We start from the raw sequence: 57,671 nt of genomic DNA, 5'->3' as shown, positions 1-57,671 counted from the left end.
GGAGTTAAAATAATTCTGGATTTTACTTTTGCCTTTGGAACACCTGGCATAATGTTAATAAAATCGACAATAAATTCTGAGACCGAATGATTGATAATTGCCAAGTTAGAATAGGTTCCCTCTGCAATTTCTTGATCTAGTTCTATGTTTAATTGCCCGTCCTTATTTTGATTTTCTTCCATAATAATATAAATTGTGTTTCTTTAAAATTATCAGTATTGCGCTTTCTTTAAAAAAAAAGTTGAATTGAATACTGTAAACAAATTACAATATACAATCCAACTTTTAAACTCTAAAACGTATCAACGTTTTTATTTAGAAACTTTTTTCTATTTCGTCCTTTGGACCTACAAGAATCTTTTCATAAGATCTCATTCCTGTTCCTGCCGGTATTCTCTTACCTACAATTACATTCTCCTTCAATCCTTCTAAAGTATCTATTTTACCACTCACAGCAGCCTCATTTAATACTTTTGTAGTCTCTTGGAAAGAGGCTGCAGAAATAAATGATTTTGTTTGTAGTGATGCTCTTGTAATTCCTTGTAACACTTGCTCTGCCGTTGCTGGTTTCGCATCTCTTGCTTCTACTAAGTTTTGATCATTTCTTCTTAACAAAGAATTTTCATCTCTTAATTGACGTGCTGAAATGATCTGACCTGGTTTTAGGTTCTCAGAATCTCCAGCTTCCTCAACAACCTTCATTCCGAAAATAGCATCGTTATCTTCAATAAAATCAATTTTATGTATCAACTGGTTCTCTAAGAATAAAGTATCTCCAGAATCAATAATCTTAACTTTACGCATCATTTGACGCACTACAACTTCAAAATGTTTGTCGTTAATTTTCACACCTTGCAAACGATATACCTCTTGTATTTCATTCACTAAGTACTCTTGCACTGCGGCAGGGCCCTTAATTCTTAAAATATCTGAAGGCGTTGTTGCTCCGTCTGACAATGGCATTCCCGCTTTGATAAAGTCATTTTCCTGAACTAAAATCTGATTTGAAAGCTTTACTAAATACTTGCTAACATCTCCTGTTTTAGATTCTACGATAATTTCTCTATTACCACGTTTTATTTTTCCGAAAGAAACAACACCGTCGATCTCTGAAACTACAGATGGATTAGAAGGGTTACGCGCTTCAAATAATTCTGTTACACGTGGCAATCCTCCTGTAATATCTCCTGCTTTTCCAGATTTTCTTGGAATTTTAACCAATGTGTGACCTGCTTCAACCATGTCTCCATCGCTAATCATCAAGTGCGCACCTAAAGGCAAACTGTAAGAACGCAATGCATTCCCATCCTTATCCTCTATAATTAAAGAAGCAATGATTTTCTTATTCTTAGAATCAATCATTACCTTTTCCTGGAATCCTGTTTGTTCATCAATTTCCACAGAATAGTTAATTCCCTGTTGTAAATTATCAAACTTTACTTTTCCTTCAAATTCAGAAACAATTACACCGTTAAATGGATCCCATTGTACGATTGTATCTCCTTTTTTAATGGTTTTTCTTTCCTTATCAAAAATTACTGAACCATAAGGAAGGATATTTGTACTCTGTGTAATTCCAGTTTTCTTATCGATAATTTTCATTTCTGCTGTTCTAGAAATAACAATATCTATCGTAGTACCTTCTTTATCTTTACCTGTTACTGTTCTTAAGTCTTCAATACTTACAGTACCGTCAAATTTCGCGATTAACTTATTCTCTTGAGAAATGTTACCTGCAACTCCACCTACGTGGAATGTACGCAATGTTAACTGTGTACCAGGCTCTCCAATAGATTGCGCTGCAATTACACCCACTGCTTCACCAATTTGAACTTTGTTCAAAGTAGATAAACTTTGGCCGTAACATTTTGCACAAATACCTTTTGTAGATTCACATGACAAAGGAGATCTTACTTCAATACTATCAATTCCTGATTTTTCAACAGCAACTGCTAATTTATATGTAATTGGCTCATTTGCCGCAATAATCAACTCTTCCGTTATCGGGTGGTATACGTCATTCAAAGAAACACGCCCCTCAATTCTGTCTGCTATCGATTCTACGATTTCATCATTTTTCTTTAGTGGAGCAACTTCTACTCCTCTTAAAGTACCACAATCTTCTTCGTTTACAATAACGTCTTGCGAAACATCTACCAGTCTACGTGTTAGGTATCCTGCATCTGCCGTTTTTAAAGCGGTATCTGCCAATCCCTTACGTGCACCGTGTGTAGAAATAAAATACTCTAAAATTGACAATCCCTCTTTAAAGTTAGAAAGAATTGGATTCTCAATAATTTCTCCGCCACCAGCAGTAGACTTTTTAGGTTTTGCCATTAATCCACGCATTCCTGTCAACTGACGAATCTGTTCCTTAGAACCCCTCGCACCAGAATCAAGCATCATGTATACCGAGTTGAAACCCTGTTGATCTTCACGTAAACGCTTCATAGATAACTCAGTTAAATCGTTATTGGTTCTACCCCAAATGTCAATTACCTGATTGTAACGCTCTTTTTGCGTTAGCATACCCATGTTATAATTCCCAACAATTGCTTCTACCTCTTTATTGGCAGCGTCAATCATTCCTTGCTTTTCCTTAGGAATAATAATATCCCCTAATGAGAAAGATAAACCACCTTGGAAGGCAAACTTATATCCCATATTTTTTATTTCATCTAAGAATGCTCCCGTTGTAGGGATATCAGTAGCCTTTAAAATACCACCAATAATTCCACGTAAGTTTTTCTTAGTTAAAACTTCATTGATATAACCCGCCTTTGCAGGAACAACTTCATTAAATAAAACTCTACCAACAGTAGTTTTTATAATTTTACGAACCTGTTCTCCATCCTCGTCAACATCATACGTTCTTACTTTAATACCAGCGTTCAAGTCAACCATTTCTTCGTTAAAAGCAATCGTTACTTCTTCTGGTGAATAAAAAGTCAATCCTTCTCCTTTAATCTTCACCTCTGGAGTAGAAATTCTTTCTTTCGTCATGTAGTATAAACCAAGTACCATATCCTGAGAAGGAACTGTTACTGGAGCACCATTTGCAGGATTTAAAATATTATGAGAAGCCAACATTAATAATTGTGCTTCTAAAATAGCTTCTGGCCCTAATGGTAAATGCACTGCCATCTGATCTCCATCAAAATCGGCATTAAAGGCAGAACATGCAAGTGGATGCAATTGTATCGCTTTTCCTTCAATTAATTTTGGCTGAAATGCTTGAATACCAAGTCTGTGTAACGTCGGTGCTCTGTTTAACAAAACAGGATGTCCCTTGATTACATTTTCTAAAATATCCCATACTACAGGCTCTTTTCTATCTATAATTTTCTTAGCAGATTTTACTGTTTTTACGATACCTCTTTCAATTAATTTACGAATTACGAAAGGCTTGTAAAGTTCAGCTGCCATATCCTTTGGAATACCGCATTCTGATAATTTTAACTCTGGTCCTACAACAATTACAGAACGTGCAGAATAATCAACACGTTTTCCTAATAAATTCTGACGGAAACGTCCTTGTTTACCCTTTAATGAATCTGATAAAGATTTTAAAGGTCTGTTAGATTCTGTTTTTACTGCAGATGATTTACGCGTGTTGTCAAATAATGAATCTACTGATTCTTGCAACATACGCTTCTCATTACGCAAAATTACTTCAGGAGCTTTGATCTCAACCAACCTTTTAAGACGGTTGTTTCTGATAATAACTCTTCTGTATAAATCATTTAAATCTGACGTTGCAAAACGACCACCATCTAAGGGAACCAACGGTCTTAATTCTGGTGGAATTACCGGAATTGCCTTCATGATCATCCATTCTGGATTGTTCTCTCTGTTCTTTTGAGAATCTTTAAATGCCTCGACAACATTCAAACGCTTTAATGCTTCTGTCTTACGTTGCTTTGAAGTTTCGGTATTTGCTTTGTGTCTCAATTCAAAAGACAGCGATTCTAAATCAATACGCGCTAATAAATCGATCAAACACTCTGCTCCCATTTTAGCGATGAACTTGTTTGGGTCCGCGTCATCTAAATATTGGTTTTCTTGTGGAATTTCATCAACAATATCTAGGTACTCCTCCTCTGTTAAGAAGTCCATTTTCTGCAATGATTCTCCTTCAACATTCTTGGCAATACCTGGTTGAATTACTACATAACGTTCGTAGTAAATAATCATGTCTAACTTTTTAGAAGGCAAACCTAAAAGGTATCCCATTTTATTAGGCAATGATCTAAAGTACCAAATATGAGCTACTGGTACCACTAAATTAATGTGCCCAACTCGATCTCTACGTACTTTCTTTTCTGTTACTTCTACTCCACATCTATCACAAACAATTCCTTTGTAACGAATTCTTTTGTACTTTCCACAAGCACACTCATAATCCTTAACAGGACCAAAAATACGCTCACAAAACAACCCATCTCTTTCTGGCTTGTGTGTACGGTAATTTATAGTTTCTGGTTTTAAAACTTCACCTTTAGAAATTTCTAAAATTGCTTCTGGTGATGATAAACCAATTGAGATTTTGTTAAACTTTTTTACAGTGTACTTCTCTTGTTTTCTTGCCATCTTATTTCAAGTGTTCAGTTTATACAAGGGGTTTTACCCCCTTGCAAAGCCCTTTGTAAATAATTATTCTTCTAATCTAACGTCCAATCCTAAACCTTTCAGTTCGTGCATTAAGACATTAAATGACTCTGGTAAACCTGGTTCTGGCATCGCTTCACCTTTTACAATACTTTCGTATGTTTTAGCTCTACCCATCACATCATCAGATTTAACAGTTAAGATTTCTCTTAAGATACTAGAAGCACCATATGCTTCCAATGCCCAAACTTCCATCTCTCCAAAACGTTGACCACCAAACTGAGCTTTACCACCCAATGGTTGCTGTGTAATTAATGAATACGGTCCTATAGAACGCGCATGCATTTTGTCTTCAATCATGTGTCCTAACTTTATCATATAGATGATTCCAACCGTCGCAGGCTGATCGAAACGTTTTCCAGTTCCACCATCATATAAATACGTATGTCCAAATCTAGGAACACCAGCACTGTCTGTAATTACATTGATCTGGTCTAAAGATGCACCGTCAAAAATTGGTGTTGCATACTTTGTTCCTAACTTCTGACCTGCCCAACCAAGAACAGTTTCATAAATTTGACCAATATTCATACGAGAAGGTACTCCCAATGGATTTAACACGATGTCTACAGGAGTTCCATCTTCTAAGAAAGGCATGTCCTCTGCTCGTACAATACGGGCCACAATACCTTTATTACCATGACGTCCCGCCATTTTATCTCCTACCTTCAGTTTTCGCTTTTTAGCGATGTATACTTTCGCTAATTTTAAAATTCCTGCAGGCAATTCATCTCCAACAGAAATTGTAAACTTTTGGCGACGTAAAGAACCTTGTAAATCATTTACCTTGATTTTGTAATTGTGAACTAATTCACCTACCAAATCATTCAATTCTTTGTCCGTTGTCCAAGAACCCGTTAAATGCACATAATCATCTACAGAATTTAACATTTTAAGCGTATACTTTTTACCTTTTGGTAAAACTTCTTCACCTAAATCATTAAATACTCCTTGTGATGTTTTTCCGCTAATTAAAGTGAATAACTTTTCAATTAATTCATCTTTTAATCCTTCAAACTGTGAAACAAAAGAAGATTCTAAATTAGCAACTGCTTCTTTGTCTTGTAATCTTTTGTTCTTATCCTTAACGGCTCTTCTGAATAACTTTTTATCAATTACTACCCCTCTTAATGATGGTGAAGCTTTTAAAGAGGCATCTTTTACATCTCCTGCTTTATCTCCAAAAATTGCACGTAATAATTTTTCTTCAGGAGTTGGATCTGATTCTCCTTTCGGTGTGATCTTACCTATTAAGATGTCTCCAGGATTCACTTCTGCTCCAATTCTGATCATTCCATTTTCATCCAAATCTTTTGTAGCTTCTTCAGACACATTCGGGATATCATTAGTTAATTCTTCAATTCCTAATTTTGTATCTCGTACGTCTAAAGAATACTCATCAATATGAATGGATGTGAATATATCTTCTCGAACTACTCTTTCTGAAATTACAATTGCATCCTCAAAGTTATACCCTTTCCAAGGCATAAAGGCTACTTTCATATTTCTTCCTAAAGCTAATTCTCCTTTTTGTGTTGCATACCCCTCACAAAGAACTTGACCTTCAGTTACTCTGTCTCCTCTTACTACAATCGGCTTCAGATTAATTGACGTTCCTTGATTGGTTTTTCTAAATTTAATTAAGTTATATGATATTTCATCAGAATCAAAACTAACTAGTTTTTCTTCCTCAGTTCTGTCATACTTAATGGTAATCTTATTTGCATCTACATACTGCACTACACCCGCTCCTTCAGCATTGATTAAGATACGAGAATCTTTTGCAACTCTGCGCTCTAAACCAGTTCCAACAATTGGAGATTCTGGACGTAATAATGGCACTGCCTGACGCATCATGTTAGATCCCATTAATGCTCGGTTGGCATCATCATGCTCTAAAAACGGAATCAAAGACGCCGATATTGAAGCAATTTGGTTTGGGGCAACATCCATATAATTAATCTCATCTGGATTAACCACAGGGAAATCTCCTTCCTCACGCGCAATAACTCTATCTAGAGTAATGTTTCCTTCATTGCTAAGCTGTAAATTAGATTGGGCAATTTTCATACCTTCTTCCTCTTCTGCACTTAAGTAAATAGGCTCATCTGTAGTCACCACTCCATTCTCTACTTTTCTGTAAGGAGTTTCAATAAATCCTAAATTATTCACTTTTGCAAACACTGCAAGTGAAGAAATTAAACCAATATTTGGTCCTTCAGGAGTTTCTATTGGACACAAACGTCCGTAATGCGTATAATGCACATCACGCACCTCAAATCCTGCTCTTTCTCTTGATAAACCTCCAGGTCCAAGTGCAGACAACCTACGCTTGTGCGTAATTTCTGCTAATGGATTTGTTTGATCCATAAACTGAGACAACTGATTGGTACCAAAAAACGAGTTGATAACAGATGATAATGTTTTTGCATTGATCAAGTCAATCGGAGTAAACACTTCGTTGTCACGCACATTCATACGCTCGCGAATTGTTCTAGCCATACGCGCTAAACCAACACCAAACTGACCTGCTAATTGTTCTCCAACAGTTCGTACACGTCTATTCGATAAATGATCAATATCATCAACTTCAGCTTTGGAGTTGATCAATTCAATTAAGTATTTAATAATCGTTATAATGTCTAATTTCGTTAATACTTTTTGATCAATTGGTTCATTTAGTTGCAACTTGGTGTTCATTCTAAAACGACCAACTTCTCCTAAATTATATCTTTGCTCAGAAAAGAATAACTTATCAATAATACCTCTTGCAGTCTCCTCATCTGGCGGTTCTGCATTACGAAGTTGTCTATAGATATGCTCTACTGCTTCTTTCTCAGAATTCGTAGGATCCTTTTGTAAGGTATTGTGAATAATCGCGTAATCTGCCGTATCGTTATCTTCCTTGTGAAGTAAAACCGTTTTAGCACCCGCTTCTATTATTTCGTCTATGTGTTCTTTATCTAAAATAGTATCCCGATCAAAAATGATTTCATTTCTTTCGATTGAAACCACTTCACCTGTATCTTCATCTACAAAATCCTCGTGCCATGTTTTTAAAACTCTAGCAGCCAATTTACGTCCCAATACTTTCTTCAATCCCGCCTTAGAAACTTTCACTTCTTCTGCAAGATCAAAAATCTCTAGAATATCTTTATCTCTTTCAAAACCAATGGCTCTGAATAATGTCGTTACTGGTAATTTTTTCTTTCTATCAATATAAGCATACATTACTTGATTGATATCGGTAGCAAATTCTATCCAAGAACCTTTAAAAGGAATTACTCTTGCCGAATATAATTTTGTACCGTTTGCGTGGAAAGATTGCCCAAAAAATACTCCAGGAGACCTGTGTAATTGAGAGACTACTACACGCTCTGCACCGTTAATTACAAAAGCACCAGAATTTGTCATGTACGGAATTGTTCCAAGATATACATCCTGAACAATCGTTTCAAAATCCTCGTGTTCTGGATCCGTACAGTATAGCTTTAGACGTGCCTTTAATGGCACACTATGTGTCAATCCACGCTCAATACACTCTTGAATTGAGTATCTAGGTGGATCTACAAAATAATCTAAGAATTCTAATACAAAATGATTTCTTGTATCAGTAATAGGAAAGTTATCCATGAAGGTTTTGTACAAACCCTCTTCTCCTCTTTCTTCTGCTTTAGTCTGAAGTTGGAAAAAATCTTGAAAAGATTTTACCTGAATATCCAAGAAATCTGGATACTCCTTTATCATTTGAGAAGTTGCGAAGTTGATTCTTTCAGTTGTGTTTTTCGTTGCCAAAAGAGAATATTTTTTTAATTAAAATCTGAATTATAATAAAAAACGAATATATACACAAAATGGTTTAGGCCTAAAAACATGCATTTCTAGTACCTAAACCTAAATTTGTTTTCCCGTTAAGCCATAAGCTTCATCGGGTTAAAAAGCTTACTTAAGCTCTACTTCAGCTCCAGCCTCTTCTAATGATGCTTTCAATGCTGCTGCTTCATCCTTAGAAACACCTTCTTTTACTGCTGCTGGTGCGCTATCTACGATACCTTTAGCTTCTTTCAAACCTAAACCAGTTAATTCTTTAACTAATTTTACAACTGCAAGTTTAGAAGCACCTGCTGCTGTTAAAATAACGTCAAATTCAGTCTGCTCCTCTGCAGCCTCTTCACCACCTGCTGCTGGTCCTACTACTACTGCTGCTGCTGCTGCTGGCTCAATACCATACTCATCTTTTAAGATGGTAGCTAATTCATTAACTTCTTTTACTGTCAAGTTAACTAATTGCTCTGCGAAATCTTTTAATTCTGCCATTTTAATTGTTTTTAAAAATTTTGTTTATTATAGTTTATTTGTGCGCGTAATTATCTTTCAGATAAAGTTTTAAGAATTCCTGAAAGTTTTTGTCCACCTGACTGCAATGCTGAAATAACATTTTTAGCAGGAGACTGTAATAATCCAATGATTTCTCCAATTAGTTCTTCTTTCGACTTGATGTCTACCAAAGCATCTAACTGATCATCTCCAATATAAACAGATTCCTCTGCAAAGGCTCCCTTTAATAAAGGACGATCCTTGGATTTTCTTCTAAACTCCTTGATCAGCCTCGCAGGTGCATTTGCAGCCTCTGAGATCATCATTGAAGTATTTCCTTTCAAAACGCCTGACAATTCTCCAAAATCTTTGTCTGAAGCCTCCATCGCTTTTGCAAGTAGTGTATTCTTAACAACGGATAGCTGGATGTCTGCTTTGTAACATGCTCTACGTAAATTTGTAGTTGTTTGTGCGTTTAATCCTGAAATATCTGCTAAGTATAATGTATTTGTTCCTGCTAATACTGCTGTTAAATCTTGTATTACCTGTGATTTCTCTTCTCTAGTCATGATTATAAGTTTTAACGTATTAAACAGCTTTCACCTCAACTTCAATACTAGGACTCATCGTACTAGACATAAAAACGCTTTTTACATACGTTCCCTTTGCAGTTGTTGGTTTCAATTTAATAATTGTTTGAATTAATTCATTGGCATTCTCTTCAATTTTCTTAGCATCGAAAGATACTTTACCAATTGCAGCATGAATGATACCTGTTTTATCGACTTTAAAATCAATTTTACCAGCTTTCACATCTTGCACAGCTTTTGCAACATCCATTGTTACCGTACCCGTCTTTGGGTTTGGCATCAAGCCTCTAGGTCCTAAAATTCTACCTAAGGGACCTAATTTTCCCATCACACTTGGCATGGTAATAATTACGTCTACATCTGTCCAGCCGCCTTTAATCTTTTGAAGATACTCATCTAATCCAACATAATCTGCGCCTGCTTCTAATGCTTCTGCTTCCTTATCTGGAGTTACCAATGCTAATACTTTTACATCTTTACCAGTACCGTGAGGTAAGGTTACAACACCACGTACCATTTGATTCGCTTTTCTAGGATCTACTCCTAAACGAATTGCTAAATCTACTGATGCATCAAACTTTACATTCGTAATGTCTTTGACTAGCGCTGAAGCTGCTGCTAAACCATACGATTTGGAGCTATCTAACTTTGCGTGAGCTTCTTTTTGCTTTTTTGTTAATTTTGCCATTTTACTACTTTTTATAAAGTTTATGCTGGTGCATTACCTTTTACTGTTAATCCCATAGAACGTGCTGTACCTGCAATCATACGCATTGCTGAAGAAATTTCAAAGGCATTTAAATCTACCATTTTATCTTCTGCAATAACTTGTATTTGATCCCAAGTAACTGATGCCACTTTTTTCCTGTTTGGTTCTCCTGAACCTTTTTTAATTTTGGCCACTTCTAGTAACTGGACTGCTGCAGGAGGAGTTTTGATAAGAAAATCAAATGATTTGTCTTTGAAAACAGTAATAACAACAGGAAGTACTTTTCCTTGTTTGTCTTGCGTTCTTGCATTAAACTGTTTACAGAACTCCATAATGTTAACACCAGCAGCACCTAAAGCGGGTCCAACCGGCGGCGATGGATTCGCTGCGCCTCCCTTAACTTGTAACTTAACTACTTTACTAACTTCTTTTGCCATTTTAAAAATGTTTAATGATTTGTTTTATTTTGGAAGCTAAAAACAAACCGCTCTATTATATATTTGTGTAACAATTATATCTTTTCTACTTGCATATAACTTAACTCTAAAGGTGTTTTTCTTCCGAATATTTTCACCATTACTTCAAGTTTACGCTTCTCTTCATTTACTTTTTCAATCGTTCCGTCGAATCCGTTAAACGGACCATCCACAACTTTTACTGTTTCGCCAATGTCAAAAGGAATTGCCACGTTTTCGTCCTGTATCGACAACTCGTCTACTTTTCCTAACATTCTGTTTACCTCTGCCTTACGCATCGGAACTGGTGCGCCTCCTTTGACCTCACCAAGAAACCCAATAACACCAGTAATTCCTTTTATTACGTGTGGCACTTCTCCTGAAAGATTTGCCTCTACCATAATATAACCAGGAAAATAAACTTTCTCTTTGTTTATTTTTTTTCCGTCTTTTATTTGAATTACTTTCTCTGTTGGAACAATTACCTGACTTACAAAATCTGATAAACCCAATCGCGCTATTTCAGTTTCTATATATGCTTTTACTTTGTTTTCTTGTCCCCCAATGGCTCTAACAACATACCATTTCATTACTGAATCAGTCGCCATTATTAGTTTGTTTTAAACATTGTGAAAAAATTATCAAGACCTGTTTGAAAAACATAATCTATACCTGCTACTGCCAACGCAAACAAAATAGTAAATACAGCAACTGTTACCGTTGTTTTTTGAGCGTCTTCTTTTGAGATCCAAGTCACATTGTTTCCTAACTCATCAAAAGAATCTTTAATATATTGTATAAACTTCATTCTAATTGTATGTTTTTGCACGGGCGGAGAGATTCGAACTCCCGACAGCTGGTTTTGGAGACCAGTGCTCTACCGCTGAACTACGCCCGTTTCTTATTCATTGATAAAGGCATCACGCTTATAGCGTGACGCCTTTTAAAAATATAAATAGTAAAATACTACTTTGTTTTAATCTAAAACCTCTGTTACTTGACCAGCTCCTACAGTTCTACCACCCTCACGAATTGCAAAACGTAAACCAATATTTAAAGCAATCGGTTGTAATAAATCTACCGTAATTGTCAAGTTATCTCCTGGCATTACCATTTCAACACCATCAGGTAAATTAATTGTACCTGTAACATCCGTAGTTCTTACATAAAATTGTGGGCGGTAGTTGTTATGAAATGGAGTATGACGTCCACCTTCTTCTTTTTTCAAAACATAAACCTCTGCTTTGAACTTTGCGTGTGGTGTTACAGAACCTGGCTTACAGATTACCATACCTCTTTTAATATCTTCTTTAGCAATACCTCTCAATAAGATTCCTGCATTATCTCCTGCCTCACCTCTGTTTAAAATTTGACGGAACATTTCAATACCAGTAACAGTAGAAGTCATTTTTTCAGCTCCCATACCGATAATATCTACAGTATCTCCTGTATTTGCAATTCCTGTTTCGATACGACCTGTTGCAACAGTTCCACGACCAGTAATTGAAAACACATCCTCAACAGGCATTAAGAAAGGCTTATCAACTTCTCTTAAAGGCTCTTCAATCCAAACATCTACAGCAGCCATTAATTCTAAAACAGTATCTACCCACTTCTGCTCACCGTTCAATGCTCCTAAAGCAGATCCAGCAATTACAGGCCCATTATCTCCGTCGTACTCATAGAAAGATAACAACTCTCTAATTTCCATATCTACTAATTCAATCAACTCTTCGTCATCTACCATATCCACTTTATTCATGAATACAACCATACGAGGAATTCCTACCTGACGTCCTAATAAAATATGTTCTCTTGTCTGTGGCATTGGTCCATCTGTTGCAGCAACTACTAGAATTGCTCCATCCATTTGAGCGGCACCAGTTACCATATTCTTCACATAATCCGCGTGACCTGGACAGTCAACGTGTGCATAGTGTCGATTAGCGGTTTGATACTCTACGTGAGACGTGTTTATTGTGATACCTCTTTCTTTTTCTTCTGGTGCGTTATCAATTTGATCAAATGATAAGGCTGCAGAAAATCCTGCATCAGCTAATACTTTCGTAATAGCGGCAGTTAATGTAGTTTTACCGTGATCTACGTGTCCGATAGTACCAATGTTTAAGTGTGGTTTCGAACGGTCAAAATTTGCTTTTGCCATGATTATTAATTTTAATTCTTAGTTTAAATATGTTTAGTGTCTAAATAATACGTACTCTGAGAGCCAGCGATGGGAGTTGAACCCACGACCTCATCCCTACCAAGGATGCGCTCTACCAACTGAGCTACACCGGCTTGTTGATAATCTTGAGCTAAAGAATGGTCTTACTTCGACTATAATCAACAATAACCACTCTTTTTTTTATTTTGACATAAAGTTAAAATACTTTTCTTCAAAACAAAACTCCTTGAGCGAAAGACCGGGTTCGAACCGGCGACATTCAGCTTGGAAGGCTGACGCTCTACCAACTGAGCTACTTTCGCAATATGTAAATTTGTGGGGAGAGCAGGATTCGAACCTGCGAAGACGTAGTCAACGGAGTTACAGTCCGTCCTCGTTGGCCGCTTGAGTATCTCCCCTTTAATTTACTATTTTAATGAACTTATAATTGCTTGCACAATTCTTTTGTTTTTTGAGCCGATGGAGGGACTCGAACCCACGACCTGCTGATTACAAATCAGCTGCTCTAGCCAGCTGAGCTACATCGGCTTTTGATACCAAAAACAAACCGCTATTTCTAACGGTCCGCAAATGTATAAAGTTTTTTTATATTTTAAAACATAAAATGATAAAAATTTTATTTTTTTATCATTTTAAGAGATTAAAGAATCTCGCTGTTTTTCTTTCGATCTTTTTAACTGTCTTTTTAAACTATCTACGGCAAGATTAATTCCCTCTTCAAAGGTTTTAGTATCTCGCTTCACGATCAACTCACTGCCGGGAATATTGAGCTTTACTTCCGTTATTTTGTTTTCCTTGCTGCTTGTCTTTTGAACTTTCAAAAAAACCTCTGCGTCTACAATTTTATCATGAAACTTTGTCAATGCTAAAACCTTCGCCTCTACAAGTTCAATTAATTCAATATCTGCATTAAAATTTACTGATTGTGTGAATACTTTCATTCGTCATTGTTTTTTATTGCTCCTAGGGTGCGCTTGTTTATATATATTTTTAATTGCATCCAAACTATTGTGCGTATAGACTTGGGTGGAGGCTAAAGAAGAATGCCCTAGCAATTCTTTAACCGAATTTAAATCTGCACCTTCATTTAAAAGATGTGTTGCAAAAGAATGCCTTAAAATATGTGGACTCTTTTTCACCTTTGAAGATATCTTACTAAAATAGGAATTTATAATCCTATAGACAAGTGTTTCATATAATTTATTTCCTTTCGAAGTAATTAAAAAAAAACCCGAACCTCCATCGATTGTTGCTTTTAAACCTTGGTACTCTTTTATTGTTTGCAACACGGATGACAATATGGGAACGTACCGCTCTTTATTTCTTTTTCCTACAACTTTAATTGTTTGGTCTGCACAATTGACGTCTACCTCCTGAATACTAATTAACTCTGCCCTTCGCATACCTGTAGAATATAATAACTCTACCAACAACCTATTGCGACAAGCTTCAAAATTTTGTCCTCCAGCCATGTTTTCTAATACTGCATTTATCTCTTTTGCGGTAAAAGGTACCTGCACCCTTTTTGCAACTTTAAGTGATTTGTGCTTTGAAAGTGGATTGTTTTCTATTTGTGATGATTTCTGAAGGAATTTATAGAAGGACTTTAAAGAACTTACTTTTCTATTGATCGTACTGTTGGAAATATCAGCTGCAACCAAGCTTACAATCCAACGTCTAACTTGCGCATACGCTACTACTGTTATGCTTTCTTGATCAAAATGGAGTGCACAAAAACTGCTAAAATCAATAAGATCTTTTCTATAAGCGATAATCGTATGCTTTGAATATCCCTTCTCTAAAAGAAGATACTCTAAAAATGATGTGATGTCGATGTTCTCGTTCCCCAAAAGATGCTCTTTATTTCAAAGTTACTAAAATTAAACGCAAAAAAAATCTCGTACCACTAAAATGTGGTACGAGATTGATACACTAAAATAAGTTATTATTAACCTACTTCTTCCTGCGTTCTTAATCCTTGGACATAAGACGCTTTAATTCTTTGCGCTCTATTTGCTACAGACGGCTTTGTAAAGTTCTTTCTTGCACGCAAGTTTTTCATCGTTTTTGTACGATCAAATTTTCTTTTGTAACGCTTTAAAGCTCTGTCGATATTCTCTCCCTCTTTAATTGGTATGATTAACATATGTTGGCACCTCCTTTCATAGTATCTTTATATTTTAGATAACGCTGTGCGCTATTGATTTAATTTTCAGTGTGCAAATGTAATTACAAATTTTGAAACGACAGACAATGCGCTTACTTATTTTTGAATCTCCATAAAATCACCTTGACAATGCTAAAATCAGCATTTAAAACTAAGTAGAGGGTGTATATTCTTTGTTATCAATCACTATTTTTGCGATAATTTCTTTTAAAATCTCTGAAGTTCCGCCACCAATAGGCCCTAACCTACTATCTCTTAACAAACGTGCCATCGGGTAATCTTCAATATATCCATACCCGCCTAACATCTGGAGGGCATCATAAATTACTTCATCTGCCATTTTTGTTGATAACAACTTCGAAATACTTGCTTCTTTAACAACGTAAGCCCCCGCATCCAATCGCTTCGTGATTGAATAATTATACTCCCGACACATATCTACTTTACTTGCCATTTCTGCAATCTTATGTCTCAATGCCTGAAATTGATCTAAAGACTTTCCAAAAGCCACTCTTTCCTGAATATAATCAACGGCATAATCTAAAGCAAATTCTGCTCTTGCATGTGCATTTACGCCCATTATTAAGCGTTCCAAAGCAAAATGTTGCATAATGTATGGAAATCCTTTACCTTCTTCTCCCAACCTGTTTTCTAATGGGATTTCTACATTGTCAAACGCAAGCTCTGCGGTATCTGATGCGCGCCATCCCAACTTATCTAGCTTCGTTGCAGACAATCCTTTCGAACTTCTATCTACTACAAAAAGGCTAATCCCTTTGTATTTATCTGAAGGATCTGTCTTTGCCGCAACAATTAAGTAATCCGAATAAACCCCATTTGTAATAAAGGTTTTTGAACCATTTAAAATATATTTATCTCCCTGTTTTGCAGCTGTAGAGCGCATCCCTGCAACATCTGAACCTCCAAAAGGTTCTGTAATACACAAACACCCAACCATTTCCCCTGCAACACTTGGTAACAAATATTTATTTTTAATAAAATCGTCACCTTCTTTGTTCAGATGCGTCATTGCTAAATATTCATGCGCCCAAATAGCCGCCGCAAAACCACCAGAATTAATTTTCTGTAACTCTTCAAGAAAAATTATTGTGTAAAATAAATCCAAACCCAGGCCTCCGTATTCCTCTGGCGTTGAAAGTCCGAAATATCCCATATCCCCAAACTTCTTCCAAATAAACCTTTCGATAGTACCCGTCTTTTCCCATTTATCGATAAAAGGAACTACTTCTTTGTGCAAAAAATCCTTAAAACTAGCGCGAAAAACTTCGTGCTCTTCTGTAAAATATAGACTACCCATTTAACATGAATTTTAGTGGTTTATTGAACCATCAAATATAAGACTATTCTATCATACAAATCCAATGGAAAACCTTGGATATTTGTTAATTCTGAAATGTTTTGAAGCTCTGCAACCGCATCTCTATATTCAAAAATTTTCTTGCACAATTCATAGTCTACGTAGGGTGTATTCAGTAATTCTTTGAATGTGACTGTATTTACGTTCAACTTTTGAATATTCGGTAATTTGTAAATATTGAAAGTAGTCCATATATCGTCCGCAATCTCTGGCTTTAAACCCCAGACTTCAAGTAGCTGCCGCTCCATAGAAAAACCTTGCAATTTAGAACGATACTTAATAATTCTTTTAGAAAGCACAACCCCAATTCCTTCAATCGTTTTTAAATCCTCTATGGTCGCCTTATTTAAATCTGTAGTTGTTCTTTTCGAAATTACATATTTAGTGAATTTTTTATCAAACGCATCCACTTTCTTTTTTCTCTGCTGGTTCTTTACCCAATCTGGGAATTTAAAAAAAGGACTTATTTTTTCTAGAAGCGTGTCTGAAATTCCTGTTACCTCTTGGAAAGCCTTTTTGGAATTGATAAATTTACCGGTTTTCCGAAAAGTGAGAAGTTTGTCTATAGCAACTAAAGACATCCCTAATTGAGCGCCTTTGTAATCTGTAATATAATTGGGATTAAATGGGTATAGCTTAAACTTTTTACTCTCCAAACGAAGTGCTTTTATGCGCTCTATCTGCGTATAAAAGGCATCCACTTCAGGAGTTTCTAAATCTTCTTTCTCAGCTATAGAAAAATCAACAAAAACAACAATTATTTGAAAAACTAGAATAAGTACCCCCAATAAGATAATCCCATTCCTTTGGCCTTTGTCATGCCAGAAATGGGATTTAAAAATGTTCATATATTTTTTTATGCTTTGTCTGCTTTTATAGCCTCCATATACCTTTTTAATTCTTCTTTTACTTTTGGTGCCAAAAGAATAAGACCAATCATGTTTGGAACCATCATGGCAAAAACCATTGCGTCTGCAAAACCAATTACAGAATCTAAACTTGCCGCTGCACCAATGATTACGAAGATACAAAAGATTACTTTGTACGTATATTCCATGTTTTTTGATCTACCAAATAGATAAGCCCAACCCTGAAAACCGTAGTAAGACCAGGATATCATAGAGCTAAATGCAAACAGAACCACTGCCACTGTTAACACGTATGGAAACCAAGAAATAGCTGATTCAAAAGCTCCTGAAGTGAGTAAAATTGCTTGCGCATCATTTAAAGAGGCATTCTCTGCCGTAACATTTCCAGTAATAATTAAAACCAAAGCGGTCATTGTACAAACCACAACGGTATCAATAAATGGTTCTAATAAAGCAACCATACCTTCACTTGCTGCATATTTTGTTTTTACTGCAGAGTGCGCAATAGATGCAGAACCAATACCTGCTTCATTTGAAAAAGCTGCCCTTCTAAATCCTTGCACTAAGACTCCAACGGTACCCCCTGCCATTCCCTCAGGACTAAATGCGCCATTATAAATTTGCAAGAATGCATTACCAATCATATCATAATTTGAAAGGATTACAAAAAGAGAGGCTACCACGTAAATTGCTACCATAAAAGGAACAATCTTATCGGTTACTTTTGCTATTTTTTTTATTCCTCCAATAATTACAATACCTACTAAAACAGCCATTATCAATCCAAATAACCATACTTTACCGTGTAAAATAGAAACCCCACCAACTGGCGTAGTAATATTTTCTACCAATTGAAAAGCTTGATTCACTTGAAACATATTTCCACCTCCAAAAGAACCTCCAATTACGAAGATTGCAAATAATGCTGCTAATATTTTTCCTAATGTTTTATTTTTTAATCCTTTGGTTAAATAATACATTGGACCCCCGAAAACAGTTCCATCCGCCTCAATATCTCTGTACTTGACACCTAAAGTACATTCTACAAATTTAGACGCCATTCCTAAAAAACCGGCAACAATCATCCATAAAGTAGCACCTGCACCACCGATTGACACCGCAATTGCAACACCTGCAATATTACCCAAACCTACCGTTGCAGATAGAGCTGCCGTTAATGCTTGAAAGTGTGTAACCTCTCCTTCATGCCCCTCTATTCTTATGGTATCTGGATTGTCTTCTTCATTTGTAAATGTAGATTTTTGTATCTCCACCTTGTGGTCTACTCTATTTTCTAACTCGTCATATTTACCTCTCACAATATTTATTGAAGTAAAAAAACCTCTAAAATTTATGAATTTAAAATAAAAAGTGAAGTATACTGCCCCAAAAATTAATGGGAATAATACCCAGTAAATACGAATAGCGTCAGAAAACGGTATCTGATAAAAAATAATCTCTACAAACCATCCTGTTGCATTTCCAAAAGCTTCATCAATCTGCTGATCTAAACCCTTGTCTTGCGCAAACGTAAAAAAGGGTGTTGCTAAAAATAACAACGAAAGAAGTTTTTTACTCATAATATATTTTGATTTTTTGCTGCGCAAGATCCTAAAAAAAAACCAAAAATGACAAAATTATATTAAAAAAATCCCGTTTCTATGATCTTTTACAGATCACAGAAACGGGATTTTAAAAATTTATCTTATTAAAAGCTATTCTTTTCTTTTATGATCAATCGCCTTTAAATAGCGCGCCAGCTCAACTTTTACCTTTGGAGCTAGTAATAACAGACCTATAATATTAGGAAAGACCATTGCAAAGATCATAGCGTCAGAAAACTCAATTACAGACCCTAAAGTAGAAGATGCACCGATTACAACAAATGCTAAAAACAATGCTTTGTACGTAATGTCTGATATCTTACCTTTTCCAAATAAGTATGTCCATCCTTGTATTCCGTAATACGACCAAGAAAGCATCGATGAAAAAGCGAATAAAATCACGGCTACTGTTAGCAGAATCGAAAAATTGGGAATTGCAGAATCAAAAGCAACAGATGTTAAATCCACACCGTTAATAGGTTCGTTGGTTGCATTTAATAATACATTACTTTTTGAATCTAAGTTACCATACGTAAACAAGTTACTTTTTAAATTGGTAACTACAATAACTAAAGCGGTCATAGAACAAATAATTACAGTATCTACAAACGGCCCAATGGACGCTACAATACCTTCACTCGCTGGAAATTTAGTTTTTACTGCAGCATGCGCAATAGATGCTGATCCAACACCTGCTTCATTTGAAAAAGCTGCTCTTTGAAAACCAACAATCATTACCCCTATTAAACCTCCCACGACAGAAGTTTGTTTAAAAGCGCCGTCCCAAATCTGACCCATGGCCTCTGGAATAATACTAAAATTCATTGCAAGTATAATTAGAGAAGCACCTACAAACATAATTGCCATAAAAGGCACTATTTTTTCTGTTACTCTTCCTATTCTTTTAATTCCGCCAATAATTACCACACCAACTAATACTGCCAATACAAGTCCAAATATGAACCCAGACTGAATATCAAAAAGTTGTTTAAATTGCGCTGCTGCCTGGTTCGCTTGAAACATATTTCCACCTCCAAAAGAACCTCCAACTACAAAGACAGCATATAATCCAGCTAACACTTTTCCTAATCCTGCTAGATTCTTTTCTTTTAAACCTTTTTTTAAGTAATACATTGGGCCTCCATATATTTTCCCATCAGGACCTACTTCTCTATACTTAACACCTAAGGTAGCCTCCACTAACTTGGTAGACATTCCTAAAAACCCGGCTAAAATCATCCATACTGTGGCACCTGGACCCCCAATTGCAATTGCAACTGCAACTCCTGCAATATTACCTAAGCCCACAGTTGCAGATAAGGCGGCTGTTAAAGCTTGAAAATGTGTAACCTCTCCAACGACTCCTTTAATTTTAACAACTTCATCACCATCACTTCCTGCAACATCTTCCTCAGAAATATCATCCTGTGAATTGTGATCAACCTCATCATATTTACCGTTGGTGGCTCTTATGGCAACACCTAACAAAGTAATGTTAGAAAACTTAAAGTACAATGTAAAAAAGAAAGCTCCAGATAATAAAAGAATAACTACAATTGGAACATCGATACCTGCAATTGAGATTGGATAAAAAACAACCGCACTAACGGCATCAGCAAAAGGTTTAAATTTTTCTTCTATTTGTTCATCTATTGTCAACTCTTGTGCCGAGATTAACATTGGAAATGCTAAAAGAAGCATTGAAATAAGTTTTTTGTACATACGATATTTGAATTGGTTAATATTTTGTGTTTTGCAAGATCCTAAAAAAAAAACTCATTTAACAATTTTTAACTGTTAAATATAATTTTGCTGCATCATTTCCTTAAACCTCTGCAAATCTTCTTTGAATGATTGCGAATACAATCTTAATTCTGTATTTATTTTTATCAGGTCGAAACCTGTTTTAGCAGGTCGCACAGCGGTCTGATTCAATACTGCTGTTGTTATTGGTTGTATTAAATTAATATCCAATTCAAAAACAAGTGCAACCTGTTATGCAATTTGATACATACTCAGTATTTCATTTGAACAAACATTAAAAATTCCAATGGCCTTGGTATCCATAGAAATCTTGCATGCTAAGGCTAGATCTTCTGCATAGGTGGGTGCTCTAAATTGATCAACTACCATGGTAACTGGTTACTTTTCTTCCAACATTTTTTTTACCCAAAGTACAATATTACTGTTGGTCACCTGTGGCACTTTTCCATATACTAGGGTTGTTCTCAAGATCGTGTTCTGAATCGCTGAAGCAGTCAAAATAGCTTCAAAGTTTAACTTACTCGCGCCGTAATAATTTACCGGATTTGGAATATCGGTTTCTTTATAGTTGCCTTTTTTTCCATCAAAAATAAAATCTGTAGAAATATGAATTACATGAATGTTGAGTTGTTCAGAAATTTCCGTCAACTATTTGACAACAGTAACATTTATTGGAAAACAAGCCTATTTTTGAGTTTCACAAGCATCAACATTTGTCATTGCTACGGTATTAATAATAAAATCTGGTTGAATTTCACTAATTTTATTTTTAAGCAGGCACTCCGCAGTCACATCAATTTCACAATAAGTAAAGTCTTTTCTACCAATCCTATTACCCCCTCTTGAAAAACCAAAGACCTGGTACTTAGTCTTCTCTTTTAACAAGAGTTGCAGTAAGGAATGTCCAAGTAAACCTTTACTTCCAGTAATAAGTACTTCTTTTATATATCTTTTGACTACATCTTCATAAAACGTGGAAAGCTTCTTTTCTTCTCAAATAAAACGATTGTTTTTCTCGCCTAACTTCGATTTTAAAAGACCTTTCTTAATTTAATAATTTGCTCAGGTCTTCCTAAAATAATTAATTGAGAATCTGCAACCAATACAATGTCCGCCTCAGGATTTATAATATAATTCTTATCGGGATTTTTAAAGCCAATAACCGTACATCCTGTTTTCCTTCTAATATCTAAATCTAAAATAGTCTTATTCAAATATTTTTCTGGGAGGTCATTTACCGCAACCTCTTCTAGATTTGCCGTAGTCTCTCCCTCGATGGTTAAACGGTCTACAAATTCAATTACATCGGGTGTTGCTACCAAAGAGGCCATGTGGTCTCCACCTAACTTATCGGGCATAATAACATTGCTCGCACCTGCAAATTTCAATTTTTTATAGGAAGATTCACTTGAAGCTCTGCTGATAATAACGCACTCTTTATTTAACTGACTCGCTGTTAAAACAACAAAAAGATTGTCTGCATCTGACGGCAGCGCAGTTATTAAAAAAGCGGCTTTCTCAATTCCTGCTCTTAGCAGCGTTTCATCCAAAGTGGCATCTCCCTCAATATTTAAAATTCCAGCGGTGTCTAGCCCTGCGATCTTTTCTTTATTCTTCTCAACAACCACAAACTTTCTTTTGTAATTACCAAGCTTTAAAATCGCTTGATTTCCGTTTCTACCATAACCACAAACAATGGTATGCCCATTTAAATATCCTATTTGCTTTTCCACACTCTTTTGTTTAAAATGTTCAAATAATTTACCACTTACCAAATATTCTGAAAATGCAGAAACTGCATATCCAAAAATGATAATACTTGTTGAAATTAAAAATATTGTAAAAATTTTTTCTTCTGGAGAAAAAGGCTGGAGTTCTCCAAAACCAACAGTGGTTACCGTAATTACGGTCATGTACAAAGCGTCTACAAAATTATATTCTGAGAGCCACATGTAACCAATCGTTCCAATAGCAATAATCAAAACTACCAACAATGCAATTTTGTCTATTTTCGACCTTAGAAGTATCATATTTTTATAAATCAAAAACGGAACTTCTTTTTGTATAAATCATATCTTTTAACTTGAGCACAAATGCCATCGTTAAATATACGCCAAAGGACAATCCAACGGTAAAAAATGTTACATAAATAAAAAATAGACGCACGTTTAAGGCTCTCATGCCAAGCCTATCTGCAAGTCTTGAGAAGACTCCAAAACCATTTCTTTCAAAAAAATGTCGCACGCTATCTATCATGGTGTATAAAATGTACTGCAAGATACCATTTAATGGTCTTTTTTGAAATAAAAAGTAAACTTCATTTAAAAAAATAATTGCTAAAAAACCAGAACAAAGGTTGTTATAAACCTTGTTAAATTAGAATAGGATTGATTAACTTTGCTTTTTTCTAAAAATAGGCAAATTTGAAAGACCAAGAATATCTAGAAGTTTACGGTGCAAGAGTTCATAATTTAAAAAATATTGACGTAAAAATTCCTCGTGAAAAACTAGTAGTAATTACCGGTCTTAGTGGAAGCGGCAAATCTTCTTTAGCCTTTGACACCATTTATGCAGAAGGACAGCGCCGCTATATTGAGACATTTTCTGCCTACGCAAGACAATTTTTAGGTGGCCTCGAAAGACCTGATGTTGATAAGATTGATGGTCTTTCTCCTGTAATTTCTATCGAACAGAAGACGACTAATAAAAGCCCGCGCTCTACCGTGGGAACCATCACAGAAATATACGATTTCTTGCGATTACTTTTTGCAAGAGCCTCAGACGCGTACTCTTACAATACGGATCAGCAAATGGTAAGCTATTCTGATGACCAAATTAAAGACCTTATTTTAAAAGATTTTAACAATAAAAAAATAGCTGTTTTAGCACCCTTAATTAAATCGAGAAAAGGACACTACAGAGAGCTTTTTGAGCAAATATCAAAACAAGGTTTTTTACGGGTCCGCGTAGATGGCAAGATTCAAGAAATTGAAAAAGGCATGAAGCTAGACCGCTATAAAATGCATGATATTGAAGTGGTTATAGATCGATTAGCCATCAATAAATCTGTAGAAAAACGTCTAGAAGAAACTATAAAAACAGCCTTGTATTCTGGGGATAATATTATGATGGTCATCGATGTAGATGACAACAACCCGAGATATTTTAGCAGGGAACTCATGTGCCCAACGACGGGCATTGCATATCCAAACCCAGAACCAAATACATTTTCTTTCAATTCCCCAAAAGGTGCGTGTACCGCTTGTAACGGTTTAGGAATTACCAATGAGATCAATTTAAAAAAAGTAATTCCAAACGAACTTATCTCAATTAAAAACGGAGGTATTGCGCCTTTAGGAGAACAAAAAAATAGCTGGATTTTCAAACAAATTGAACATATTTCTGAACGTTATCGGTTTAAATTATCAGATCCTGTAAAGGAGATTCCTAAAGAAGCCTTAGACATCATTCTAAATGGAGGAAACGAATCTTTTGAGATTGAGTCTAAATCTGTAGGAGTTCGAAGGAACTATAAAATAGATTTTGAAGGTATTGTTGCCTTTATAGACAACCAATATAACAACGCAGAGAGTACCTCCATAAAACGCTGGGCAAAGAGTTTTATGGACGAAGTTACTTGCTCATCTTGCGAAGGAAAAAGATTAAAAAAAGAAGCACTGCACTTTAAAATTACAGATAAAAACATCAGTGATTTGGTTCAAATGGACATCACTGAACTTGCAAAGTGGTTTGAAAATATTGAAAAACAATTGTCGAAAAAACAATTGATTATTGCCTCTGAAATTTTAAAGGAAATTCGAACCAGAATTCAATTTTTAAAAGATGTTGGTTTGGATTATCTCACTTTAGACAGAACTTCTAAATCCCTCTCTGGAGGAGAAGCACAGCGCATCCGTTTGGCAACACAAATTGGCTCGCAATTGGTGGGAGTCTTATACATTTTAGACGAACCTAGCATCGGATTACATCAAAGAGATAATGAAAAATTAATTGACTCTTTGGTAAAGCTCAGAGATCTTGGAAACTCGGTCATTGTAGTGGAACACGACCAAGATATGATTGAAAAAGCAGATTTTGTTTTTGACATCGGACCTGGTGCTGGAAAATATGGTGGAGAGATTGTTTCCGCAGGCACCTTTGCTGAACTTAAAAAACAGCGAACATTGACTGCCGATTATATCACAGGAAGAAAAAAAATAGAAATCCCCGCAAAGAGACGTGTCGGAAACGGAAAGACAATTACACTTAAAGGAGCCTCTGGAAACAATTTAAAAAATGTTTCGGTGGCATTTCCTCTGGGAAAAATGATTTGTGTTACCGGTGTTTCCGGTAGTGGAAAATCAACATTAATCAACGAAACTTTATATCCAATCTTAAACGCACACATATATCGAGGCGTGAAGAAACCAATGCCTTATAAGAAAGTTGAAGGTTTAGAACACGTAGACAAAGTAATTGATATTGACCAATCTCCAATTGGCCGAACTCCAAGATCAAACCCTGCTACATATACAAAAACATTTGATGAAATTAGAAGCTTGTTTGCAAAGACAGTAGAGGCCTCTATTCGTGGCTATAAACCAGGACGCTTTTCTTTTAACGTCAAAGGCGGACGCTGTGAAACTTGCCAAGGTGGCGGTGTTCGTGTAATCGAAATGAACTTTCTTCCTGATGTACAAGTAGAATGCGAAACCTGTCAAGGAAAACGTTTTAATAGAGAAACTTTAGAAATTCGCTACAAGGGAAAATCCATCTCTGACATTCTAGACATGACCATAGAAGATGCCACAGACTTCTTTGTTAAAATTCCTAAAATACATCGAAAAGTAAAAACCATAAAAGACGTTGGCTTGGGCTATATAACCCTTGGACAGCAATCGACCACACTTTCTGGCGGTGAAGCACAAAGAATAAAACTAGCAGCAGAACTCTCTAAAAGAGATACTGGGAATACTTTTTATATTCTTGATGAACCCACAACAGGACTTCATTTTGAAGACATCAGAGTTCTTATGGATGTTTTAAATAAACTTGCAGATAAAGGAAATACGGTCCTTATTATTGAGCACAACCTCGATGTTGTAAAATTAGCAGACTATGTAATCGACGTGGGAATGGAAGGTGGAAAAAAAGGAGGTAAGATTCTTGTTACCGGAACTCCAGAAGAAGTTGCAAAACACAAAACCAGTTACACTGCTAAATTTTTAAAGAAATTACTCTAAACTTATCAACGCGCATCTCGTCTTAGTTTAAACATTTATAGTGTATAATGATACACGATGAATTTTTTTATTTATTGAAATCCAATCGATTCTTTTAAAAAATTTCTTAAAAAAGAACTAATTTAGCAGGCTGCCCTCATAAAAAAAAACAAAAAACAGACGTACCATGGATAATAACGACAGAAAAATTAAAGAAAAGCTCCAACAAAAAACATGGAACGAAATAAAGACAAATGATTCTTGGGCCATCTTTAAAATTATGGCCGAATTTGTAGATGGATACGAAAAGCTAAGTAAAATTGGACCTTGCGTATCTATTTTTGGATCTGCAAGAACAAAAACTACAGACCCTTACTATGGTTTAGCAGAAGAAGTTGCCTTTAAACTTACACAGAACGGATATGGTGTAATTACGGGGGGAGGACCTGGAATTATGGAAGCTGGTAACAAAGGAGCGCATCGGGGAAAAGGAACTTCCGTAGGTTTGAATATTGAGTTGCCTTTCGAACAACATTACAATCCTTGGATAGACAAAGATAAAAATTTAGAGTTTCATTATTTCTTCGTGCGAAAGGTCATGTTTGTAAAATATTCACAGGGGTTTGTAGTAATGCCAGGGGGTTTTGGGACTATGGATGAACTTTTTGAAGCCATTACCCTGATACAAACGAATAAAATTGGCCGTTTTCCTATTGTATTGATAGGTACTAAATTTTGGAGTGGCCTTTTAGATTGGATAAAAAACACCCTTATAGAAGAAGGAAATATAAGTGAAAAAGACTTAAATCTGTTTAGAGTGGTAGATACAGCTGATGAAGCGATTGCCCACATCAACAAGTTTTACGCTAAATATAAATTTAAACCCAACTTTTAAGTCTTTAATAAAAACGTATTTTTTAAATGCTAATTATATTTCAATCAAATAAACAGAGCTAAAAAAAATAGCATTGTTTTTTCTATATTTGAAATTTCAAATGCTATAAATCTCTAAAATATTTAAAATTTAATTGGGAGCTCGTTTTTACTTATTTCCTATCTTACTACTATATAGTAGTCTCGCTTTTACACAGCAAAATGAGATCCATATAAAAGCGATTTTAAATTCTGAAAACAATCAACTCCTTATTGAACAAGAAATTGTGTTTTACAATAATTCAAAGGATACATTGTCCCAGATAGTACTCCACAATTGGCCAAATAGTTTCAAAAATAGAGAGACACCACTTTCTAAGCGATTTATTAATGATTTTAGGAAAGATTTATACTTTGCAAAAGAGGAAGACTTAGGCGCTACCACTATTAAAAACGTATCGATCGACTATGACAATGTCGTACATCAAGAATATGAAAATAAACCAGATATTCTTCAGGTTTTTTTGACAAAACCTTTAAAACCGCTAGAAAGCACAACATTAAAAATTTCCTATTTGGTAAAATTGCCAAGTGCTAAATTTACGAGCTATGGCGTTCATAAAAATGGGTACCGCTTGCGCTATTGGTATATTACACCCGCAATTTACAACGATGGTTGGCACTTAATGAGTAATTTAAATTTGGATGATTTATTTGAAGATTACACCACCTTTAAGATTGATCTCAAAATCCCGAAGGTATTTTCTTTGAGCAGTAATTTAAAACAGACTATACAAAGCGACACAACACACCACCACTATCAATTACTTGGAAAAAACGAAAAAGATATCATCTTAAATATCGAACGTAAAAACACCTTCAAACAGTTTAATGCAGACCACCACCAAATACAAACAAATATTTTAGATGCTGAATTTAATACGGCATTAGTAACAGATATTTTAAATAAAGAACTGAAATTCCTTACCCAATACTTAGGAGAGATATCCGTGAATAAAATATTCATTGACAAGGCAATGCAAGAGAAAAACCCAGTTTATGGTCTCAATCAACTGCCAGATTTCCTAAGTCCTTTTCCCCATGTTTTTAAATATGATTTGGAATTATTTAAGGTGCTTTCAAGAAGATATTTAAAACAGACGTTCTTTGTCAATCAAAGAGAGGACTACTGGTTGCTTGACGGTTTACAAAACTATTTGATGATCGAGTACGTAAATAAATTCTATCCTGAAATTAAACTTATTGGAAAAGTAGCCGATACTTGGTTCTTGAGAAATTTTAATATTTCAAAATTACAATTCAATCAAAAATATCCTTTCGTATATCAATTTACAGCACGAAAATTTTTAGACCAATCGCTGAATACTTCAGCGGATGCTCTTTCAAATTTTAATAGAAAAATAGTTAGCAAATACAAAGCAGGTCTTGGGCTCTATTATTTGAAAGGTTATTTAGGAAAAACTGTGTTAAATGAGAGCATTAAAGAATTTTATCAAAAAAACAAAGGTTTGGTCGTGAAAAGCGAAAATTTTCAAAATACCTTAGCAAAGCATACTCACAAAGATGTCCAGTGGTTTTTTAATGATTTTATCAAAACAAACAAGAAAATAGATTACACGATTAAAAAGGTTACGGAAACAAAAGACAGCTTAAAAGTAACTCTAAAAAACAAACGAAACATCACTGCTCCAATTGCATTTTATGGATTACAAAATGACAGCATTACCTACAAGAAATGGTTTGCAAGTATTAAAGACACGCTTACAATATCGATACCAAAAGGAAGGTTCGATCAGTTGGCTCTTAATTATGAAAACGTATATCCAGAATACAATACCTTGGACAATTATTACCGTACAGATAAAAAATTATTAAAAAAACCGTTAAAGCTTTCCTTAATAAAAGATGTAAAAGCTCCTAAATACAATCAACTATTTTATCAGCCAACGCTTGCCTATAATTATTATGATGGTTTTATCTTGGGTGTTAAACTGCACAACAAACCTTTAATAAAAAGGAATTTAGAGTTTAAAACCTCCCCTGGCTATGCTACTAAAAGCAATAAACTCAATGGTTCTTTTTCTGTTGTTTATAACCAATTTTTTGAAAAAACATCTCTTTATAAAATTTCTTATGGCATTATTGGCACTACCCTACAGTATGCACCCGACCTCTCTTACAGCGCCTTAATACCGTATGTAGACATTCAATTTAAAAGAGCCTCTTTAAGAGATGCAACTACAGAATTTATTCGCGCGAAAACAGTGCTGATACACAAAGAGATTTCGCCGTTGAGTGTAAAATCAGAACAGGATAGCTATCGCGTCTTTAGTTTGAGCTATGATTATATAAATCCTGATATTATTTCTGAAATACGCTTTAATGTCAAAACAGAAGTTGCAAAAAACTTTTCTAAAATATCGACAGATTTTCGCTACAGAAAACTTACATCCTCGGACACTCAAGTAGATTTTAGAGTTTTTGCAGGAGCATTTATCCACAACGACTCTAAAGGTGACTATTTTAGTTATGGACTTGACAGAGCGAATGATTATCTTTTTGAATTAAATTATTATGGTCGTTCAGAAGATTCAGGCCTTTTTAGTCAACAATATATTATAAATGAAGGTGGTTTTAAATCCGTGCTACCAACGCGGTTTGCAAATCAATACATGCTGTCTTTTAACTCCAGCATTGGTCTGTGGCGCTGGATTGAATACTACAATGATGTTGCCTTCTTAAAAAATAAAACAAAACCTATTTTCTTTGGGTATGAAAATGGAATTAGGTTTAACTTTGTACACAACATATTTGAAATATACCTTCCTCTCTACTCCAATAATGGCTGGGAAGTATCACAAAAAGCATATGCTGAAAAGATCAGATTTACCTTTACAGGAAATGTCAATAGAATCTATAATTTTTTCAGAAGAGGTTTCTTATAGAAAATTTATTCACTAAAAAGTAACCGAACTATTTTATTGCATTATCCTCAAACATAAAGGCAATTAAGGTGTAAACATTACATAATATTTAATAAATATTAAAATCTTTAAATATCAACTAAAAAAAACTATCTTTGTTTTAGTAAAAAATGTAAAAAAATGTCGCAAAAAACGCTTACTCAAGATAAAAAAGAACTTTCATTCAACGCTTTTAAAACAGAGGTTCTAGAGGACTATAAAATTGCTAAAATAAGTAGAGAATGCAGTTTGCTTGGAAGGAGAGAAGTGTTAACAGGAAAAGCAAAATTCGGTATTTTTGGCGATGGTAAAGAAGTGCCACAATTGGCAATGGCAAAAGCCTTTAAAAAAGGTGATTTTAGATCCGGATACTACCGTGATCAAACCTTCATGATGGCGATCGGAGAGCTTACTGCTCAGCAATTTTTTGCAGGTTTGTATGCACACACAAACATTGAAATTGAGCCGATGTCTGCAGGAAGACAAATGGGTGGTCATTTTGCTACCCACAGTTTACATGAAGATGGTAGTTGGAAAAACCTTACGGAGCAATACAACTCGAGTGCAGACATCTCGCCTACTGCAGGACAAATGCCTCGATTGTTAGGATTAGCGCAAGCCTCTAAAGTTTACAGAAATGAAAAGTCAGTGCAACACAAAACGAATTTCTCCAACAAAGGGAATGAAGTTGCTTGGGGCACCATAGGAAATGCCAGCACAAGTGAAGGATTATTTTTTGAAACTATAAATGCCGCTGGTGTTTTACAAGTTCCCATGGTTATGAGTGTTTGGGATGATGAATATGGAATCTCCGTGCATGCAAAACACCAAACTACAAAAGAAAGTATTTCTGAAATATTAAAAGGTTTTCAAAGAGATAAGGACTCCAATGGTTACGAAATATTTGTGGTCAATGGATGGGACTATGTTCAATTAGTTGATGTTTACAACAAGGCAGGACAAATTGCAAGAGAAGAGCATGTGCCGATCTTAATTCATGTAAATGAATTGACGCAACCACAGGGACACTCGACCTCAGGTTCTCACGAAAGATACAAGGGAAAAGAAAGACTTCAATGGGAGAAAGAGCATGATTGCCTAGAAAAAATGCGAAAATGGATACTTGATTTTGAGCTGGCTACAGACTCTGGAGAGATTTTACGCTTTGTAGACTCTGAAGAAGAAATAATCCTCTTAGAAAAAGAAGCAAAAAAAATAGTAATTACTGCAAAAAGAAATGCCTGGAACGCCTACAATAACGAGTTTACTGCAGAAGTTCAAGTAGCCTCTAAATTGCTGAGCAGGATCGCTAATAAAAGCAAAAATGGTGTTTTTATTACAAAATATAAAACCGATTTAGAAAAAACAGCTGACCCAATAACCAAAGATATTTTAATTGCTGTAAGAAAAACACTGCGCTATTTAAAAGAGGAGGAATTTCCAGAAAAAAAAGAACTCCAGGAATATATTAAAGCAATTCTCAAAGATGCTGCTCATAAATATTCTTCTTATCTATTGAGTGAAAGTGACTACAGCGCTGTTAAAATTGTAGAAAAAAAACCAATCTATGCGCAAAACAAAAACGTAGTAGATGCAAGAGTTGTCATGAGAGACAATTTTGATGCCCTGCTAAAAAAACACCCAGAAGTAATTATTTTTGGAGAAGACGCTGGGTTTATAGGAGATGTAAATCAAGGACTGGAAGGACTTCAAGAAAAATACGGTGATATTAGAGTTTCAGATACGGGAATTCGAGAGGCAACAATAATCGGTCAAGGGATAGGGCTTGCGATGCGCGGTCTTCGACCCATTGCGGAAATTCAATACTTAGACTACTTATTGTATGCACTTCAGATTATGAGTGATGATTTGGCAACACTTCATTATCGAAGTTTTGGAAAGCAGAAAGCCCCCTTAATTATAAGAACACGGGGTCATAGATTAGAGGGTATTTGGCACGCTGGCTCTCCAATGGGTGGCATCATAAATAATATTCGCGGAATGCATGTTTTAGTGCCAAGAAACATGAACAAAGCCGCAGGTTTTTATAATACCCTGCTAGAAGGAGATGAACCAGCTTTGGTTATCGAATGTTTAAACGGATATCGTTTAAAAGAGGAGCTACCAACAAATCTTGGTGAATTTAAAACCCCTATAGGTCTTGTAGAAACAGTAAGGGAAGGTACCGATATTACCATCGTTTCCTATGGATCTACCCTAAGAATCGTTGAGGAAACAGCCGCTGAACTTCAGCAAATTGGCATCAATATCGAAATAATAGATGCGCAGAGTTTATTGCCTTTTGATTTAAATAGCGATTGTGTCAAAAGCTTGCAAAAAACAAACAAACTCTTGGTCATCGATGAAGATGTTCCCGGTGGAGCTTCTGCTTATATTCTGCAGGAAATATTAGAAAAACAAAATGGCTACCAGTATTTAGACAGTAAGCCTGCAACCTTAACGGCCAAAGCACACCGCCCAGCATACGGAACAGATGGAGACTACTTTTCAAAACCCTCTGCTGAAGATATTTTTGAGAAAATCTACGAAATCATGCACGAATCAAATCCTGCACTGTTTAAAAGCTTGTATTAATCTCTTTAATATTTATTCAAAATAACTCTTCCTATTGCACATTCTAAACACCGTTTTGGTGTGCAATAGTTTTTTTTAAGTTCTAATAAAGATTGCGTATCCAGGGCATTATTAGCACTTATTTTCAATGCAGCGAATTTAGAAATAATATTATTTTTCTCAGGACTCATTTCTTTTAAAATCTTTAAAAAAGAGGAATCTATGTGCTCTCCGCGTGCTTTTTGATATAAAAATTTCATTGGTACAATCGTATTAATGATCAATAGATCTACAAATGATTTTGTAATACTCTTTCTCGCAGACTTAGAAATTGAAGTAAAACTATAATGTGTTTTCCAAAAAAAATGAGTCTCTAAAGAAAAGAAATCATAAAACTCTTGAACTGTTTGCAATGTTATTAACTGAGAGAATAAACTTTGGTACTTATAAAATAAAGAAACCAACTGCGCTATTCTAATCGTGGGAAAATTAGTAGGACGCATTCTAAAAAAAGAAAACTGGTTGTTTGCAATCGTTTGTAGGCCGTATTTATGTTTGAGATAAGCATACTCTTTTTGTAACTGATGATAATATACTTCCTCTACAGCGCCTTCGAGAAAACCTGCTTGGCCAAATAAAAGTGCTGCTATTTTATTTTCATTGTTGCGAACACTTTTAAAAACAGAAAAGTCGACGGACTGTGACAGTCTTAAAAAAGCATCACCATTTACTTTTAAACCGAAATTTTTTACCAACAACTGAAATAAAACAGCTTCAAAATTATTATTTTCTTTTTGGAGCAACCCCTCTATTTCCTTCGATTTATTTTCTAATCGTTCAAAATAAAGTCGTTCTTTCCAGTTTGAAAAGGTGAACAAATCTACAGTGCTGATAGAGTCTTGACAGGGAATCCAACTCTGTGCTTTGAAAAATAATCTTTGATAATTGGCAACAACTCGCACATCAACCACGTCCTTTAGTACAAATGTTGGAAGCGGCTTATTATTTTCCATATATATCGCAACGTCATCTTCCCAAACAACATGTAAGATAACCGCATCATAATTCAAGTCTACCTCGTGGTTGTGCACATACCAATCTGACGATTTAAGATGAATTTCTACATTCCCTATCCAAGTTTGATTTTCAATTTTCAAATGCGCACTCAAAAAATCTGGACCTGTATTTTTGTTGTGTAAACCTGGCCGCACAATCATTAAGTCTTCATGACTTGTTGTTTTAAAATTAACCTTTGAAAATACTTTGTACTTCCAAACGTAATGGAGAAAATCTTCATTCATCCTTTTATTATCAAGGTACAAAAAAATTGATACCTCTATCAGAATATATAATTGACAACCCAACGTAAAACAAGAATAATCCCTTATTTTTGCACTCTAAAACTACTAAAATGAATATCATAGAAAATTTAAAATGGCGATATGCTGTTAAAAAATTTGACACCAATAAGACGCTTTCTACAGCACAAATTGAAATATTAAAAGAAGCCTTTAACCTCACTGCGACATCATATGGCCTGCAGCCTTTAAAGTTAATTATTATTAAGAATAAAGAGATTCAAGAAAAATTACTACCCTTTTCTTGGAATCAACAACAAATTGTGCAAGCCTCTCATCTGTTTGTAATTTGCATACAAGACCACTACACAAGTAAAGAGGTAGAAAATTACTTCCAATTGGTTCAAAAAATAAGAAATACACCAGATGATATCATCAATCCATTTAAAAAGTTTTTAACTGCAGAAATAGAGAAAAAAACCCAGGAAGAACTTTTTAACTCAAATAAAAATCAAGCATATATCGCTCTTGGAAACTTATTAACGGTTTGTGCCTCTCAAGAAATTGACTCGTGTCCAATGGAGGGTTTTTCTCCAGAAAAATACAATGAAGTATTAAATTTAAATACACACAACCTTACCGCAGTATTGGTCTTACCCGTAGGATTTAGAGCCACGGACGATTACATGAAAGATTTGCCTAAAGTAAGGAAAGAGCTAAATGAAAGTGTCCTTGAAATTAACTAAATTAAAAATTGGTCAAATTACATGACACGAATTTAGAATCACAATTGCCCAGATATATAATTAAACCAACACGATTAAAATTGCCACATACTTTTTCTAATACGAATAGAAAACTTTAGTTTTAACCCGAAAATAATATAATCAACATGAGTTTAGCAATAAGAAATTTAGCGCCGAAAGAAGTTTGGAATATGTTTGCAGATTTAAATGCCGTTCCCCGTCCTTCAAAAAAAGAAGAACGCGTAATCCAATTTATGGTTGATTTTGGGAAAAGCTTAAATTTAGAGACTTTTGTTGATACTGTAGGCAACGTCATTATTAAAAAACCAGCTACAAAAGGTTTTGAAAACAGAAAAACGGTGGTGATGCAAAGTCATTTAGATATGGTGCATCAAAAAAATGCAGAAACTATTTTCGATTTTGAAATAGAAGGTATTAAGATGCTTGTTGAAGGAGATTGGGTAACTGCTGATGGCACTACTTTAGGAGCGGATAATGGTTTAGGTGTTGCTTCCATTATGGCAGTATTGGCTTCCATAGAAATTGAACACCCAAACTTAGAGGCACTGTTCACCATCGATGAAGAAACGGGTATGACGGGAGCAAAAGGGTTAGAAGGCGGAATCTTAGAGGGTGAAATTCTTTTAAATCTAGACACCGAAGAAGATGATGAAATTGGCATGGGATGTGCAGGAGGTGTCGACATAACTGCAAATAGAACATATCGCGAAGAACAAAGTACCGACAGCGCTACTGGCTTCACTATTTCTGTAAAAGGACTGAATGGAGGACATTCTGGAATGGATATTATCAAGGGGTTGGGAAATGCTAATAAAATCATGAACCGAATTTTATTTGACGGTTTTACAAACTTTGGATTGCGAATATCTGAAATTAATGGTGGTAGTTTGCGCAATGCAATTCCTAGAGAGAGTTTTGCTATTATTTCTGTAGATAAAATTGCCGCAGACGCTTTTTTACTTGAAACCAACATATTAATTGATCACATAAAAGAAGAATTTTCAAACATAGAAAATAACTTAGTAATTGCTATTGAGAAAACACCTCTTCCTAAAAAAGTAATGGAAATAGGAGTTCAAGAAGGACTCACAAAGTCAATTTACGCAGCTTTAAATGGTGTTTACAGAATGACACCGGATATTGCAGATCTTGTTGAAACATCAAATAATATCGCAAGAGTTGTTGTAAAGAACGGTAAAATTGAAATCGGGTGTTTGACGAGATCCTCATCAGAAACAAATAAAATGGACTTGGCTAATTCATTAAAGTCTGCTTTTGAACTCTCTGGCTTTAATGTTGAATTATCCGCAGATTATCCCGGTTGGCAGCCCAATGTAAATTCAGCAATTCTAGATATTGTTGCCAATCTCTATGAAAAATTACATGGAGAAAAAGCAATCGTAGCCGCCTGCCATGCCGGTTTAGAATGTGGTCTTTTAGGACAACACTATCCAGAAATAGACATGGTTTCCTTTGGCCCCACTATAAGAGGAGCGCACTCTCCCGACGAACGGGCAAGTATCTCATCAACACAAAAGTTTTGGGCATTTCTAATTCAAATACTGAAGAACATTCCAAGCAAATAAGAAACGTTTAAAACACAACAAGATCTTTCATTTATCGCAACTTATTTTAAGGCATAAAATATAAACGACCAATAAAAACAGCAGAAACAAACACGTACTACCTCTTTATATTGTTTCTAAAATTTTATTCTTAGAACAAATAAAAAATGTAAATTTACCCTACTGATAATTTAATTTAATTCCATGGGCAAAATCATAGCGATAGCGAATCAAAAAGGCGGAGTTGGCAAAACAACTACAAGCATAAGCTTGGCAGCCTCTTTAGGTGTTTTAGAAAAGAAAATACTATTGATTGATGCAGATCCGCAAGCGAATGCTACCTCGGGCTTAGGACTCGACGTAAATGCTGTTGAAGGAGGAACATATCATGTTCTTGAACATACCCTCTCTGCAAGAAAGGCCATTGTAAAAACAGCTTCTCCAAATGTAGATATCATTCCAGCGCATATCGATTTAGTTGCCATTGAAATTGAGTTGGTCGACAAACAAGAGCGCGAATACATGCTTAAAAAAGCATTGGCCGAAGTGAAAGATGATTATGATTATATTTTAATCGACTGCGCTCCATCTTTAGGCTTAATTACCCTAAATTCCCTTGTAGCGGCAGATGCTGTAATTATTCCCATTCAATGTGAATATTTTGCCTTAGAAGGTCTGGGTAAGCTCTTAAATACCATCAAAAGTATTCAGAAAATTCACAACCCTACGCTAGAAATAGAAGGACTGCTACTCACAATGTTCGATTCTCGATTGCGTCTTTCCAATCAAGTTGTAGATGAAGTTAGAAAACATTTTTCCTCCATGGTATTTGACACGATTATAAGGAGAAACATTCGTTTAGGCGAAGCTCCAAGTTATGGAGAAAGTATAATTACTTATGATGCCACTAGTAAAGGTGCCGTAAATTATTTAAATTTAGCCCAAGAATTATTACAAAAGAATTCAAAAAATGGCAAAAGCAACTAGAAAACAAGCCTTAGGAAGAGGTTTATCTGCTTTATTGCAAGATGCACCGAACATCAATTCAGCTAGCGATGAACACGCAGATAAACTCGTCGGCAGTATTATCGAAATCGCTATGGACTTAATTGATGTAAATCCATTTCAACCGAGAACCTACTTCAATGAAGAAGCACTACAAGAACTTGGTAGTTCAATTAAAGAACTCGGTGTCATTCAACCAATAACAGTTCGGAAATTAGAAGGAAATAAATTTCAGTTGGTCTCTGGTGAGCGCCGGTATAGAGCCTCAAAACTAATTGGAAATACGACTATTCCTGCTTATATTAGATTGGCCAATGACCAAGAAATGCTAGAAATGGCCTTGGTTGAAAACATCCAACGCAAGAATTTAGACCCTATCGAAGTGGCCTTATCGTACCAGCGTTTAATTGATGAAATTCAGTTGACCCAAGAAGACCTTAGCACGAGGGTTGGCAAAAAAAGATCTACCGTTACGAATTATTTAAGATTGCTAAAATTAGACCCTATATTACAAACAGGTATGAGAGATGGTTTTATTTCTATGGGGCACGGTCGTGCAATGATTAGCGTAGAAAGTACATCAGATCAATTGGCTATTTATGAAAAGATAATACGAGAAAAACTATCTGTGAGGCAGACAGAGGATTTCGTAAAAAACCTTAAAAATGGCACTGACATAAAACCAATTAAAAAAGAAATTCCCTCCTACATAAAAAATAGTCTTACTGAAATTAGCACATATGTTGGTCATAAAATAGCAGTGACCGTAAACACCAATGGGAAGGGAAAAATATCCATTCCTTTTCATTCAGAAGAGGATTTTAATCGAATAAAAAACTTATTAAAATAAGTGTTATCAAAAAAGAGGATCGCAGCCATTTTAATTTTATTTTTTTCTTTTAATTTTTTTGGCCAACAAGATTCTACAACGGTAAAAGAAAAACTAGTTGTACAAGGTGGCGTATATAAACCTTTAGCACCCGCTAAAGCTGCCTTCTATTCTGCGATATTCCCCGGAATGGGACAAATTTACAATCGAAAATATTGGAAAGCACCCATTGTCTGGGCCGCACTAGCAACTCCCACCTACTTTTTCTTAGCGAATAATAGAGAATATAATCGTTTTCGAACTGCATATAAGTTAAGAAAAACTGGCTTCCAAGATGAATTTACAGATGACTTAGGTGTTGTTAGTGTTTCTCTTGAAACTCTTGAAAAAGCACAAGAGCAATTGCGAGAAAATAGAGATTTATCTTTAATGTGGGGTACAATACTGTACGTTTTACAGATAGTAGAAGCGAGTGTAAACGCACATTTGCTGCAATTTAACACGGATGACAATTTGTCTTTCCAACCTACTTTTATCCCAGACCCAATAATGTTCGACGCTCCAAAAATTGGATTTACCCTAAAATATACTTTTTAAAATGAAAATTGCACTATTAGGTTATGGAAGAATGGGAAAAGAAATTGAGAAAATTGCAATTTCTAGAGGCCACGAAATCATTATAAGAAAAGAACTAAATGATGTTATTGACATCACCTTGGCAGATGTGGCCATTGATTTCAGCGTTCCTGATGCGGCTTTTAATAACATTTCTGATTGCATAAAAAAGAACGTTCCCGTAATTTCTGGAACTACAGGTTGGTTAGCGCGCTATGCAGAGGCAACAGCGTTTTGTGAGCAAGAAAATGGAGCATTCATTTATGCTTCCAATTTTAGTTTAGGAGTCAATATTTTTTTCGAGTTGAACAAACAATTGGCCAAAATGATGAATAGTTTAGAGGATTATCGCATTTCGTTGGAAGAAATACATCACACGAAAAAACTAGACGCTCCGAGTGGTACAGCGATTACATTAGCAGAGGGAATTATTGCCAATTCTAAAAAGGAAAACTGGAATTTAGGTGAAGAAATATCGAACAAAAACATACCTATTATCGCAAAAAGAATCCCTGATGTTCCAGGAACACACACCGTTTGGTATGAATCTGAAGTTGATACTATTGAAATTAAGCATACCGCGAATAGCAGAAAAGGTTTTGCTTTGGGAGCTGTAGTTGCTGCAGAATGGATTCTAAATAAAACCGGTGTTTTTAGTATGAAAGATGTGTTAAATATCCGTTAAAAACCGTAACTTTTTGTTTATTTTGCGCCTTATTAAAAACAAAAAATAATTCCTAATTCAAAGGGTTTTAAATATAATAATTATGAATTTTACTGAATGGTTGCTTTTTTTTCTATTAATTCAAGTCTTACATTTTTTAGGAACTTGGAAGCTCTATATAAAAGCAGGTAGGAAATCCTGGGAGGCAGCGATCCCTGTTTACAATGGTCTTGTTCTACTACACATCATAAAAAGACCTAAATGGTGGATTCTCTTACTTTTTATTCCTGTTGTCAACCTTTTAATGTTTCCTGTACTTTGGATAGAGACCATTAGAACTTTTGGTTTTTTTAAGAAATTAGATTCACTATTAGTACTAACTACGTTAGGCTTGTATATTTTTTATATCAATTATACTAAGGAGTTAACTTACAATCCTAATAGAAGTTTAAAACCGAGATCAGAATTAGGGGAATGGGTAAGTTCTATTGCGTTTGCTATTATTGCAGCCACTTTAGTTCACACTTATTTCATGCAGCCGTTTACAATCCCAACATCCTCCTTAGAAAAATCCTTATTAGTAGGGGATTACCTCTTTGTTAGTAAGTTCCATTATGGAGCCAGAATCCCATCTTCGGTAATTTCATTACCGATGGTACATGATTCCATTCCTTTAACCAAGCTTCCCTCGTACTTAAAAAATCCCCAGCTACCCTATACTCGATTACCAGGATTACAAAAAATCAAAAATAACGATATTGTATGCTTTAATTGGCCTGCAGATTCTCTAGCGACTATGTGGGGAGACAACTCCGGAAAATTTACCTACAAGCCTGTTGACAAAAAAACCAATTATGTAAAGCGCAGTGTTGGTATTGCAGGAGATTCTCTAGAAATAAGAGACGGATACGTCTATCTCAACGGAAAAAAGAATGCGCTTCCGAGCAGGGCGAAAATTCAGTTTTATTACACATATGAAGCTAAATCTGCTATCAGTAGTAATACGTTTCCCCAATTTCTTATAGAGAAAGAGAGAATAGGGGTCTATAAAATACTTTCGGAATACTGGAACAATTCTAAGGTACAAGAAGCTATAAAACAGAATGGAAATTTATCCAAAATAGGTACTGACTCATTGTACACCGAAGTCGCTGGTGGCATCAATCCTGACTTTGCAAGACGCTTGAAAATGGAGACTGTTCCCAATAAAATAAATATAAATTTAACAGCCCGAGAAGTTCTTGAATTAGAAAAATACAGAGAAACAATCTCTGTGAAAAAATTAAACTTTAATGCTGACATCGCCATATTCCCTCATATCAAAAGTAATAATTGGAGTCAAGATAACTTTGGTCCCATTTATATTCCAAAGGCTGGAGTTACCGTTAAGCTAGACATTTCATCGCTACCATATTACAAACAAATTATAGAGAATTACGAAAATAATGACCTCTCTGTTGTTGAAAACACCATTTTTATTAACGGAACCGAGGCCAACTCGTACACATTTCAACAAGATTATTATTGGCTAATGGGAGATAATAGACACAACTCTTTGGATGCTCGTTATTGGGGCTATGTTCCATTTGACCATGTTTTAGGAAAACCCGTGATGATTTGGTTCAGCTGGAATGCAAATGCTGCATCCCTCGGCGAAAAAATAAAATCCATTCGTTGGGACAGAATGTTTACCACTGTGCACGGAGAAGGCACTCCAGTATCTTATAGATATTATGTTTTAGGCCTTCTTGTGCTATATTTTGGCTACAGCTTTTATAATGGGAAGAAAAAAAAGGCTAAAAAATAAACAATGGCTTTGTTTCTACCTACTTATTTTTCTCCAATCTCTCAGTATTCTGCAATTTTACAATCTGGAGAAACTTTGTTTGAGATGCACGACAACTATCAAAAGCAAAGCTATAGAAACCGATGTTATATTTTTAACACCAACGGAAAACAACTTTTAAATATTCCAGTAAAACACCCCATTTCTTCGAATCGAAAAAAAACGAAAGATACCCAAATAGAAAATATTGGTAACTGGCAAAAACAACATTTCAACTCCTTGAAAACAGCCTATCGCAATTCACCGTTTTTTGAATTTTATGTTGATGACATTGCTTTTATATTTGATAAAAAATACCAATATCTGCACGAGGTAAATATGGATACATTCTTGTTTATTTCCGATGCTCTGCAACTAGATTTGAATTATAAATTGACCAACACCTATGCGCCTATATCCGAAAAAGAAGATTTTCGAAATTTAGCAATCGCAAAGAAACAGCAAGAAAAACCGTGCAAACAATACATTCAAATGTTTGATGAAAAACACGGATTTATTCCAGATTTATCCATTTTAGACCTCCTTTTCATGGAAGGTCCGAATGCCATTAGTTTCTTGTGAATCTTAAGTTCATGGTCCATTACGGATGCCACTTCGTTCTCCCTCTCTTTATTTCAATTGTCTTTTTTAAAAAGAAATGGAAGCAGGTATTTCTTCTATTTGTATGCTCGATGCTTATAGATCTCGATCATTTATTGGCAAATCCAATTTTTGAAAACTCAAGATGTAGTATCAATTTTCATCCACTGCACTCGTATATTGCAATCGCTTGCTATGCTTTTGGATTGCTTTTTAAGAAAACAAGAATCCTGTGCATCGCTTTACTACTGCATATGATCACAGATTATATTGACTGTTATCTATAAAACCGCTGAAGTAAAACAGTAATTTCATTTGAAATCTTAAGCTTTAAAATCAAGTACACATAAAGGACCGAAATCAAAATACTTTTCAATGCTATGTTAAGAATTGGTGCGCTATTAAATTCGAAAATCAAAAGCTCAGGAAGAGAGAAGTCCCAGAAATAAAAGACAGCAAACAAAACCAAGATAATAGTAATCATTTTCCAGGACTTATCTGTAAATGGAGACATCGCAAATTTTCGATGCACAAACCACAATTTCACTGTGTTAAAAATAAATATTGTAATTAACGTTGCCAAGGCCAAACCATCGGTTCCGAATGCTATTTTATAGTAGAATAATTGATTCAAATAATACACACAAATAGACATCCCCAAAGCCAGTGGTAAAGTAATTTTGTAAAACTTAGAATTGTTAATAATTGCACCGTTACTGCCTAAAAACATCGTGTATAATTTTGCCAAAGAAATCATAAGAACCACGTATTCCCCTCCAGCATATTCTTTGTCTTCCATAAGCTTGAAAAGTTCGCTTACCCCACAGTTTACCAGTATAAAAAACAAACCTCCTACTAACAGCAGATTTATAGAACTCTTTTTATATAAGCTTTCCACCTCTTTGGTATTAAATTCATTCAACGACTTGGAGGTTAATGGTTGTAAAATTTGTGTCATTGCTCTACTCGGAGCCTCAATAAAAGAGCCAATAAATACCGCCACTGCGTAATAAGCAGCCTGTTCTATCGTGTCTTTTCCTGGTATCATAATTTTATCAATATCCAACAATATTGCCCCAGCACTTCCCGCCAAAATGATATATCCTGAATATTTAATGACCTCTACGTAATTATTTGGAAACTTAAAATAGAACTTCGGTAGATATATTTTAAAAGCATACAACATCATAATAACGGCTCTCAACACATAGGTTATCGCCAAATAAAAGATAAATTCTGATTTTGTAATCACTCCGAAAAAAACTGCTGACAGTAAAATCGTAACCACTACTCGGTTCCACAATTCTTTTAAAATATTACCAAAAACTGTCTGAAAGAGGACTTTTGACCATGAATAAAACAGCTCAAAATAAGCGCAAGAAACAGCGATAATGTAAATGTAAAAAGTATAATTTCCAATAATCTTATTCTCCTTTGTTACTCGCATCATAATCCACTCTTGAAAGTAATCCCAAAAAAAACCTATGGGGAATGCAATTAATAAAGGTAAAAAAATTACAGAGGATAAAAATTTATCTTTTTGCTCTTTGCTTTCGTACGAAGAGTAAAACTTCACAATTGTATATTGAATACCGAAGGCAGTAAGTGGCATAATTAAGTTAGAGGCGGACAAAAGAAACACCACCATCCCATAAAATTCTGATTCTAAAATTCTGGGATAAAAAACAATGGTATTCACACCGCCAATTAAAAAAGCAGTGTAGATAATAAGCGTGTTCCTGAAAGATTGTTTTAATACAATACCCATACTACGAAATTAAACTTTTTAAGACAAATACTAATTTTTTTGTAAGCTCCTTTCTATGATATTTTTCAATATTACTAGAGGCTATGAACAAAGTTTTTTCTTTATATACACGATACAAACGTTTGATCTCTAATTTTAACTTCTCATGATCATCAAACGCAAAAACTTCACCTGCATTTGTTTCTTCCAAAATGGTTGCTAAATCTCCATCCACTGGACCCAGTGCTAAAATGGGACGCTTTGCAGCCAAATACTCAAATAGTTTCCCAGTTACGATGCCTTTATTATTTTCTACATTTGGAATTAATAATAATAAAACCTGAGAACACTTCTGAAATAAAATTGCTCTCTTGTGGGAAACATACCCCAAAAACACTGTATTTAGTTCTAAATCATTGGCCTTTATAGCCGTTTTTACTTCCTCTGAAATATCTCCAACAAAATTGAGTTGTAGGTTTTTTCTAAATTCTATACTTTCATCACAAAGCTCTTTTAATACTTTGAATAAAATTATAGGATTGCTTTGTTTGGGCAGTAAACCAATATACGAGATAGAGAACATACCGTCCAGACGAATCTCTGGAATGGCAGACACTTCGTCATCAAAACCATTTGAAATTACTTCGACTCTTTTTGCACTTTCTAAAAAAACTTCTTTTAAACTACTGCTTACTGTAAGGATACAATCCGCACTTTTCAAAACAAGTGTTTCTAATTTTTTATTTCTATTTTGCGCAAATAAAAGCTGCTTGAATTCTTTGTTATAATACAAATCTGACCACGGATCTCTAAAGTCTGCAAGCCATTTTACATTGTTTTTCTGATGTAACTTCTGTGCAATTAAATGCATACTATGCGGCGGTCCTGTAGAAATAAGCACATCTACATGGTTCTTGTCGATATACTTTTGAAGGTAATTTACAGAGGGCTGTATCCAAAAAACTTTGGGATCTGGAATAAAAAAATTGCCACGAATAAAAGAGAGCAATCCACCTGCACTTACATTTGAGATTCCCTGCTCCTGCTGCTTCTTTTTTTTCCAAAACAACAAACATGTAGGATCCCAGATAGGCTGCCTTAAAATCGCTATATTTTGAGGCACCTCCTTTAAAAGGGAAGTGTCTTCTTTTAAATAACTTCCGTTATCCACAGTGTAAACTACGGGTTCTATGCCAAACTCTTGCAAATACTTTACAAACTTCAACCAGCGCTGCACACCAGAACCTCCTGCTGGTGGCCAATAATATGTAATAATTAGTACTTTCAATTTTTTATATTATCGTATAAATGTATTAGCTTTTTTGAAGTTTTCTCCCATGAAAATTGATTTTTTATAAACGCGCTTCCATTTTCACTAAACGCTTCTCTTAAGCTCTTATTATTGTAAAGATCTAAAACCTTGTTAGAAAAATCTTGAACATCTTTTTCTTGGTGAATTAAACCTGCATTGGATTTTTTAATTATACGCTCCTGCGCCGTTGCATTGCTTCCCAAAACAGGCCTTCCTAAACTCATATACTGAAAAATTTTATTGGCGTAGGTGGTGTCGTGGTGTAAATTTCGATGCAATGGAGAGATACAAATAGAGCTCGATAAAATGTACGACTGAAACAAATGCTGGTCTTTCCATCCTAAAAAGTCTATATATGCCTCCACCCCAAGGTCCTTTGCTAATTTTTTTAAAATCCAATCGGTTGTGTTTTTACCAACAATAACCAACTTAATATTCTCGATTTTATCCCGAAGTAAATTTATTGACCTTATAGCGGTTTCTAAGCCTCTTCGAAGTCCTGTATCTCCAATATAAAGCAAAACAAAACTTTTTGAATAGTGCTGAATAATTTCAGGATCTGCCTTTGGATTGAGATAAAAATTTTCTCTTACAGTGTTGGGTACAACAACAATCTTGTCAACATCCACAGCTATTCTTTTTGTTATTTCCACTCTGGATTCTGAAGTAACAACGATTACTTTGGTTGCTTTTCTAATAAATTTTTCTTCTTTACTTTTCCACTTTTTTGGAGAAATCAAATATTTACCTGGAAACTTTACTAAATGCGGATAAAAACGCATAATTTCAGGTCTATTCTCATGTAAATCAAGGACGATTGGCACACCATTCTTTTTATTGACACTAAAAACTGCGTCCGCAATTCGCATGTCGTGTACATGCAAAATTTCAATTTTATTTTCTTTAATAAATTGACAAATCTTGCGCTTCATTAAAAAAGTATACAAAGGAATTGTGTAGGCTAGCGCAGATAGTTTATACTCTAATCTATTGGAAAGATATCTTTTAACTTGAATTCCATGAATCACTTCCAATTTCTTTTGTTCACCATAGTGTAAGCAAAAAAGGAATACTTCATGACCCGCTTTTACTAAAGAAACTGCCTCGTTTTCTACACGCGGATCCGGAGGAAAAACAGCATCTAAAATCATTCCTATTCTCATACCCAATTTATTAATCCAAAAACGATACCATTAACACTCCAAAGCATTCTTAATTTAGCCCCGATATTTATAACATCCATCTCCACATCTGTCTTTTTGTTCACACCCGCGCTACAAAAATTGTTTCAGTTTCTAGCATTCGTTAGAAACGAAGGTCTACTTTTTTTTAGGAGTTTTTTAATGCTATTGACTTCTTTTTTTTATCATAGAAAAAACAAGCAATAGAAATCAATAATAAAAGCGCATAAGAAATAAGAGAAAAAACACGCCCCTGTTCAATTACTGCTGGCTCAAATTTAAAATGAATTGTATGATTTCCCGTAGGCACCTGCATGCCTCTTAGTACGTAATTTACGCGATAATGCGGTACCAGTTCACCGTCTAAATAGGCATTCCATCCTTCTTTGTAAAAAATTTCTGAAAATACCGCAAACTGTGTAGTTGCTACACTAGCTACATAGGTTAATAAGTTTAGTTTGTAATCTGTCAAAAGGATGGATGCCGTAGTGTCTTGTGCAATTGATACATTCACAGCATTTATAGTATCGGAAAGATTTAATTCTTTTTGATCTATGACGACTGCGCTCTTTGTATTTAAAGAATCCAATGCAGCTATTTCCTCATCTGCCGAGGCTACGACCTTTATTTTTTCTACAAACCAAGCATTCCCGTTTGCTGCTCTATTTTGCTGCGCTTCCACATTTCCCTCACGATCTGCAACAATAAAATACTTTGTATTTAACATGTTTAAAACTTGCATGTTATTCTTTGCTATCTGAAAATCAAACAATTCTTGATACCTTCCTAATTTAGCTGCGTGATACCCTCCAATAGACTGGTGAAAATAAGAAGTGCTGCCGTCATTCATTGGATCTACCGTGTAGTTTATGACCCTAAAATGCGCTTTATCTTTTAAGATGCTTTTGTCTGCCATGGATGCTTCAAAGGGCCGTTCAATTTTTTTCGCCAATTTAAAATCATCCGCATTTACATATCTTTTATTCACGGAAATTAAATCAAATAAAATGAGCGCTGTAATCCCTAAAATAGCCAAAAAAGATTTTAATTTATTTTTCAATAGCAGCCATAAAATGGAGCCCGAGATACCGGTCAATATCAAAGAACGTACAGAGTCAGAAAAAAGCATGTCTTTTCGATCCGCAATTACGGCCTCTAAAAACCCAGGAATCTCGCTATACTGTTGTGCGTCTCTCAACCCTTCAAATGCACCAAAGATATGTGCAAGTCCAAAACCAACAATAATTAAACCACCAAAGAACAACATTGCTTTCTTTAAAGCTTCCTGCTTTTCTGTTATCAATCGCTCCTTTGAGAAGAATTCTTTCAAGCCTAAAACACCTAAAATTGGCACACATAATTCTGCAATCACCTGTATTGACGAAACTGCTCTAAACTTATTATACAGCGGCACATAATCGATAAAAAAGTTTGTAACGCCTTCAAAATTCTTACCCCAACTTAAAAGTATTGAAAAAACAGTAGCTGCTACCAACCAGTATTTCAACCTTCCTTTTACTAAAAACACCCCTAAGAAGAAGAGAAAGAAAATAACAGCACCGATATATGCTGGCGCTTCTACTATTGGTTGGTCTCCCCAATATGTTAAGACTTGTTTTGAATACTCCAACGCTGCTTTTTTTCCTGCACGCGCTGCTATAAACTGATAAAAGTTAGAATCTGTTCCTAGTTCTTCTATTGTTCCACCACCCATAAAACGGGGAATAAACAAATTAAAAGTTTCTAATTTGGAATAACTATACTGCGTAATATATTCATAATTTAATCCGGATGTTAGTTCTTTTTTAGAACCGTTTAAATTTAGAGTCAATTCAGATTTTCCACGCGTACTGTGCTCTGAATATTCTTTCATTGCCAGTAAGCGAGGAGCGTTGGCTCCAATTCCTAAAAGAATAGCGCACAGGATAATGAATGCTTGTTTTGTAAACATCCTTAATTTTTTTTTCTTAATCGCGTTTACAAATTCTACAATTCCAAGAATTAATAAACAAAAACCAAGGTAATACGTCATTTGAATATGATTCGTATATACTTCCAACGCCATCGCGATTCCTGTAATTATAAAACCGATCAAAAATCTGCGTTGAAACACCAATAGCACCCCTGCTAAAACCAACGGCATGTATGCAATTGCATGGGCCTTTGCGTTGTGGCCGGCCCCAAAAATAATAATTAAATAGGTAGAAAAACCAAAGGCTAAAGAGCCTAATACTGCCAATTTCCAATCTACTTTTAAGGCCATCATTAACACAAAAAAGCTTAAAAAATATAAAAAAGTATAATCTGCGGGTCTGGGTAAAAATCGCAAGGCCTGATCTAGACTTCGTACAAAATCATTGGGATAATACGCGCTTATCGGATATGCCGGCATCCCGCTAAAAGAAGCGCCTGTCCAGTAAGGCTCTGCATTATTTTCGGTTCTGTAGTCACTAATTTCTTTTGCCATTCCTCTAAACTGAGTAATGTCTGATTGCAGTAGCTTTTTTCCGTTTAAAATTGGATGAAAATAAATAACCGATGCCAATACAAATAAACCAACTGCAACTATGTATGGAAATATTTTAGTAATTTTCACTGTGCTCATATTTATAGTTGATTCCCCTTGGCATTTAATTAATCAATTTCTTCAAAATCGACATAATCACCAACAGACTTTTTACTTTCTTGGGCACTACCCGGCTTCTTATCTATTATGGTTTCGCCCTCCTTAACAGCTTCCTCTTGCTGCCGTCTTTGCTGGCCGCCATATTGCTGTGCTGCCTTTTTCTTAATAGTATCCGTAGCTTTCTTTATTAAGAATGGCGCAAATAATCTTGCTAGGAACTTAAATCCGTAGTAAAAAAGTAGTAGATAAGAAATGGTTTTTAATAATCCCAGGAACATAGCTTTGTTTAAAAAAATCACTCAAAAATAACACTTTGAGCACAATTGCAACGTTGTGAAGCTATAAAATTTTCTTAAACCTAAAAAAGTCCTGTTTAAATAAATAAAATAGCTTTTTTGTCCTATGTTTGTGTCGCATGTTAAAATTAAAGTACCCCCCTTTTTCGAGACGATTTCATTTGAAAAAATTAGTATTGAGTACACTCCTATTTTTTTTAGGCACTCCCCTTTTTTTAGCCCAATACACAGAGGTGATAAATTCGAATCAACCTGGTTTTTCTGAGAGTCCCTATGGTGTAGGAAGCGGAATTTATCAATTTGAAAATAGCTTTTTTTTAAGAAGTATTCGCTTAGCTCCTAATTTTCCCATGGAACAATACGGCGGTGCAGACTTACGATTTAGGACTAGTTTTTTCTCAGAAAGATTAGAATTCAACGCACAAGTACAGTACCAAAAAGATCAGGTAATTTATAACGGTGGTTCTGATCAATTAACCATCGGCGCAAAATATTTAATACACCATCAAGAGTTCCAAGACAGAACTAAAGAAATCAGAAGTTGGAAAAAAAGAAATGCATTTGACAGCAAACGACTGATTCCGAGTGTTGGTGTCTCTCTGGGAATGAATACTGATGTCATCAATGAAATAAATGGATCCGGAAGTATTACCCCAAAAATAGGTGTTTTACTACAACACAATCTTTCCAGTAGTTTTACGATTATCAATAATTTTTATTGTGATAAGATTGGAACGAACGTCTCTGAGTTCATACATATCGTGACAATAACGCAGAGCTTTCAGCATAACTATTCCCTTTTTTTTGAAAATAAAACAGTCTTTCAAAAAAATCAAAATAATACAAACTTAGGATTGGGCTTGGCATACCTCTTCAACAAAAATCTTCAAATTTATACTGCTGGAAGGTTACTTTTTGAGGGAGAAGCTAGCGGTTTTTATTCAAGTTTAGGCCTGTCTTACAGAATTGATAGGCATCAGGACAACTACAAATAGGGCTCTACCAGCAGTATTTAAATAAAAAAAAAGATTTCTTTTGGCGAAGTAATCTGTTTTTAAACTCGATTTTTGGTATCCTCATAAAAATAGCCCTAATTAGAATTGACTTTTTAAGATGATTACACTAAAAGAAATGAAAACTAAAAAGGAGATGAAACAATTTGTTACTTTCCCTTTTTCATTATATAACAACCATAAGTATTGGGTACCCTCCATTATTCAAGATGAAATTGATAATTTTAATCCAAAGAAAAATCCGGTTTTTGAGGATGCGGATGCACAATTTTTTGTTGCCCTTAAAGCGGACAAAATTGTTGGCAGAATTGTTGCCATTATTAATTGGTTTGAAGTTGAAAAACAACAGATAAAAAAAATACGATTTGGATGGTTTGATAGTATTGATGACCTCGAAGTTACACGAATGCTGATAGAAAAAGTTAAAGAAATTGGCATCCAAAATAAGTTAGCTTACATCGAAGGCCCTGTTGGCTTTAACAACTTAGATAAAACAGGCGTTTTAATAGATGGTTTTGATCATATAGGGACCATGATTACATGGTATAATTATCCCTACTACCAAAAACATTTAGAACAACTAGGCTTTGTAAAAGAGAAAGAATATTCAGAAAATAAATTTAAGTTTAAAAATGTAGATGGTTTTTACTTTGACCGTGTAAGCAACGTTATTAAAAAACGTTTTGAACTGACTGCTTTAGATTTTACAAAAACAAAAGATATTTTACCCTATGTAGAAGAGATGTTTGAAGTATTTGATAAATCCTATTCAAAACTGTCCTCTTATGTTCCCATTTCCAAAGCCCAAATTGCTTTTTTTAAAAAAAAATACATCTCATTTATCAACCCTGAATATATAAAATTTGTAGTTGACAAAGAACAAAAATTAGTGGCCTTTGCTATTGTAATGCCTTCTTTTTCGGAGGCTTTACAAAAGGCAAAAGGAAAATTATTTCCATTTGGACTGTTCCACTTGCTAAAAGCCAGAAAACATGCTAAAGAAGTTACTTTCTATTTAATTGGCGTGACTCCCAAATATCAAAATAAAGGTGTGCATGCTATTATATTTGATCAATATACCAAAACGTTTGCGCCGTTGGGAATCGAGAATTGCATCCGAACACCTGAGTTGGAGGACAATGAAGCCATTAAAAAATTATGGGAGAAATTTGACCCTATCACACACAAAAGAAGAAGAACCTATCGCAAAAATATTGAGCATAACAGTTGCCAAGACCAAAAAACGACACGATAAAAAAATAAAACTCAGCTACATATGCAACTATTTTACAATTCAGAAATTGCGATAAACACAACAGAAATTACCTTCGATAAAATTGAGAGTAAACACATTGTGCGTGTATTGAGAAAAACCACGGGCGATATTCTTAAAATCACCAATGGAAAAGGTTATTTATTTGATGTTGAAATTTGTTTTGCAAATGACAAAAAATGCACTGCTAAAATTATCAAGGCAGAAGAGAAACCAAAACCGTGGAACTACTCTCTTCATATCGCAATTGCACCTACTAAAAACAATGACAGAATTGAATGGTTTTTAGAGAAAGCTACAGAAATTGGCATTGATGAAATTACTCCAATTATTTGTAGCAATTCAGAACGCAGGTATGTAAAAATAGACCGATTTGAAAAAATTATACAGGCTGCGATGAAGCAATCTTTAAAGTGTACGCTTCCAAAAATAAATGAGCCTATAAAATTTAACGATTTTATAAAACAAGATTTTGACGGAACCATTTGCATTGCGCATTGTGAAGACCAAGAAAAAAACTTCATAAAATCGGTAGTACAAACTTCTGAAAAAATTACCATTTTAATTGGACCAGAAGGTGATTTTTCTTTGGATGAGATTGCCAAAGCATTGGATAAAAAATTCAAACCGATCTCTTTAGGTAAAAGCAGACTCAGAACAGAAACGGCAGGAATAGTTGCTGTAAATATTGTTTCTTTTATCCATGAGTAATTCATTACTTTGCATTTATAAATAACGATGAAACCACTAGTATTTTTATTTTTTATTTTTTCCTTCGGCGCGACCAATGGACAAGATGTTGCTATTTTAAAATATAATGGCGGTGGAGACTGGTATGCCAACCCAACTGCCATCCCAAATTTAATTAACTTTGCAAACAAAAATCTAAACACAAGCATCTCTAAAAACCCACAGAGTATCGCCGTTAATAGCGTCGAAATTTTCAATTTTCCCTTAGTATTTATGACAGGACATGGCAACGTTGTATTCTCTGATGAAGAAGTAATAAACCTGAGAAAGTACTTAATTTCTGGTGGATTTTTGCACATCTCAGACAATTATGGTCTAAACCAATACATCCAAAGAGAACTTAAAAAAGTGTTTCCAGAATTGGAATTAACTGAAATACCCAGCACGCATCCCATCTACAATCAAACTTTTAAATTTTCTGATGGAATGCCTAAAATTCACGAACATGATAATAAAAAAGCACAGGGCTTTGGTCTCTTCTATGAAGGACGACTACTTGTTTTTTATGACTATGAGACAGATTTAAGTGATGGCTGGGAAGACCAAATAGTGCACAAAAACCCAAGAGAAGTTCGCGAAAAAGCATTAAAAATGGGTGCAAACATAATTGAATATGCTTTTACAAACTAACGCAACCATACCTATTGATGACATCAAAATAAACTTCGATGCAAATAGTTTATGGATTCTAAATATCGCAATTGCCGTCATTATGTTCGGGGTTTCTTTGGGAATTTCTGTCGATGATTTTAAACGGTTGTTAAAAAAGCCAAAAATACTTTTAGTTGGTGTTTTATCCCAATTTATTCTATTGCCCGCAGCTACGTTTATTGCCGTATTGGTGCTTGAACCCCATCCCAGTTTTGCGTTAGGAATGATCATGATTGCAGCGTGCCCGGGAGGAAATGTCTCTAATTATTTTAGTAAAATGGCTGGAGGAAATGCTGCTTTATCAGTGAGTTTGACCGCTTTCGCAACACTAATTTGCATTTTTATGACCCCGTTTAACTTACAGTTCTGGGGAAGTTTATATCCACCTACAAATGCAATTTTAGAAACAGTATCTCTAAACTGGATCTCCTTACTAAAACTCGTTTCCTTAATCTTAGGAGTCCCACTAGTTCTTGGTATGCTTCTAAAACACTACCATGCGAAAATTGCTCATAAAATAGAGAAAAAATTAAAACCACTCTCGATGTTGGTTTTTATTGTACTTATTGGAATCGCCTTCTCTCAAAATTTAAAAGTATTTGCAAATCACATTCACCATGTTATATTCTTAGTAATCTTCCATAATATTTTTGCTTTTGTACTCGGTTTTTATACTGCTAAAAGTTTCGGCCTGAACCATCAAGATACCCAAACAATTGCCATGGAAACCGGAATACAAAATGGTGGCTTGGGCTTATTACTCATTTTTGGTTTTTTTCAAGGTTTAGGGGGCATGGCCTTACTTGCAGCTTTTTGGGGGATTTGGGATGTGTTTTCTGGAATACTTCTAGCAAGCTACTGGAGAAGAACGCAAAACATAAAAATTTTAATTAAAAAAAATAATTGATGATTCAAAAAATTTGGTTCACACTTGTATGGAGTATCATAAAGTTGAGTTTATTTTTCTATTCTAAAAAAATAACCGTCGTAGGAAAGGAAAATATCCCAAAAAAAGGTGCTGTTATCTTTGTTGTAAATCACCCCAATGGTTTAATAGACCCATTGTATGTTACCACCACGAATAAGAGACAAAATCATTTTTTAGTACGTGCAGCTTCTTTCAAGCATCCCATTATAAAAAAAATATTATCCTCGCTGTATTTAATGCCTATTTTTAGAATTAGAGACGGCATACAGCAGCTTGCCAACAACCAAGAAATCTTTGAAAAATGTCATGCCATTTTGAAAAAAAAGGAAACCTTAATGATCTTTCCCGAGGGAAGTCACAGTAAAAGAAGAACCATTCGACTGTTAAATAAAGGATTTACTAGAATTGTTTTTGGCGCCTTAGAAAAACACAAAGACTTGGAGGTTTTAGTAATTCCAGTGGGGGTTACCTATCAGCATCTTTCTGACTTTCCTGCAAAAGTAAGCGTCCATTACGGGGTACCTATTGCCTCAAGAACGATCTATGAATCGCATCCGTTGCCAAAATCTGTACAACTATTAAAAGAGGAAGTATCTAAGCAACTAAAAACGCTCAGTGTACATATTCCCGATGACCATCAGTACGAAAGTACCTTACAGCAACTCAACAAGGCCCGTGTTGATTTTACGTCAGTAGCAGAAATTAATGAAATGATTAGAACGCAGAACTTCCCCCCTGAAAAAGCACCCCAAAGAAATGTATTAAAACCACTTCTTTACCTGATAAAACTGAATAGCATTGTGCCGTATCTTATTTGGAAAAAAGCACTGGGAAAAATTAAAGAGATCGAATTTATAGATACTTTTAGGTTTGGACTAAATTTAGTTTTATTTGGTTTCTCTTATGCTTTGCAAACTTGGATCATGTGCCATTTTTTAGGAAATATTGCGGGGTTCTTTTACCTAACCATCTCTGCCTTGTTAATTTTAATCTATGTAAAATGTACGCCTACAAACGCAAAAAAACACCGAGAATTGAATTGAGAAGATTACGAGCATTGAAAAATATTTAAAACTTCCCTAAAAGCTTATTCCTCTATAATAGCGTCCTGTATCACTTGTTGAATTTTGGTGCGCATGTTACGCGCAATCAATTCTCGATTCTCCGCATTTGGATACACCCTATTCGAAAGGAACACATAGACCAATCCACTCTTTGGATCTGCCCAAGTGTAAGTTCCAGTAAAACCAGAATGCCCGAAACTTTCATCAGAAACACATCCACAGGTAGCCATCACCTTAGGATCTAACTGTGGCTTATCAAACCCCAAACCTCTTCTCACCTTGTCGTCAGAAAAATACCTGTGATTGAATTTATCAATAGTCTCCGCTTTTAAATAACGTCTTCCACCATAAAAACCTTTCTGCAAATACAACTGCATTATTTTACCTACATCATTTGCATTGGCAAATATACCTGCATGACCACCAACTCCACCCAACATGGCAGCACCCATATCATGCACATCTCCCTGCAATAATTGATGTCTGTAATACGTGTCTTTTTCCGTAGGTACAATTTCCTGTTTATCAAATCGCTCTAAAGGTAAATACCCTATCCTGTGCGCCCCCAAAGGTTTATAAAACTTGACATCCACTAAAATATTCAATGCTTTTTTATAACTATTTTCTAAAGCTTGTTTAAAAAGATAGTATCCCAAGTCACTGTACTTGTAGCCTGCCTCTTCTCGCTGATCTGCCAAGGCTATCTGTTTATAAATACTATCTTTATAATTAGATTTTAAAAATAAATTTTCTGTTACTTTCGTACGAAACTCTTTGGATTTTTCAGTGCGATAATAGTTCGATAAGTTTTCGCCTGTGATGCTGTCTTGTGTGGCTTTATAGAAAGGAATCCAAGCTTTTAGTTTCGCAGTATGCGAGAGCATTTCTTTCACCGTAAGTTCTGCCTTATTCGTATTCTTGAAAAAAGGAAGTATGTCTGCCAACTGATCTGTTACCGAAATTCTGTGCTCTTCTTCTGCTTGCATTAATAGTGGCAATGTTGCTAAGATTTTAGTAAGTGAAGCTACATCATACAAATCTGTATTTCTGACTTTCTTTATTTTATCTTGGGTATGGTACCCAAAACTTTTTTGCAGGACTACTTTGCCATTTCTTGCCACTAAAATCTGAAAACCAGGAGCCATTCCTTCAGAAATAATAGTATCGGCTATTTTATCTAAAAGCGCTAACTTCTGAGTAGACATCCCAGCCGCTTCAGGAATTGTGTACTGAAACCTTTTCAAATCTGTACTTGTAATTCCAAATCCCTCTTTAAACGTTGCACCTATAGAAACAGGCAGTTTCCCTTTGGATTCAATTGCACCAAATAATAGCTGCGCTGAAAGTTCTTGTGCTAATTTGCTATTCTGATATGAAACAACAATTCCTTCAATATTCTTAAAATTCTTTATTTGCAACAAACTGTAAGGACTTGTAAATACTTCTAAAATAACCTTATTTTTTTTAGAAATCCCCTGCAACCAAGACAATTCTTCCTTTGTGAATTTATATGATTTCCAAGGATGTGCATTTGATTTGTGAAAGCCGATAACCACTAAATTATACGGTTTTAGCTTTTGGATAAGTCCTTTTAAATTGTCATCAGAAATCACTGTGATCTCAGCGTAATTTCGAAGCATGTTCACATGGGCGTCATTTTCTGCATCTCCCAATTTAACATACGCAATCTTTTGCTTGTCTAGGTTTCTGACAGGAAAAATAGCGCGTGTGTTTTTTATTAAGGTAAGTGAATTTTTTACTAATTCTCTGTGCAGTACCTCATCTTCTTTGCGATTTAAATCTTCAATAAGGTTTGCTAATATGATCGGCTGGTACTTCTGCAATCCTGCCCAATATTTTGCTTTTAAAATTTTTCGAACAGAAAAGTCTATCCTTTCTTGCGATAGCGATCCAGAATTCAAAGCCTCCTTTATTAGCGCAATAGAGGCTGGTATTTCTTGGGGAATTAATAGCAAATCGTTTCCTGCTATTATCGCTGCTAAATTGATTGCTGCAGAATTTGCGTAATTTGACGCCCCTTTCATATTCAGTCCATCTGTAATAATAAGTCCTCGAAACCCCAGCTGCTCTTGCAATAAATTGCTAACCACATTTTTAGACAACGATGTTGGTAAGTTCACGTCTGGCTCTAAACTTGGTATGTTTAAATGAGCGGTCATTACACTTGTTAAACCTGCTTCAAAAGTCTTCTTAAAAGGATATAATTCTATGGAATCTAAACGTGCTCGACTAAAATTCAATAAAGGCAACATGTGATGAGAATCTGCAGCAGTATCACCATGACCAGGAAAATGTTTTCCATTTGCAAGAACCCCTTCTCCTTGCATTCCCTTTATAAAAGCAATTGCTTTTTCGGTTACATTTACTTTATTCTCGCCAAAAGATCGATTTCCAATAATCGGGTTTTCGGGATTTACATTGATATCAATTACAGGAGCAAAATTGACATGAATTCCAATTCTTTTTGCATGCTGACCCAGATGGCGTCCAAACTTCTCGATGAGCGCATTGTTTTGAATAGCACCTAACGTCATGTTCCATGGAAATCGATACGTATTCTTTAATCGCATGTCTAAACCCCACTCACCGTCGAAACCTATGAGTAACGGTATTTTTGATATTGCCTGATACCCATTGTTCAAGAGGGCTTGTTTTTTTGGAGTTCCTTGCATAAAAATCACCCCCCCCACATGATATTTAGCAATCATTTCAGTAATAAACTCTTGGTGCTCACTTTCTAAATTAGAATAGGCCTGTACCATAAATAACTGTCCTATTTTTTCTTCTACAGACATCCTATTTGCAATACTATCGACCCAAATTTCTTGTGCTTGAAAATCCGCAGTTCTTAAAGGATCCTTTTTTTGCGCTACACTACTAAAAATAAAACTGCTCAAAAAGAGCCAACATAGGTTTTTCTTCATATTTTATTCTGCATATTTCTAGACATTATTTCAACCCTAGACCTCTCTTTTTCAATACTTGGTTTTACATTTTCCGCACGATCATTAAACTAAAAAGCGCTTGTGCCAACTTTCACTTGCGGGAACTTCCCAATTGGCATCTAACGCCGCTTTTGTCTGTACCATATTGTTGAAAACAATGGTATCTGCAGTTACTTTTTGTTCTTTTACAAACCTTTGAAAATCAATTAATTTTACAAGATTAATGCGCTCATTATCTTTAAAAGTAATGTTCATTTTATTCATTAAATCTAACTGAAGTTCCTTTTCTAATGCCTGTATAAAACGCACAGAACTGTCTATAGAGCAACCCGAAACG

The 57,671-nt window shown here is 35.1% G+C and carries 47 protein-coding genes, 5 tRNA genes and 1 pseudogene (2 of these 53 running past the window's edge); 19 read left to right on the top strand and 34 right to left on the bottom strand.

The annotated features are described in order from the left end of the window. From PI23P_RS07485 to PI23P_RS07360, 26 genes and pseudogenes are all read right to left on the bottom strand, one after another. A protein-coding gene (locus tag PI23P_RS07485) for a DUF3467 domain-containing protein (RefSeq protein ID WP_004570173.1) crosses the window boundary here: on the bottom strand, nucleotides 1–182 show its 5' portion. It extends 130 nt beyond the left edge of the window; the window shows 182 of its 312 coding nt (coding positions 1–182); it begins with the start codon at nucleotides 180–182; its stop codon lies beyond the left edge, outside the window. A gap of 133 nt (nucleotides 183–315) precedes the next feature. Beyond that, nucleotides 316–4,590, bottom strand: coding sequence for a DNA-directed RNA polymerase subunit beta' (gene rpoC, locus PI23P_RS07480; RefSeq protein WP_004570172.1), 4,275 nt, complete (start codon nucleotides 4,588–4,590; stop codon nucleotides 316–318). 63 nt (nucleotides 4,591–4,653) lie between these two features. Continuing rightward, on the bottom strand, nucleotides 4,654–8,463 hold the full coding sequence (gene rpoB, locus PI23P_RS07475; RefSeq protein WP_004570171.1) for a DNA-directed RNA polymerase subunit beta: 3,810 nt from the start codon (nucleotides 8,461–8,463) through the stop codon (nucleotides 4,654–4,656). Between the two features lie 147 nt (nucleotides 8,464–8,610). Further along, nucleotides 8,611–8,985, bottom strand: coding sequence for a 50S ribosomal protein L7/L12 (rplL, locus tag PI23P_RS07470; protein ID WP_004570170.1), 375 nt, complete (start codon nucleotides 8,983–8,985; stop codon nucleotides 8,611–8,613). Nucleotides 8,986–9,035: 50 nt separating this feature from the next. Beyond that, entirely contained in the window at nucleotides 9,036–9,554 is a 519-nt protein-coding gene (rplJ, locus tag PI23P_RS07465) for a 50S ribosomal protein L10 (RefSeq protein ID WP_004570169.1), read from the bottom strand. A gap of 19 nt (nucleotides 9,555–9,573) precedes the next feature. Next, nucleotides 9,574–10,263 carry a 50S ribosomal protein L1 gene (gene rplA, locus PI23P_RS07460; RefSeq protein WP_004570168.1) on the bottom strand — a complete coding sequence of 230 codons (690 nt, stop codon included), beginning with the start codon at nucleotides 10,261–10,263 and terminating at the stop codon, nucleotides 9,574–9,576. Nucleotides 10,264–10,283: 20 nt separating this feature from the next. Then, nucleotides 10,284–10,721 (bottom strand): 50S ribosomal protein L11, encoded by a 438-nt coding sequence (rplK, locus tag PI23P_RS07455; protein ID WP_004570167.1) that lies wholly within the window; start codon nucleotides 10,719–10,721, stop codon nucleotides 10,284–10,286. Between the two features lie 74 nt (nucleotides 10,722–10,795). Beyond that, nucleotides 10,796–11,347 (bottom strand): transcription termination/antitermination protein NusG, encoded by a 552-nt coding sequence (nusG, locus tag PI23P_RS07450; protein ID WP_004570166.1) that lies wholly within the window; start codon nucleotides 11,345–11,347, stop codon nucleotides 10,796–10,798. A 2-nt stretch (nucleotides 11,348–11,349) separates the two neighbouring features. After that, a complete protein-coding gene (gene secE, locus PI23P_RS07445; RefSeq protein ID WP_004570165.1) occupies nucleotides 11,350–11,547 on the bottom strand; it encodes a preprotein translocase subunit SecE in 198 nt (65 codons plus the stop codon). An 18-nt stretch (nucleotides 11,548–11,565) separates the two neighbouring features. Further along, a tRNA-Trp gene (locus PI23P_RS07440) sits at nucleotides 11,566–11,637 on the bottom strand. Between the two features lie 78 nt (nucleotides 11,638–11,715). Continuing rightward, nucleotides 11,716–12,903 carry an elongation factor Tu gene (gene tuf / locus PI23P_RS07435; RefSeq protein ID WP_004570164.1) on the bottom strand — a complete coding sequence of 396 codons (1,188 nt, stop codon included), beginning with the start codon at nucleotides 12,901–12,903 and terminating at the stop codon, nucleotides 11,716–11,718. Nucleotides 12,904–12,964: 61 nt separating this feature from the next. Continuing rightward, nucleotides 12,965–13,037: transfer RNA gene (locus PI23P_RS07430), tRNA-Thr, on the bottom strand. A 116-nt stretch (nucleotides 13,038–13,153) separates the two neighbouring features. Then, nucleotides 13,154–13,226 (bottom strand) — tRNA-Gly (locus tag PI23P_RS07425). Between the two features lie 14 nt (nucleotides 13,227–13,240). Beyond that, nucleotides 13,241–13,322: transfer RNA gene (locus tag PI23P_RS07420), tRNA-Tyr, on the bottom strand. A 56-nt stretch (nucleotides 13,323–13,378) separates the two neighbouring features. Continuing rightward, nucleotides 13,379–13,452 (bottom strand) — tRNA-Thr (locus PI23P_RS07415). Nucleotides 13,453–13,556: 104 nt separating this feature from the next. Next, nucleotides 13,557–13,865: an HPF/RaiA family ribosome-associated protein gene (locus tag PI23P_RS07410; RefSeq protein WP_004570163.1), complete on the bottom strand. Its 309-nt coding sequence runs from the start codon at nucleotides 13,863–13,865 to the stop codon at nucleotides 13,557–13,559. Nucleotides 13,866–13,868: 3 nt separating this feature from the next. After that, nucleotides 13,869–14,774, bottom strand: coding sequence for a tyrosine-type recombinase/integrase (locus PI23P_RS07405; RefSeq protein WP_004570162.1), 906 nt, complete (start codon nucleotides 14,772–14,774; stop codon nucleotides 13,869–13,871). A 98-nt stretch (nucleotides 14,775–14,872) separates the two neighbouring features. Beyond that, a complete protein-coding gene (gene rpsU, locus PI23P_RS07400; protein WP_004570161.1) occupies nucleotides 14,873–15,070 on the bottom strand; it encodes a 30S ribosomal protein S21 in 198 nt (65 codons plus the stop codon). Nucleotides 15,071–15,242: 172 nt separating this feature from the next. Further along, nucleotides 15,243–16,409 (bottom strand): acyl-CoA dehydrogenase family protein, encoded by a 1,167-nt coding sequence (locus PI23P_RS07395; protein ID WP_004570160.1) that lies wholly within the window; start codon nucleotides 16,407–16,409, stop codon nucleotides 15,243–15,245. Nucleotides 16,410–16,429: 20 nt separating this feature from the next. Then, a complete protein-coding gene (locus tag PI23P_RS07390; protein ID WP_004570159.1) occupies nucleotides 16,430–17,317 on the bottom strand; it encodes a ComEA family DNA-binding protein in 888 nt (295 codons plus the stop codon). Nucleotides 17,318–17,325: 8 nt separating this feature from the next. Next, on the bottom strand, nucleotides 17,326–18,918 hold the full coding sequence (locus tag PI23P_RS07385) for an alanine/glycine:cation symporter family protein (RefSeq protein ID WP_004570158.1): 1,593 nt from the start codon (nucleotides 18,916–18,918) through the stop codon (nucleotides 17,326–17,328). Nucleotides 18,919–19,053: 135 nt separating this feature from the next. Next, on the bottom strand, nucleotides 19,054–20,664 hold the full coding sequence (locus tag PI23P_RS07380; RefSeq protein WP_004570157.1) for an alanine/glycine:cation symporter family protein: 1,611 nt from the start codon (nucleotides 20,662–20,664) through the stop codon (nucleotides 19,054–19,056). Nucleotides 20,665–20,937: 273 nt separating this feature from the next. Beyond that, on the bottom strand, nucleotides 20,938–21,075 hold the full coding sequence (locus tag PI23P_RS12685) for a hypothetical protein (RefSeq protein ID WP_004570156.1): 138 nt from the start codon (nucleotides 21,073–21,075) through the stop codon (nucleotides 20,938–20,940). Nucleotides 21,076–21,084: 9 nt separating this feature from the next. Next, a pseudogene (locus PI23P_RS12760) lies at nucleotides 21,085–21,636 on the bottom strand (SDR family oxidoreductase). 101 nt (nucleotides 21,637–21,737) lie between these two features. Beyond that, a complete protein-coding gene (locus tag PI23P_RS07365) occupies nucleotides 21,738–22,736 on the bottom strand; it encodes a potassium channel family protein (RefSeq protein ID WP_202899945.1) in 999 nt (332 codons plus the stop codon). Between the two features lie 4 nt (nucleotides 22,737–22,740). Then, complete coding sequence (locus PI23P_RS07360; protein WP_004570152.1) at nucleotides 22,741–22,962, bottom strand: PspC domain-containing protein; 222 nt, start codon at nucleotides 22,960–22,962, stop codon at nucleotides 22,741–22,743. A gap of 167 nt (nucleotides 22,963–23,129) precedes the next feature. Here PI23P_RS07360 and uvrA point away from each other — a divergent pair, with 167 nt between their 5' ends. From uvrA to PI23P_RS07340, 4 genes are all read left to right on the top strand, one after another. Then, on the top strand, nucleotides 23,130–25,949 hold the full coding sequence (gene uvrA / locus PI23P_RS07355) for an excinuclease ABC subunit UvrA (protein ID WP_004570151.1): 2,820 nt from the start codon (nucleotides 23,130–23,132) through the stop codon (nucleotides 25,947–25,949). Between the two features lie 166 nt (nucleotides 25,950–26,115). Beyond that, nucleotides 26,116–26,823, top strand: a complete 708-nt coding sequence (locus PI23P_RS07350; RefSeq protein ID WP_004570150.1) for an LOG family protein — start codon at nucleotides 26,116–26,118, stop codon at nucleotides 26,821–26,823. Nucleotides 26,824–26,956: 133 nt separating this feature from the next. Beyond that, nucleotides 26,957–29,767, top strand: a complete 2,811-nt coding sequence (locus tag PI23P_RS07345; protein WP_004570149.1) for a gluzincin family metallopeptidase — start codon at nucleotides 26,957–26,959, stop codon at nucleotides 29,765–29,767. Nucleotides 29,768–29,926: 159 nt separating this feature from the next. After that, nucleotides 29,927–32,380 carry an alpha-ketoacid dehydrogenase subunit alpha/beta gene (locus tag PI23P_RS07340; protein ID WP_004570148.1) on the top strand — a complete coding sequence of 818 codons (2,454 nt, stop codon included), beginning with the start codon at nucleotides 29,927–29,929 and terminating at the stop codon, nucleotides 32,378–32,380. Between the two features lie 5 nt (nucleotides 32,381–32,385). Here PI23P_RS07340 and PI23P_RS07335 read toward each other — a convergent pair whose 3' ends face one another. Then, complete coding sequence (locus PI23P_RS07335) at nucleotides 32,386–33,660, bottom strand: DUF2851 family protein (RefSeq protein WP_004570147.1); 1,275 nt, start codon at nucleotides 33,658–33,660, stop codon at nucleotides 32,386–32,388. A gap of 110 nt (nucleotides 33,661–33,770) precedes the next feature. Here PI23P_RS07335 and PI23P_RS07330 point away from each other — a divergent pair, with 110 nt between their 5' ends. The 9 genes from PI23P_RS07330 (at nucleotide 33,771) to PI23P_RS12755 (ending at nucleotide 41,814) form a co-directional block, all read left to right on the top strand. Then, the gene (locus PI23P_RS07330) at nucleotides 33,771–34,403 is read left to right on the top strand and encodes an NAD(P)H-dependent oxidoreductase (RefSeq protein WP_004570146.1); all 633 of its coding nucleotides are present in this window, start codon (nucleotides 33,771–33,773) and stop codon (nucleotides 34,401–34,403) included. A gap of 146 nt (nucleotides 34,404–34,549) precedes the next feature. After that, complete coding sequence (locus tag PI23P_RS07325) at nucleotides 34,550–36,010, top strand: aminoacyl-histidine dipeptidase (RefSeq protein ID WP_004570145.1); 1,461 nt, start codon at nucleotides 34,550–34,552, stop codon at nucleotides 36,008–36,010. A gap of 183 nt (nucleotides 36,011–36,193) precedes the next feature. Continuing rightward, on the top strand, nucleotides 36,194–36,976 hold the full coding sequence (locus PI23P_RS07320; RefSeq protein ID WP_004570144.1) for a ParA family protein: 783 nt from the start codon (nucleotides 36,194–36,196) through the stop codon (nucleotides 36,974–36,976). Next, nucleotides 36,960–37,844 carry a ParB/RepB/Spo0J family partition protein gene (locus tag PI23P_RS07315; protein ID WP_004570143.1) on the top strand — a complete coding sequence of 295 codons (885 nt, stop codon included), beginning with the start codon at nucleotides 36,960–36,962 and terminating at the stop codon, nucleotides 37,842–37,844. Before PI23P_RS07320 ends, PI23P_RS07315 begins: the two co-directional genes overlap by 17 nt. Continuing rightward, entirely contained in the window at nucleotides 37,845–38,420 is a 576-nt protein-coding gene (locus tag PI23P_RS07310; protein ID WP_004570142.1) for a DUF5683 domain-containing protein, read from the top strand. Nucleotide 38,421: 1 nt separating this feature from the next. Next, nucleotides 38,422–39,123: a 4-hydroxy-tetrahydrodipicolinate reductase gene (gene dapB / locus PI23P_RS07305; protein WP_004570141.1), complete on the top strand. Its 702-nt coding sequence runs from the start codon at nucleotides 38,422–38,424 to the stop codon at nucleotides 39,121–39,123. An 82-nt stretch (nucleotides 39,124–39,205) separates the two neighbouring features. Continuing rightward, on the top strand, nucleotides 39,206–40,909 hold the full coding sequence (gene lepB, locus PI23P_RS07300) for a signal peptidase I (RefSeq protein WP_004570140.1): 1,704 nt from the start codon (nucleotides 39,206–39,208) through the stop codon (nucleotides 40,907–40,909). Nucleotides 40,910–40,912: 3 nt separating this feature from the next. Next, nucleotides 40,913–41,509 carry a WbqC family protein gene (locus PI23P_RS07295; protein ID WP_004570139.1) on the top strand — a complete coding sequence of 199 codons (597 nt, stop codon included), beginning with the start codon at nucleotides 40,913–40,915 and terminating at the stop codon, nucleotides 41,507–41,509. Between the two features lie 11 nt (nucleotides 41,510–41,520). Beyond that, on the top strand, nucleotides 41,521–41,814 hold the full coding sequence (locus PI23P_RS12755) for a DUF6122 family protein (protein ID WP_081439201.1): 294 nt from the start codon (nucleotides 41,521–41,523) through the stop codon (nucleotides 41,812–41,814). Here the strand turns inward: PI23P_RS12755 and PI23P_RS07290 are convergent. The 5 genes from PI23P_RS07290 to PI23P_RS07270 all read right to left on the bottom strand — a co-directional run bounded on the left by PI23P_RS07290 (nucleotide 41,805) and on the right by PI23P_RS07270 (nucleotide 48,671). Next, nucleotides 41,805–43,295, bottom strand: coding sequence for a lipopolysaccharide biosynthesis protein (locus tag PI23P_RS07290; RefSeq protein WP_004570138.1), 1,491 nt, complete (start codon nucleotides 43,293–43,295; stop codon nucleotides 41,805–41,807). The genes PI23P_RS12755 and PI23P_RS07290 overlap by 10 nt on opposite strands. A gap of 1 nt (nucleotide 43,296) precedes the next feature. Next, a complete protein-coding gene (locus PI23P_RS07285; RefSeq protein WP_004570137.1) occupies nucleotides 43,297–44,562 on the bottom strand; it encodes a glycosyltransferase family 4 protein in 1,266 nt (421 codons plus the stop codon). Next, nucleotides 44,559–45,749 carry a glycosyltransferase family 4 protein gene (locus tag PI23P_RS07280; protein ID WP_004570136.1) on the bottom strand — a complete coding sequence of 397 codons (1,191 nt, stop codon included), beginning with the start codon at nucleotides 45,747–45,749 and terminating at the stop codon, nucleotides 44,559–44,561. Before PI23P_RS07280 ends, PI23P_RS07285 begins: the two co-directional genes overlap by 4 nt. A gap of 166 nt (nucleotides 45,750–45,915) precedes the next feature. Continuing rightward, nucleotides 45,916–48,372 carry a YfhO family protein gene (locus PI23P_RS07275; protein WP_004570134.1) on the bottom strand — a complete coding sequence of 819 codons (2,457 nt, stop codon included), beginning with the start codon at nucleotides 48,370–48,372 and terminating at the stop codon, nucleotides 45,916–45,918. 29 nt (nucleotides 48,373–48,401) lie between these two features. Next, nucleotides 48,402–48,671 carry a DUF4834 family protein gene (locus PI23P_RS07270; RefSeq protein WP_004570133.1) on the bottom strand — a complete coding sequence of 90 codons (270 nt, stop codon included), beginning with the start codon at nucleotides 48,669–48,671 and terminating at the stop codon, nucleotides 48,402–48,404. A gap of 194 nt (nucleotides 48,672–48,865) precedes the next feature. Between PI23P_RS07270 and PI23P_RS07265 the strand changes: the two genes are divergently transcribed. The 6 genes from PI23P_RS07265 (at nucleotide 48,866) to PI23P_RS07240 (ending at nucleotide 54,347) form a co-directional block, all read left to right on the top strand. After that, on the top strand, nucleotides 48,866–49,684 hold the full coding sequence (locus PI23P_RS07265) for a transporter (RefSeq protein ID WP_238299992.1): 819 nt from the start codon (nucleotides 48,866–48,868) through the stop codon (nucleotides 49,682–49,684). A 118-nt stretch (nucleotides 49,685–49,802) separates the two neighbouring features. Then, nucleotides 49,803–50,957 (top strand): hypothetical protein, encoded by a 1,155-nt coding sequence (locus PI23P_RS07260; protein WP_004570131.1) that lies wholly within the window; start codon nucleotides 49,803–49,805, stop codon nucleotides 50,955–50,957. A 21-nt stretch (nucleotides 50,958–50,978) separates the two neighbouring features. Continuing rightward, nucleotides 50,979–51,686 (top strand): 16S rRNA (uracil(1498)-N(3))-methyltransferase, encoded by a 708-nt coding sequence (locus PI23P_RS07255; protein WP_004570130.1) that lies wholly within the window; start codon nucleotides 50,979–50,981, stop codon nucleotides 51,684–51,686. Nucleotides 51,687–51,713: 27 nt separating this feature from the next. After that, a complete protein-coding gene (locus PI23P_RS07250; RefSeq protein WP_004570129.1) occupies nucleotides 51,714–52,355 on the top strand; it encodes a DUF4159 domain-containing protein in 642 nt (213 codons plus the stop codon). Then, entirely contained in the window at nucleotides 52,339–53,283 is a 945-nt protein-coding gene (locus PI23P_RS07245) for a bile acid:sodium symporter family protein (protein WP_004570128.1), read from the top strand. Before PI23P_RS07250 ends, PI23P_RS07245 begins: the two co-directional genes overlap by 17 nt. Then, on the top strand, nucleotides 53,283–54,347 hold the full coding sequence (locus tag PI23P_RS07240; protein WP_004570127.1) for a 1-acyl-sn-glycerol-3-phosphate acyltransferase: 1,065 nt from the start codon (nucleotides 53,283–53,285) through the stop codon (nucleotides 54,345–54,347). The genes PI23P_RS07245 and PI23P_RS07240 overlap by 1 nt, the downstream gene beginning before the upstream one ends. Before the next feature lie 44 nt (nucleotides 54,348–54,391). Here PI23P_RS07240 and PI23P_RS07235 read toward each other — a convergent pair whose 3' ends face one another. Both PI23P_RS07235 and PI23P_RS07230 read right to left on the bottom strand, forming a co-directional pair. After that, complete coding sequence (locus PI23P_RS07235) at nucleotides 54,392–57,313, bottom strand: serine hydrolase domain-containing protein (protein WP_004570126.1); 2,922 nt, start codon at nucleotides 57,311–57,313, stop codon at nucleotides 54,392–54,394. An 84-nt stretch (nucleotides 57,314–57,397) separates the two neighbouring features. Beyond that, nucleotides 57,398–57,671: the 3' portion of a hypothetical protein gene (locus PI23P_RS07230; RefSeq protein WP_004570125.1), read on the bottom strand. The gene runs 212 nt beyond the window's last position; only the last 274 of its 486 coding nucleotides appear in the window; its start codon lies off the right edge, out of view; its stop codon occupies nucleotides 57,398–57,400.

This window comes from Polaribacter irgensii 23-P (assembly GCF_000153225.1).
Lineage (GTDB): Bacteria > Bacteroidota > Bacteroidia > Flavobacteriales > Flavobacteriaceae > Polaribacter > Polaribacter irgensii.
This window is presented reverse-complemented; position numbering and strand designations above follow the sequence as displayed.

What these genes read in the sequence shown, in the direction of transcription:
- PI23P_RS07290 (WP_004570138.1), bottom strand. Translation starts at nt 43,295, where the DNA reads ATGGGTATTGTATTAAAACAATCTTTCAGGAACACGCTTATTATCTAC.
- rplL (WP_004570170.1), bottom strand. Translation starts at nt 8,985, where the DNA reads ATGGCAGAATTAAAAGATTTCGCAGAGCAATTAGTTAACTTGACAGTA.
- nusG (WP_004570166.1), bottom strand. Translation starts at nt 11,347, where the DNA reads ATGGCGACTGATTCAGTAATGAAATGGTATGTTGTTAGAGCCATTGGG.
- PI23P_RS12685 (WP_004570156.1), bottom strand. Translation starts at nt 21,075, where the DNA reads ATGGTAGTTGATCAATTTAGAGCACCCACCTATGCAGAAGATCTAGCC.
- PI23P_RS07350 (WP_004570150.1), top strand. Translation starts at nt 26,116, where the DNA reads ATGGATAATAACGACAGAAAAATTAAAGAAAAGCTCCAACAAAAAACA.
- rpsU (WP_004570161.1), bottom strand. Translation starts at nt 15,070, where the DNA reads ATGTTAATCATACCAATTAAAGAGGGAGAGAATATCGACAGAGCTTTA.
- PI23P_RS07260 (WP_004570131.1), top strand. Translation starts at nt 49,803, where the DNA reads ATGATTACACTAAAAGAAATGAAAACTAAAAAGGAGATGAAACAATTT.
- PI23P_RS07390 (WP_004570159.1), bottom strand. Translation starts at nt 17,317, where the DNA reads ATGAACATTTTTAAATCCCATTTCTGGCATGACAAAGGCCAAAGGAAT.
- PI23P_RS07250 (WP_004570129.1), top strand. Translation starts at nt 51,714, where the DNA reads ATGAAACCACTAGTATTTTTATTTTTTATTTTTTCCTTCGGCGCGACC.
- PI23P_RS07315 (WP_004570143.1), top strand. Translation starts at nt 36,960, where the DNA reads ATGGCAAAAGCAACTAGAAAACAAGCCTTAGGAAGAGGTTTATCTGCT.
- rplK (WP_004570167.1), bottom strand. Translation starts at nt 10,721, where the DNA reads ATGGCAAAAGAAGTTAGTAAAGTAGTTAAGTTACAAGTTAAGGGAGGC.
- PI23P_RS07240 (WP_004570127.1), top strand. Translation starts at nt 53,283, where the DNA reads ATGATTCAAAAAATTTGGTTCACACTTGTATGGAGTATCATAAAGTTG.
- PI23P_RS07235 (WP_004570126.1), bottom strand. Translation starts at nt 57,313, where the DNA reads ATGAAGAAAAACCTATGTTGGCTCTTTTTGAGCAGTTTTATTTTTAGT.
- PI23P_RS07325 (WP_004570145.1), top strand. Translation starts at nt 34,550, where the DNA reads ATGAGTTTAGCAATAAGAAATTTAGCGCCGAAAGAAGTTTGGAATATG.
- dapB (WP_004570141.1), top strand. Translation starts at nt 38,422, where the DNA reads ATGAAAATTGCACTATTAGGTTATGGAAGAATGGGAAAAGAAATTGAG.
- PI23P_RS12755 (WP_081439201.1), top strand. Translation starts at nt 41,521, where the DNA reads ATGGTCCATTACGGATGCCACTTCGTTCTCCCTCTCTTTATTTCAATT.
- PI23P_RS07295 (WP_004570139.1), top strand. Translation starts at nt 40,913, where the DNA reads ATGGCTTTGTTTCTACCTACTTATTTTTCTCCAATCTCTCAGTATTCT.
- PI23P_RS07365 (WP_202899945.1), bottom strand. Translation starts at nt 22,736, where the DNA reads ATGATACTTCTAAGGTCGAAAATAGACAAAATTGCATTGTTGGTAGTT.
- rpoC (WP_004570172.1), bottom strand. Translation starts at nt 4,590, where the DNA reads ATGGCAAGAAAACAAGAGAAGTACACTGTAAAAAAGTTTAACAAAATC.
- PI23P_RS07330 (WP_004570146.1), top strand. Translation starts at nt 33,771, where the DNA reads ATGAATATCATAGAAAATTTAAAATGGCGATATGCTGTTAAAAAATTT.
- PI23P_RS07320 (WP_004570144.1), top strand. Translation starts at nt 36,194, where the DNA reads ATGGGCAAAATCATAGCGATAGCGAATCAAAAAGGCGGAGTTGGCAAA.
- PI23P_RS07360 (WP_004570152.1), bottom strand. Translation starts at nt 22,962, where the DNA reads ATGATAGATAGCGTGCGACATTTTTTTGAAAGAAATGGTTTTGGAGTC.
- secE (WP_004570165.1), bottom strand. Translation starts at nt 11,547, where the DNA reads ATGAAGTTTATACAATATATTAAAGATTCTTTTGATGAGTTAGGAAAC.
- PI23P_RS07335 (WP_004570147.1), bottom strand. Translation starts at nt 33,660, where the DNA reads ATGAATGAAGATTTTCTCCATTACGTTTGGAAGTACAAAGTATTTTCA.
- PI23P_RS07380 (WP_004570157.1), bottom strand. Translation starts at nt 20,664, where the DNA reads ATGTACAAAAAACTTATTTCAATGCTTCTTTTAGCATTTCCAATGTTA.
- PI23P_RS07255 (WP_004570130.1), top strand. Translation starts at nt 50,979, where the DNA reads ATGCAACTATTTTACAATTCAGAAATTGCGATAAACACAACAGAAATT.
- PI23P_RS07280 (WP_004570136.1), bottom strand. Translation starts at nt 45,749, where the DNA reads ATGAGAATAGGAATGATTTTAGATGCTGTTTTTCCTCCGGATCCGCGT.
- PI23P_RS07340 (WP_004570148.1), top strand. Translation starts at nt 29,927, where the DNA reads ATGTCGCAAAAAACGCTTACTCAAGATAAAAAAGAACTTTCATTCAAC.
- PI23P_RS07385 (WP_004570158.1), bottom strand. Translation starts at nt 18,918, where the DNA reads ATGAGTAAAAAACTTCTTTCGTTGTTATTTTTAGCAACACCCTTTTTT.
- tuf (WP_004570164.1), bottom strand. Translation starts at nt 12,903, where the DNA reads ATGGCAAAAGCAAATTTTGACCGTTCGAAACCACACTTAAACATTGGT.
- PI23P_RS07245 (WP_004570128.1), top strand. Translation starts at nt 52,339, where the DNA reads ATGCTTTTACAAACTAACGCAACCATACCTATTGATGACATCAAAATA.
- rplJ (WP_004570169.1), bottom strand. Translation starts at nt 9,554, where the DNA reads ATGACTAGAGAAGAGAAATCACAGGTAATACAAGATTTAACAGCAGTA.
- PI23P_RS07410 (WP_004570163.1), bottom strand. Translation starts at nt 13,865, where the DNA reads ATGAAAGTATTCACACAATCAGTAAATTTTAATGCAGATATTGAATTA.
- rplA (WP_004570168.1), bottom strand. Translation starts at nt 10,263, where the DNA reads ATGGCAAAATTAACAAAAAAGCAAAAAGAAGCTCACGCAAAGTTAGAT.
- PI23P_RS07270 (WP_004570133.1), bottom strand. Translation starts at nt 48,671, where the DNA reads ATGTTCCTGGGATTATTAAAAACCATTTCTTATCTACTACTTTTTTAC.
- PI23P_RS07395 (WP_004570160.1), bottom strand. Translation starts at nt 16,409, where the DNA reads ATGGGTAGTCTATATTTTACAGAAGAGCACGAAGTTTTTCGCGCTAGT.
- lepB (WP_004570140.1), top strand. Translation starts at nt 39,206, where the DNA reads ATGAATTTTACTGAATGGTTGCTTTTTTTTCTATTAATTCAAGTCTTA.
- PI23P_RS07275 (WP_004570134.1), bottom strand. Translation starts at nt 48,372, where the DNA reads ATGAGCACAGTGAAAATTACTAAAATATTTCCATACATAGTTGCAGTT.